Below are 57,261 nucleotides of genomic sequence, written 5' to 3'. Positions count from 1 at the left end.
CTCGCCGCAGCTCGAGCGGCACATCTACGTGGGCCACGGGATTAGCACCCGCGCTGAAGACAAGCGCGTGACCTATGCGATTCGTCCGGAAAAGCTCCTGATGGCCAGCCGCCTGCCGGAAGACCATGAACACCCCAACTACAACTGGCTACGCGGGACCGTGCATGACATTGCCTATCTGGGCGGGCATTCGGTGTATTACATCAAGCTGGAGTCCGGGCAACTGGTCCAGTGCTTCATCGCCAACGCCGTGCGCCTGGGCAAACGCCCAACGTGGGACGATCCGGTAGTGGTGTACTGGGAAGATGACAGCGGCGTGGTACTGCAATCATGAGTCTGAAGAAACTGTTCGACGGCCGCCGCCTGGTTATCGGCGTCCCGTTCGTGTGGCTGTTCCTGTTCTTCCTGCTGCCGTTCGCCATTGTGCTGAAGATCAGTTTCGCCATTGCGGACGTCGCGATTCCACCCTATACCGAACTGCTGACCTATGCCGACCAGCAGCTGGATATTGCCCTGAATTTCGGGAATTACCTGATGTTCACGGACGATCCGCTATACCTGGACGCGTACCTTGGTTCGCTCAAGATCGCTGGCATCAGTACGCTGATCTGTCTTCTGATCGGATATCCGATGGCCTATGCCATCGCTCGGGCGCGCAAGGATGTACAGACGGTATTGCTTCTCCTGATCATGATGCCGACCTGGACGGCCATTCTGATCCGGGTCTATGCCTGGATGGGGCTTCTGTCCACCAACGGCTTGATCAATGAATTCCTGATGTTTATCGGTGTGATTCACGAGCCGCTGCGCCTGCTCAATACCAATTTCGCGGTGTATCTGGGGATTGTGTATTCCTACCTGCCGTTCATGATCCTGCCGCTGTTCGCCAATCTGGTGAAGCATGATCTGACACTGCTGGAGGCGGCATCCGACCTAGGCGCGAGTCGCTTTACCAGCTTCTGGCGTATCACGGTGCCGTTGTCCAAGAACGGCATTATCGCGGGCTGCATGCTGGTCTTCATTCCCGCAGTGGGCGAGTTCGTGATTCCGGAACTGCTGGGCGGGCCGGAAACGCTCATGATTGGCCGTGTGTTGTGGCAGGAATTCTTCAATAACCGCGACTGGCCGGTGGCTTCGGCTTTGGCGGTGGTCATGCTGATCATCCTCATCGTGCCTATTGTCCTGTTCAACAGGAATCAGGCGAAGGAACTGGAGGGCAAGCTATGAGAAGCCTGAAGTTCACAAACCTGATGTTGGTGTTGGGCCTGTTGTTCATCTACCTGCCGATGGTCATCCTGGTGATCTATTCATTCAACGCCTCGCGTCTGGTGACTGTCTGGGGCGGCTGGTCGGTGCACTGGTATGCAGGGCTTCTGGACAATAACCAGCTCATGGGCGCCGTAGGGCGCTCCCTGGAAATCGCGTTCTACACGGCGATTTCCTCGGTCATCCTGGGAACGCTGGCGGCGTTCGTGCTGACGCGTATTCCTCGCTTTCGCGGGCGTACGGTGTTTGGCGGTCTGGTCACTGCACCGCTGGTCATGCCTGAGGTGATTACCGGTCTGTCGCTGCTGCTCCTGTTCGTTTCCATGGCACAGTTCATCGGCTGGCCGCAGGATCGGGGTGTCGTCACGATCTGGATCGCCCATACCAGCTTTTGCGCGTCTTACGTAGCGGTAGTAGTGTCGGCGCGTCTGCGCGAGTTGGACCTGTCTATCGAGGAAGCCGCCATGGACCTGGGCGCGCGTCCCTGGAAGGTGTTCATGCTGATCACCATCCCGATGATTGCGCCTTCTCTGGCAGCGGGTGGAATGATGTCCTTTGCGCTATCGCTGGATGATCTGGTGCTTGCAAGCTTCGTGTCCGGCCCTGGCTCAACCACCTTGCCAATGGAGGTGTTCTCCGCTGTGCGCCTGGGTGTGAAGCCGGAGATCAATGCCATTGCCAGCCTGATTCTGCTGGCGGTCTCGCTGTTTACCTTCCTCGCGTGGTATTTCACGCGTCGGGCTGAGAAGAAGCGGCTGCAGGGGTTGAAGGAGGCCATGGAGTCGACGGTGACAGAAACTGCCAATGAGCGGGACGTTGAGCGTTTCACCGCGCCGCCTACCAATAGCTGATACAAGAAAGCCACCGAAAGGTGGCTTTTTTTATGCCTGGGGTGGATCAGCCTGTTGCCAGAATGAATCGGTGTATGGCCTCGGCCAGACCGTTCCTGTCGGTTTCGGCGGTAATCTGCATGGCGTGAGCCTTGACGTCTTCCTCGGCTTGTCCCATGGCAATGGAGAGCCCGGCTTTCTTGAACATTGAAATATCGTTTTCACCGTCTCCAATGGCGACAGTACGCGTGAGCGGAATGCTCAGATGCTCCGCCAGTGCCACTAGTGCATGGCCTTTGCTGGCCTGGGCGGCTGTAATATCCAGATAGTAGGGTTGGGAGCGTACGGTGTGGGCGTATTGCCCCAGCTTCTGATCCAGCTCGGGTTGCAGGCTGGCGAGGCGATCATGGTTCTTACTGACAGCTACCAGCTTGTCGACCCGGTCAAGGTAGTCGTCAAAGCGGTCGACGATCAGCGGATCATAGCCCAGGGCTCTTTTCTCATGGCCGATGTAGTGGTTGTCTGGATTGGCAATGATCCATTCATTATCGGCGAAGAGCCAGATATCCAGGTCTTCGTCCTCAAGCTGCTCAAACACGCTGTCCACGGCATTCCGGGGTATACGGTGTGCCTGCAAGAGCGTGCCATCCGGCTTGAGCAGGGTGCCGCCGTTGAAGGCGCCGACGGGGAGGGTAAGATCAAGCGCTTCGATCAGCCAATGCATGGCCCGTGGCGGGCGACTGCTGACCAGCGTAAAGTCGATTCCAGCCTCACGCAGGCGCTGTACGGCCTCGATCGTGGCTTGGTTTAATTGCTTGTCGGTACGCAAAAGGGTGCCATCGACATCCGACAGCATAAGTTGATACGGGTGGTTCGTCATTATCGTTCCTGTCGAGCCATAGTAGAAAAGAGCGACAGGCTGCCTGGAGGTGCGCCTCGATGCGCTACCTCCAAGCCTGCTCGGAAAGCGTTACTGCGGGATTTCTACGTGCCCACCAAAGCCGAAGCGCATGGCCGACAGGAGCTTGTCGCCATAGGTCGCCTTCTGGCGTGAGCGGAAACGGGCATACAGTGCGGACGTCAGTACCGGGGCAGGTACGGCTTCCTCAATAGCGGCCTCGATGGTCCAGCGACCTTCACCACTGTCGGACACGAATCCGCTGAATTTTTCCAGTTCCACGTCCTGAGCCAGTGCCTGAGCGGTCAGGTCCAGAAGCCAGGAGGAAACGACACTGCCACGGCGCCATACTTCGGCGATGTCTGCCAAATCCAATTGCAGGCGCTCTTCTTCCGGTACATTTTCGGAGCCGCGCATCTTGAGAATGTCAAAGCCTTCGGCGTACGCCTGCATCATGCCGTATTCGATACCGTTGTGAATCATCTTCACAAAGTGACCGGAACCAGCCGGGCCTGCATGGATATAGCCACGCTCGGCACGCTCGTCCGGGGCGTTGCGGCCACGGGTGCGCTCGATGTCGCCATAGCCAGGGGCCAGGGTGTCGAAGATGGGATCCAGGCGGTCCACGGTTTCCTTATCGCCGCCAATCATCATGCAGTAGCCGCGCTCAAGGCCCCAGACGCCTCCAGAGGTGCCTACGTCGAGGTAGTGGATACCTTTCTCGGCCAGCGCCTTGGCGCGGCGAAGGTCGTCCTTGTAGTAAGTATTGCCACCATCAATGATGGTGTCGCCCGGCTCCAGCATCTGGCCCAGGGTGTTGATGGTCTGTTCGGTCGGGTCACCCGCCGGAAGCATGACCCATAGCGCGCGTGGCTTAGCCATCTGCTGGATCATGTCCTCAAGACCGGTTGTTGCTTTGGCGCCTTCTTTGGCCAGCGTCTCGATGGAGTCGGCGCTGCGGTCGTATGCGAAGACCTCGTGCCCGTTTTTCATCAGCCTGCGGGCAATGTTTCCGCCCATCCGGCCCAGTCCGATAATGCCAAGTTGCATGTTGTTGCCTCCACGAGCTTTTACGTCAGGCGATAGCCGCCTCGACTAATTGTACGATACGTTGCAGCCCTGCTTCGCTATTGCCGTGCTGAATGTGAATACGTAAATGTCGACGACCTCGCTCGGCGAGCACGGAAAGGTCCCCTTGTGCCTGAGCGGCTTCGACGATGCCGAAGCTTACCTTGCGTCCGGGAATGGCCAGATCCTGCTGGGGTTCGGCGGTAATCTGCAGGAAAACCCCGCTATTTGGCCCTCCTTTGTAGGCTTGGCCTGTGGAGTGTAGAAAACGGGGGCCGAAGCCGCCAACGGTGGCGACACGGTAACGATCCCGTAACAGGGTCCGCAGCCGCGTCATCAGGGTTTCGTGGGCGCCGTTACGCTCGATATAGGCAAGCACGGCAGCGTAATCGCCCGGATTGAGGCGAGCAAAATGCTCCCGAAGTACCTGCTCGGCCGAATCGCCGCTCAGGGGGGAATCGCTGTAGAACGCCAGCTCGCCATCAGTGAAGAAGGGATTTCCGCTGGAAAGCTGCCCGGTTTTTTCATACTCATCGGTTAGCACGCGCGTTTTGACCTTGCTGGCTTCGACGTCAGGCTGATCGAAAGGATTGATGCCTATCACGGCACCTGCAATGGCGGTAGCCACTTCCCAGCGGAAAAATTCCTGACCGATAAGGTCAGGCCGCATCAGGCTTATGCGGATTACGGGCTGGCCGGCCTTTTCCAATGCCTCGACCTGGGCATCCAGTTCGCTGCCGTCGTTATCTGCACGTAGATAGACGAACAAGCGATCATCACCGTAATGGGTGGGGGCAGCCGGGGGCTCCAGGTCGACCGGAATGATGCCTTTGCCCTGTTTGCCTGTGGACTCCGCCAGCAGTTGCTCAAGCCAGGCACCGATACTGGCGATCTGGGGCGAGGCGAACAGGGTCAGCTTGTCTCGTCCGGCCTTGACGGCTTCACCCATCACCACACCCAGATAAACGCCCGGATTGATCGCAGGCGGTGCACTGGGATCGCAGGCCAGCACCATCGGGCGGGTAATCTCGAACAGGCTGTCTACATCGTGTCCAAGCAGGCTCAGCGGTACGAGCCCAAAGGCCGAGAGCACCGAGTAACGCCCGCCAATGGTCGGATCGCCATAGAAGAGGGTGCGATAGTTCTGCGCCTTGGCGCTGACCTCGAGCTTGGAGCCGGGATCGGTAATAGCAATGAAATGATGGCTGGCCTGATCCTCACCGAGCGCTTTGCAGGCAGCGTCGAAAAAGTAAGCGTTGAGAATTTCAGGTTCCAGGGTCGAGCCGGACTTGCTCGATACCAGAAAGACCGTGCAGGCATAATCAATGGACTGCTCCACGGCGGCAATTTGAGCCGGGTCGGTGGAGTCCAACACCAGCAGGCGCAGGCCTTCAGGTGTGTTGCCCAGCGTTTTCGCCAGCACTTCCGGCCCAAGGCTGGAGCCACCCATGCCCAGTAGAACGGCGGTGGTATAGCCTTCGGCTTTGAGCGATTGCTCCAGTATGACCAGAGCGGAGGTATTGATATGCGGCTCAGTAGCGGCTTTCAACCAGCCGCCCCATTTCGCTTCGTCCTGACCGGTCCAGAGAGAAGCATCCATGTGCCATAGCCGACGTGACCAGCCTTCGCGGCGGGCCTGCTCAAGCTGCTGCTCGACGGCTTGGGACAGGTCTTCTGGCAGGCTAAACTTGGCCTGGTTGAGTTTACCAGCCAGCAGTTTGACGCGCTTGGCACCCACAGCACCGAGCAGATCGTCAGCTGCATCGGAGAAAAGTTTGGCGCCTGCCTTTACCAGATCTGTCGTTATGCCCGGCAGATCCAGCCCGAACCGCTCGGTGGCTTCGAGTGTGGCGCGGGCCTCATCCAACCCTGTAGTGAGGGTTTCCTTGACCGTACCATGATCACGAAAAGCATCCATGGTCTTGGGTGGCATGGTATTAACGGTGTCCGGTCCGATCAGCTCATCGACGTACAGTGTATTGGGATGGTCGGGATTCTTGGTGCCGGTAGAGGCCCATAGCAGTCGCTGAGGTTGAGCACCTTTAGCAGCCAGAACTTGCCAGCGTTCGCTTGCTACCATGGCCTGATAATCAGCATAGGCCAGTTTGGCGTTGGCAATAGCAACCCGACCCTTGAGGGACTTGAGCGTTGCGTCGTCATTCCCGGCTTTCAGCTGCTCATCGATCTTTTTCTCGATTTCCGAATCGATCCGGCTGATGAAAAAGCTGGCGACACTGGCTATGCGGCTGATGTCTTCTCCGGCCTGAATACGCGCCTCCAGCCCAGTCATGTAGGCCTCGGCAACAGCGCGATAGGATTCGCGGGAAAACAGCAGTGTCACGTTGACGCTGATCCCTTCGGCAATCAGTTGCTGGATGGCTGCTGCGCCCGCTTCGGTGCCGGGCACCTTGACCATCAGGTTCGGTCGATCGACAGCTTTCCAGAGCCGACGTGCCTCTAATAGGGTGGCCTCGGTATCCATGGCCAGATAAGGCGATACCTCCAGGCTGACGTAGCCGTCCTTGCCGTTTAAACGGTCATAGACAGGCCGCAGAATATCGGCGGCCTGTTGGATGTCTTCGACCGCCAGGTACTCATATACGTCGACCGGTGAGGCATCGGCGCGATTGAGAAAGCGCTCCAAAGAGGCATCGTAATCGGTGCCATGCCCCATGGCCTTTTCAAAGATGGATGGATTGGAGGTAACGCCGGTCAGGCCATCCCGCTCGATGAGCGTCTGCAGCTCACCCTTGCGAAGAAATTCCCGGCTGACGAAATCCAGCCAGACGGCCTGACCGGCCATACCCAACTCTCGCAAGAGGCTGCTCATCATGACCTCCCGGCGTTCGCCTGTTCAGTGGCCAGTTTGACAACGTTTTCAACGGTAAAGCCGTACTTCGCCTGTAGCTTGCCGATCGGTGCAGAGGCGCCAAAGCTGTTCATGACGACCATGGCTCCCTTGCGACCTACGTAACGCTCCCACCCCATCGGGCCAGCCTGCTCGACGGCAACCCGACCGGTTACGTCATCAGGCAGCACGCTTTCTTTATAGGCTTCGTCCTGCTGCTCGAACAGCTCCCAGCACGGCATGGAGACGACACGTGCCGCTATACCGTTTGCTTTGAGCTGCTCATAAGCCTCGACACACAGGCCGACTTCACTGCCGGTACCCATGATGATGACATCTGGCTTGCCGTTTTCGGCATCCGCCAAGACATACGCACCACGCGCCGTACCTTCCGCCGAGGCGTAGCGAGTGCGGTCAAGCGTCGGCATGGGTTGGCGGGAGAGGACGATGCAGGAGGGGCGGTTGGTCTGCTCGAGCGCAACCTTCCAAGCCTGGACGGCTTCGTTGGCATCCCCGGGACGCAGGGTCAGAAGGCCAGGAGTTGCCCTGAGCTGTGCCAGCTGTTCGATAGGCTGGTGAGTAGGTCCGTCTTCGCCGACACCAATGGAGTCGTGGGTAAAGACGAACACCACGGGCAGCTCCATGATCGAGGCCAGGCGAATCGGCGGCTTCATGTAGTCGCTGAACACCAGGAAAGTCGCCGTAAAGGAGCGCAGGTAGCAGAGGGCAAGGCCGTTGGCGATAGCGCCCATCGCGTGTTCACGTACGCCGTAGTGGAGGTTGCGACCGGCAGGTGTCTGCGCTGAGAAGCTTCCAGCGCCGTCAAAGGTCAGCTTGGTCTTGGTAGAGGGCGCCAGATCCGCCGAACCGCCGATCAGCCACGGGATCTTGCTGGCGAAGGCGTTGAGTGCCTTGCCACCGGATTCACGGGTTGCTACGCCCTTAGCGTTGGCTTCGAACTCTGGAAGTGCATCCATCCAGCCTTCAGGCATCTGACCAGCGCGCATGCGGTTGAGCTCGTCTACAAGGGTAGGCTCCTGCTGCTCAAGCGTTTTCAGCGCTGCCTGCCATTGCTCGTATTGGCTTTGCCCGCGCTCAACCATCTGGTCGCGCAGCCAGGTTCGTGCATCGTCCGGCACCAGGAAGTCAGCGTCTTCGGGCCAGCCATAGGATTTCTTGGCGAGACGGATTTCATCAGCGCCCAGTGGCTCGCCATGGGCGGCGGCCGTGTTGTGCTTGTTGGGTGCACCATAACCAATGATGCTGTCGACGATGATCAGGGTTGGCGCATCGTCATGGGCCTGGAAAAACTCGATGGCCTGGCCAAAGGTCAGGGCGTCGTTGGCGTCCTTGACATGGACCACGTTCCAACCATAACCCTTGAAACGTGCGCCAACGTCTTCGCTGAATGTCAGGTCCGTGTGGCCCTCGATGCTGATGGTGTTGTTGTCGTAGATCCAGCACAGGTTGGACAGCTTCAGGTGCCCGGCTACCGAAGCCGCTTCACCGCTGACGCCCTCCATCATGTCGCCATCGCCACATAGCACGTAAACGTTGTAATCGAAGAGGGTAGCGCCGTCACGGTTGAAGCGCTGTCCGAGCCAGCGTTGGGCCATCGCCATGCCAACGCTATTAGCACACCCCTGGCCCAGCGGGCCGGTAGTAGTTTCCACGCCGGTAGTCATGCGGTATTCAGGGTGGCCGGGCGTCTTCGAATCCATCTGACGGAATTGCTTGATGTCATCCAGGCTGACGGCCGGGTTGCCGGAGGGCTGGCCATGCTCGTCGATCTCGGTCACACCGGCCAGATGCAGCAGCGAATACAACAGCATTGACGCATGACCTACAGACAGCACAAAGCGGTCGCGGTTGGGCCAGTCCGGATGCTCAGGGTGGTAGCGCAGGTACTTGCTCCACAACGTATACGCCACGGGCGCCAGGGCCATGGGCGTGCCAGGGTGGCCTGAATTGGCCTTCTGCACGGCGTCCATGGAAAGGGTGCGTATGGTATTCACGCACAGCTGATCACGCTCGATGTTGGGGTCGTTGGAAAAAGTGGTGTTGGCAGAGCACATTGCGGATTCCTCGATTGGAGCGTGGAAGCGAATGGCCGGGATGCCGTCTCGCGGCTCGTCATGGTGCAGGCGATAGGCAAGGACAGCAGCTCGGCTGACCGTGCATGCGGGTTATCCAGGCGCAGGGCCTGGGCTGGCAATCCGGCCGATAGGCTGGCGTTAAGCTACTTCTCGACAGCTGATTCGCATGCGACGGAACAGTACTAGGAGGTGTGAGCTTTCAGGCGGGCGTTTGTTCCTCTTATTTTGCGAGAGAGTGCGTTGAAGGTCTTTAAAGGTATCAGGCCGACACGCGACGACCGGGCACGTGATCCAAACAGCCAGCTTCGTTATCATAGGCACTGACTTTTCTCCCGCGCCCTCCGAGGCGCCGCACCGAGCCCAGCATGAAACAGTACCTAGACCTGATGCGACACGTGCGTGAGCACGGCACCTTCAAAAGCGACCGCACCGGCACCGGCACCTACAGCGTGTTCGGCTATCAGATGCGCTTCAACCTGGCCGATGGTTTTCCCATGGTTACTACCAAGAAGCTGCACCTGCGCTCCATCATTCATGAGCTGCTGTGGTTTCTCAAAGGCTCGACCAATATCGCCTACCTCAAGGAAAACGGCGTTTCCATCTGGGATGAGTGGGCCGATGAGAACGGTGACCTCGGCCCGGTCTACGGTTATCAATGGCGGAGCTGGCCCGCGCCGGATGGCCGTCATATCGACCAGATCGCCAACGTTATCGAGATGATCAAGAAGAATCCCGACTCGCGCCGGTTGATTGTCTCCGCCTGGAACCCTGCCCTGGTGGATGAGATGGCCCTGCCGCCGTGCCATGCGCTGTTCCAGTTCTATGTGGCAGATGGCAAGCTCTCCTGCCAGCTCTACCAGCGCTCGGCGGACATTTTCCTGGGTGTGCCTTTCAATATTGCCAGCTACGCGCTGCTGACCATGATGGTGGCGCAGGTCACGGGTTACGAGCCGGGCGAGTTCATCTGGACGGGCGGTGACAGCCACCTGTACGCCAACCATCTGGAGCAGACGGACCTGCAACTGACCCGCGAGCCGCTGCCCCTGCCTACCATGAAGCTCAACCCAGCGGTCAAAGACCTGTTCGAGTTCACGTTCGATGACTTCGAGCTGGTCGGCTACGAATCCCATCCTCACATCAAGGCGCCCGTCGCCGTTTGATGTATCACTGGAGCGCCCTGCCTGCGTAGGGCGCTCCGGGTCTGAAGCTGTTCATCTGCTCGACTTACAGCTCATCCAGCCGCGTTGCACGTGTCTGCGTGAAGCCGCGGTTATGCTTGCTCAATGGCGAGTTAGGGTCCAGCAGCGAAGTTCGGATGAAGTGCAGGTAACTGCACACGCGGCGCAGCGGCGAGCGTTCGAACTGTCCTGAGTTGGGCTCCTGATGAATCTGGGCGGCTTGTGCCGTCTCGATGGCGTGGTCTACTGCCGACAAGGCCCGCTCCATATGCTTGGGGCAGGGTTGCACGAACAGGCGGATCAGGGCACGCCCCATGATGCGAATAGCCTGTCGCCAGGGTCTCGATTCCTGATAGCAGGGGTGCAGGGGCAGGTTTTCCTGTTCGTAGCGCAACTCGATGATGGCATGACCAATTTCCAGTGACAGGAACATCCAGCGCAGAAGTTGGCGTTGCACGGCGGTATGGCCGGTGGAAAGCACATAGGCCTGGTTGAGCAGGTCGCGGGTACTGCTATCGAAGCCTGATGCCAATCCCTTGAGCTTGCCGCTGATGGCATAGACGACTCGCATGCGTAAATCCTGCTCGAGACGTCCCCATAGCCATGGGCGATTAGGCGGCATGATCACCGCAGCGGCGACCGTGGCGATAAAAGCGGCGAGCAGATAGGACAGGTACTGATTGAAGAAGGCATTGGCATCATACAGCGTGACGTTGGACGGCAAGGCCGCCGAGCAGAACCACACCATCAGCCCTGTGCCATAGCCTGCCCACTGGGGACGGGTGATGAAAAACGCGCCAATGGCAAACACCGGCGACAGCGCGTAGAACAACAGGGAAAAGCCATCCAGTTGGGGCAGCACCCAGAACACCAGAAAAAAGCCGGCCAACGAGCCGGCCAATGTCCCGACGGCCAGTTGCAGGCAGTAACGGCGTGGGTTGGGCGAAGTAGATGAAAGCGCCGAGATCAGGACGGCTGCCAGCGCACAGGTATCACCGCTGGGCCAGGACGTTTCGATCCAGAACAGCCCCAGCACGAGAACCACGAGGGCGCTGCGTATACCGGAAATGGCCGCTGCCATGGGGTTGGCCACGGGGGTGAAGCTTTCCGGGGGCGGCGTCTTGGGTGGCTTGGGACCGTTCAGGGTGGCATAGGCCAGGCAGTAGCTGTAGAGGTCTTCGGCAAAGCGGTAGAGCAGTTCGGCGGCCGTGTTGAAGTCCAGCAGGTCGCCGTCTCCAACCTGTTGATTCTGAAGCTGCGTACGGCCCTCGCGAATAGACTGCATCAGCGGCTCACGGTGTAGCGCGAGCTTTTCTGCCAGACGGGCTGCGTCGGTCTCGGTAGTCAGCCGCTCACCAAACGGTGCAAGCAATGTGGTGATCTCCGAAAGGCAGGGCGAGAAGGCGTCCAGCAGGAGCGGGCGCTGGCGGATCCGGGTCAGTAATTGATTCAAGGCATGGAAGCGGGTGTTGAGCTGCATGAACTGGCTACCCAGATTAGCCAGCCGTCCGCTGCGCTGACGCAGGTGTGGATCTTCGAACGCACTGGCGCTGCGCAGGCTTTCAAAGCCTACGGACTCGGCCGCAAAGCGTGCCGCCAGGGTTTCGAACTGTTCGCGGGTCAACGTGCCGCTCAGACCCTCATGAGCCATGCGGGCGAAGTCACGAAAGCGCAGGGAAAGCGTATTGCGCAGCACGGTGCGGGTCGTCTGCGGCAGGACGATAGCGCTGACTGCACCGGTGCAGCAGATGCCCAGGCCAATCTCCAGTACACGCCACAGGGCCTGCATAAAGGCATTTTCCGGATGGCTCGTGGCTGGCAAGCCGATCAGGCTGGCGGTGTACCCGGCCAGTAGAAAGGCATAACCGCGAAAGTCGCGATAACGTGCAGCGCCCGCCGTACATAGGCCTACCCACATGGCCAGCGAGCCGAGCAGCAGGATCCGTTCCTGGGCGAAGAGGGCAATGAACAGCACCATTACGCTCAGGCCGACCAGCGTTCCGATGATGCGATAGAAACTCTTGGCTAGCACCTGTCCGCTTTGGGGCTGCATGACGATAAAGACGGTGACCAGTACCGTACTGGGTTGGGGCAGCTGCAACCGGTAGGCCAGCCAGAGTGCAATCAGTGCTGTCAGCAGCGCCTTGAAAATGAAGGCCCAGGTAATGCCATCGGTACGGGCCCATTCCAGCAGGGCACGGCGCCAGGCCGAGCGGCTCGGTAATCGACTGGCAAGAGAAATAGCGCGCAACGGTAACCTCGACGCTCAAAGGGCGCACGGAGTGAATCGGTCAGGGTGAAGAACAGCGTTGCAGTCAGCGCAGGGCGATAGCGCACTGACCGTGAAGCGGCGGCAAGATCTTCTTGAACAGACGAGACAGCGGCCTGAACAGACGGGCTGACAGGGGCGTTACGATCAGATAAGGCGGAGCGGGAAGCGGAAGCGTTTTCCGAAACAGTTGCAGCACGGTGGCCTACTCAAACAGTCACTAGCTCAGACGAGCGCTATCCATTCTATGTAGAGCAGGGTGGCGGGAATAAGCAGGAAAATCGTGAAGGATTATTAACTGTAAAGCGAGTAATCAAAGGGTAGGGAGTTGTGCCAGAATTTGCCGCTCTGAGAGGAGTACGATGGACAATCTCTTTAACATGCGTGCTTTCATGTGTGTTGTGGAAGCCGGCAGCTTTACTGCGGCGGCCCAACGCCTTGAGCTTACCACCGCCTACGTTTCCAAGGCGGTCACCAATCTGGAAACACACCTTCAAACCCGTTTACTTCACCGCACTACCCGTCGGATCGCGCTGACCGAGGCGGGGGAACGTTACCTACAGCGTTGCCAACAGATCTTTGCCTACATTCAGGAGGCGGAAGCCGAAGCCAGCCATGCCCATGCGCATCCGGTGGGCAAACTCAAGGTTCATACCATGACCGGCTTGGGCCAGCATTACCTGATCAAGACGATTGCCCGTTACTGCGAGCAATACCCTGAGGTGAACTTCGACCTGCGGCTGACCAATACGTTTACCGATATCCTGGAGGACGGCTACGACGTCTCTGTAATCCTGGCCTCCCAGCTCAAGGATTCAGGCTACTTTTCCAAGCGACTGGGCAGTACCCACAGCATTCTGTGCGCATCGCCGGCTTATCTGGAAAAATACGGCACCCCCCAGACGACGGCTGCCTTGCGTCAACACCGTTGTCTGCGCTTGGTGAACAAGGCTATGTCGCTCGATAAATGGCTGTTCCAGGGGCCCAAGGGCGAAGAGCTGGTCACGATTGATCAGACCCTGTTCCAGGTCAATACGGCGGATGCCCTGATGGAAGCCATCGCTTCTGGCATGGGCATCGGGGCGCTGCCGATCTATGCCGCCGTCAAGGGGCTCAAGGACGGGACGCTACAGCAGGTCCTGCCAAACCACAGCCTGTACCCGCTTAACGTCTATGCGTTGTATCCGTCTCGCCAGTACCTGGATGCAAAGATCCGGACGCTGGTGGACTTCCTGCGCGATACCTTGCCGGGGCTTTTAAAGGTCGACGAGCAGGCTGTGAAGCGGCTGTATGAAGAGGGCCCGGTCAGCGCCTGATGATTAGTCAGGCTGCTGCGCCAATTGCTCGGCCAGGTCTTTGATCTGCTCGCGGCGGTTGGCGTCTCGTAACTTGTGGGAAGCGTTGAGCGAAGACCACTCCGGATGGGCGCGGGCGTGATTCAGGGCGGCAGGAAGCTTGCCCTCACGCCAGCGCTGATCCTCAGGTGTTTCCACTTCGATGGCCTTCATGGCCGCGTGACCGCGGGCATCGAGTGCCTTGACCAGTTGACGCTGGCGTAGGGCGAGCAGGCGCAGCACGGCATCGTCCACGGTCAGCTCACGCTGGCCGCGTAGCTTGCCAAGCAGACGCTGGCCATAATGACCGCCGGTTTGCAGCAATCCGCCTGCCAGGGCACCCAGTGCCGTTGCAGCACCCAGCATCAGGCCACCCGCCAATAGGTCGATACCGGCACCTGCCGCAGCACCGGCAGCAACACCCCCGGTCAGGCGGATACCCAGAATGCGCAGGGTTTCGGGGTTGAATAAATCATCGCCCCAGCGGCCATCCAGTAATGGGAGGTCAGCGGCGCGTGCATCGCCCGAGCGAAAACCGTACAGCTTGAGTAAGTCCTCCACGCAGCGCTGCTCACGCTTACGCAGATCGTCCCGCAGTCGTTGGGTCGCGGCCTTTACTGCGTCGTCCTCTGGTGGCACTACATAGCGGCAGGCGGCGGCGTCGATCAGCAGTTCGGCGATGAGCTGTGCCGCGCTGTGCTGACGTGCCACTGCCTGGGCTTCGTGATCGGCAATCAGGCGCTCCAGGCGTGGACGCGCCGGCTCGATGAGTAAGGCCAGGCTTTCATACAGGCGGCGCTCGCCGTCTTCAGGCGGAGCAACACTGTCGAAGCGCACCAGGGCATGCAGCCCGAGGCGTGCCAGTGCAGTGCGCCATTCTTCCTCGCGATGCTGCTCGGCTGCTACAAAGTTCAAGACGGGCAGCAGTGGCTTGCCGCACCCGGCCAACACGGCCAGTTCATCCTTGTATTTGGCGAGTACCGGCTCGCGGGCATCGACGACATAGAGCCCGGCATCCGAGCTGCGCAGCTGGCGCAGTACCTTGGCCTCCTGCTCGAAGCGGTTGCGGGCCTCGGCGGTATCGAGGAAACGCTCCACGCGAGCGGGGCCATCCAAGCGCTCGCCGGGGCGTTCGAGCTGGTCAAGGTAATCCCGTAGAGCGATGGCATCTTCCAGACCCGGCGTATCGTAGAGTTCGATCAGGGCTTCGCCGTCTACGGAAAGCCGGACACCCTCTACATGACGCGTGGTACTGGCGCGATGAGAGACCTCGCCAAATCCGATGTCGCGGGTCAGTGTTCGCAGCAGGGACGTCTTGCCAACATTGGTATGGCCCACAACAGCCAGAACGAGCGGTTGGGTCATGGGCGTTCTCCTGAGGCGCAGCAGGCGTTGTTGGGCATCGCCTTGCTTACTCCAACCGCGTTCAAACGCCACTTATTCATGTCCAGTCTCCAACCATTCCAGCGGAGACCGTTCTCCGTGGGGAAGTGCCATTCGATCCAGCCCCTGGCGCCAGTCATCGAGGCGGTCGGCATCCAGTTGGGCGTCTACAGGCGCAGGTAGCAGCCAGACGCGGGTAGTACCTGCGCAGCGGGCCAGTTCGCCGATCAGGGACAGGGTGCCTCGGTCCGGTGAACGACGGGGATCGCAGGCAATCACCAGGCGTACGGGCGGATAACGGGTGAGTTGCTCCAGCAAGCGGCGGCGCTGCTGTCCGTCGTCCAGTATACCGGCGTTGCGCACAGTGTCCGGCAGCGTGGGTGGCCAGGCCTGTGTGTCGTCCAGCTCAATCGCGACCAGCACAGCACTTTCACCGGCAACTTCGAGGTTACCGGCAGACGGCTCCGGCAGCTGCTCAGGCGCAGCGTCGTTGACGCCCAGACGCTCGGTGGTGGGCATCAGCTTTTCACGCAGCAGTACATAGCCGGGCTGCTCGATATCCAGCGTCAGTTGCTGGCGGCGGCGTTGCCATTGCCAGAGGCAGAGGGCAAAGAGAAGCGCGCGGGGAATGAGGCCATAGACAATCAGCACGCCTACCAGCCAACCGGCCCAGGCATGACGTGCCGCCTCAAGCCCCTGTGCCGCGTTGCCACTGGCACGAATGGTCTCGATATCCGGCATGGGAAAACCCAGCAATGCAGGCAGCGCACCCAGCGCGTGAGTCATGGTGACAAAGGTATCGCTGCTCAGAATGGTGGTTTCCCAGATAAAGCTGTAGCTGCGGGTCGCCAGCAGGGCAAGCAGGATGCCTAGTGCTGCACTCAAGGCCAGCAGCCAGAGCCCATGCACCAGTGTGCCCACCCCCCAGCGCACCAGCCGTTGACGACCAAGGAGAATAAGCAGTGCCGGGCCAAGCTGGGCTGCGCGAGCATCCCGGGCCAGCTTGCCGGCCAGCCACAGCCAGAGGCGGCCCAACACACTGGCGCTGCGTCCACCGCCGAAAAAGCCGATCAGCCATAACAGCAGGGTCAACAGATGCAGGCCCAACAGACTGCCCAGGGCCCAGAAGACATTGACCGGGCGCACGCCATCGCCCAGAGCACCAAAACCGAGGCCGGCACCGGACAATACGGCCAGAAAGGCGAGTAGCCAGAAGGCGAGGGTGGCACCCTGACGCCAGTGGCGACGGGCTTCGATAAGGCCGTCACGCTGGCCTAACAGATGGGCGCGCAGGTTCAGGCGCTGCATGAAGCTGCCGCCGGCGGCGCGCGCGCGGCGGTTGGCCTCGCTGTCTTCCAGCGGACCGGCTTCTTCCTCGGTCAGGCGGACGGCTTCGGTCAGCCAGAGTGCATCAAGGGTGGAATCGGAAGGGGCAGTAGTGGGTTCGGTCACTCGTCAAACTCGTCCTGGGGATGCGCGGAGGATAACGGGTCGGCATCCAGCGTGTTAACTGGCAAGCCACTGGCAAGGCGGTTGTGCTCTGCTATGCTGCGCGGCTATGAACAAGACACTTCCTCTCAGCTTGATCGTGGCGGTCGCCGACAATGGCGTGATCGGCCACGAAAATCGTCTGCCTTGGCACTTGCCGGCAGAACTCAAATACTTCAAGGCCGTGACCTTGGGCAAGCCGGTGATCATGGGTCGAAAGACCTGGGACTCGCTGGGTCGTCCATTGCCAGGGCGTTTGAATCTGGTCGTCAGCCGTCAGACCGATCTGACGCTCGAAGGTGCCGAAACCTTTACGTCGCTGGATGATGCGGTGACGCGAGCCGAGTCTTGGGCCAGGGAGCAGGGCGCTAGTGAGGTTATGCTGATCGGCGGGGCGCAGCTCTTCATCGAGGCGCTGCCTGATGCGGATCGTTTCTACCTCACCCGTGTAGCACTGGAGCCGGAAGGGGATGTGTATTTCCCCGAATGGGATGAGCAGCAGTGGCAGCGGGTATCGCGTGACGAGCACCCGTCCGAGGATGGCCGTCCGGCATACGCGCTGGAAGTGTGGGAACGCAAGCGCTAGGCGCTGCGCATGTTGATTGCCTGTAAAACGGGGCGCCTATCAGGCGCCCCGTTCGTTCTAGAAATATTTCAACCACGTGATATCGCGGCGGCGCGCCTTAAGGTGGGCAAACCAGCGAACCGGCCAGTAGAACGCAAAGGCCAGCACGATGGCGCTGATCCACAAGGCCCAGACATGATCAAAGCCAAAGTACGTTCCCTGATTGAGGCCGAACAGGGCAACGGCAATCCGGTACAGCACGCCCAACACGTACAGATGCAGGATGTAGAAGAACATCGGTGCCGCGCCAAACACGGTAAACCAGTGCAGCAGGCGGCTTTCCGGCTTGCGCTCGAACAGCACGAGTAATAACAGGCCCAGGCCCAGTGTAAGCGAGAGGAATAGCAGGGAGGGTGGGTACTTGGTGATGTTCAGAAAGCTCATCACCGTCAGCAGGAGTGTTTCTCCGGTGACCCACTGCTGCGCCTGACCATAGCCATTGATCATCCGCAATACCAGGAAGATCAACAGGGCGCCAAGCCCCCAGCCTAGCAGACGCTTCTGGCGCTCGGACGGGTTCAGCTGGGTAAACCATGGGCCTACGGCATAGCCCAGCGCAATTACGCCAATCCAGGGCAGAAGCGGATAGGACGTCCGCAGCCGCAGGCTTTCGCCCAATTCGATCCAGCCGCGATCATGCAATATCGCCCATGGGACATGGAAGGGCGAGCCTGCCGGAAAATGCACCCCGTCCAACAGATTGTGCCCGGCTACCAGCACGAGGCCGATGGCGATCAGCGCTGCGCGGGGCAGCCAGACCAGTGCCGACAGCATGATCATGCTCAGGCCAATGGCCCAGATCACTTGCAGATAGATCACCTTGGGTGGGAACTGGAACGTCCAGGCCAGGCTGACCAGCGTAAATTCCAGAATGACCAGAAATAGCCCGCGCTTGAACAGGAAGCTGGAAACCGCAGCCCGATCATTGTGCTTTGCGCCATAAAGAAAGGCACCCAGGCCTGTCAGGAAGACGAAGACCGGTGCGCACAGGTGACTGGCAATCCGGCTGAAGAACAGGTCAGGTGAGGTCGAGGCGACATCCATGGGGTCGATGACCTGCCGATGCAGGAAGAACGTTTCGCGAACATGATCGAGCAGCATGAATACAATCACGAGCCCGCGCAGGGCATCGATGCTTTTGAGGCGGTGGGACATTGAGGTCATTTAAGGTCGTTCCATGAGGCACATCAGCAGATATTGCAGTCTGTAATGTTATCTTATTTCAATGTTGTATCCCTGGTTCTGCCACATTTGGTTACGGTTTGGCTGACCCCTGTGATTATCTGAATAACGCTCAAGATCCTGATTTTTCTACTTTCAAGCCAAAAGGACTTTTTCGCTTCGCTTGTGGAAATAAAATTCCAAAATAGAAAACATGGAAAAAATGTTTGATTAATACGTGAAGACGTTTTAGGCTGATTTCAACTCGTTCAGCACCCCGGTGCGAAAGACCGCAGGCCGATAAAAATAAATAGGAGCCACCATGGGCGACACAACCTTTGCCAATGGACGTCAGCTGGATGTCATCTGTCTTGGGCGCCTCGGCGTCGATCTGTATGCACAGCAGATCGGGGCACGGCTCGAAGATGTAAGCAGTTTTGCCAAGTACCTGGGCGGCTCGTCCGCCAACATCGCCTTCGGCACCGCCCGGTTGGGGTTGAAGTCCGCCATGCTGACCCGCGTCGGCGATGACCATATGGGCCGCTTCCTGGTGGAATCTCTGAACAAGGAAGGCTGTGATACCCGGGCCATCAAGGTCGATCCTGAGCGGCTCACCGCCATGGTCCTGCTGGGAATCAAGGACCGTGAAACCTTTCCTCTGGTGTTCTATCGCGAAAACTGCGCCGACATGGCGCTGCGCGAGGAAGACATCGACGAATCCTTCATCGCTTCAAGCAAGGCCTTGCTCATCACCGGTACGCATTTCTCCACCGAGGGCGTCTACAAGGCGAGCAGCCGTGCGCTGGACTATGCCGAGAAGCACAACGTCAAGCGTGTACTGGACATTGACTATCGTCCGGTGCTTTGGGGTCTCACCGGTAAGGCGGATGGTGAGACCCGTTTTATTGCCAATGCGGAGGTAAGCGCCCATGTTCAGCGTATCCTGCCGCGTTTCGATCTGGTCGTCGGAACTGAAGAAGAGTTCATGATTGCCGGGGGCTCGGATGATCTGCTGACTGCCCTTCGCAAGGTGCGTGAAGTCAGCGAGGCGACACTGGTGGTCAAGCTGGGCGCTCTGGGCTGCACCGTGATCCATGGCGAGATTCCAGAGCGCCTGGAGGACGGTAGCATCTACCAAGGCATCCGTGTGGAAGTGCTCAACGTGCTGGGCGCAGGTGACGCGTTCATGTCCGGTTTCCTGCGCGGGTGGCTTACCGGCGGTGATGATGAGCGTTGCTGTCAGCTGGCTAATGCCTGTGGCGGTCTGGTCGTCTCCCGTCATGCCTGTGCACCGGCCATGCCTACCCTGGCGGAGCTCGATTATTTCTTCAACAGCCCGATACCGATTATCCGACCGGATCTGGACCCTGCGCTCAATCGCCTGCATCAGGTAAGCGTGCCGCGCAAGACCTGGCAACCGCTGTACATCTTTGCCTTCGATCACCGCGGTCAGCTGGTGGAGCTGGCGCAGCAGGCCGGGCGCGACCTCAAGGCCATTCCCGAGCTGAAGCAGCTGTTCATCCGTGCCATCGAGCGGGTGGAAGCGGATCTGAGGGAGAACGGCGTACAGGGCGATGTTGGTTTGCTGGCCGATGAGCGTTTCGGCCAGGATGCCCTCAATACGGCAACGGGGCGTGGCTGGTGGATTGCCCGCCCGGTGGAATTGCAGGGCTCGCGTCCCCTGGCGTTCGAGCATGGCCGTTCCACTGGCAGCAATCTCATCAAGTGGCCTCAGGAGCAGATCATCAAGTGTCTGGTGCAGTTTCACCCGGACGATGAGCCTGAGCTTCGCCTTGAGCAGGAAGCTCAGCTCAAGGGGTTATATGAAGCGGCTCAGGTCAGCGGGCATGAGCTGCTGCTGGAGGTGATTCCGCCGAAGAACCACACCTCCGATCAGCCGGATGTGCTCTACCGCGCCATCAAGCGGCTCTACAACATCGGAATCTACCCCAACTGGTGGAAGATCGAGTCCCAGCCTGAGGCGGTGTGGGAAAAGTTGGATGAGCTCATCACCGAGCGCGATCCGTATTGCCATGGGGTTGTGCTGCTGGGACTCAATGCACCGGCCGAAGAGCTGGCTGAAGGGTTCCGTCATGCCAGTGCCAGCAAGACCTGTCGCGGGTTTGCCGTTGGCCGGACGATCTTTCAGGAGCCGAGCCGCGCCTGGCTTGCCGGTGAGATCGATGACGAAGCGTTGATCAGCCGGGTGCAGTCGACCTTCGAGTTCCTGATCAAATCCTGGCGTGAGGCTCGCCGCCTGGGCTGATACGTCTCGACTTTTCGCACTACCAGACAACAACAAGATTAGGTGTGGCAACCATGACGAATTCACCGGTCAAGATCGGGATCAATCCGATCTCCTGGAGCAATGACGACCTCCCTTCGCTGGGGGGCGAAACCCCGCTGAGCACAGCGCTGCGCGAGGGCAAGGAGATCGGTTACCAGGGGTTTGAGCTCAACGGCAAGTTTCCCAAAACGCCTGAAGGCGTGCGTGACGTGCTGGGCGAGTACGGGCTGGAGCTGGTGTCCGGCTGGTACTCAAGCCTCATGGCGCATCGCAGCGCAGAAGATGAAATCAAGGGCATTGCCAAGCATTGCCGCCTGTTGGCCGAAAATAACGCCAAGGTCCTGGTATATGGCGAAGTGGCCGGTTCCATTCAGAGCAAGCGGGTCCCTCTGGTTGAGCGTCCACGCTTTTATACAGACGAGCAGTGGAAGGTTTACGGCGACAAGCTGACGGCTCTGGCACGCTTCACCCAGTCCCAGGGGGTGCGTCTGGCCTACCACCACCATATGGGTGCCTATGTGGAGTCCCCCGAGGACATTGCTCGGCTGATGGAGGTGACTGGCGAGGAAGTCGGGCTCCTGTTCGATGCTGGTCACTGTTACATGGGCGGTGGCGATCCGCTGGCCGTATTAAAGAAACATATCGACCGCGTTTGCCATGTGCACTTCAAGGACGTTCGCAAGAATGTCGTGCAGCTGGCCCGTAACAACCAATGGAGTTTCCCGGATTGCATCGTCAACGGCACCTTTACGGTGCCCGGCGATGGCGATATCGATTTTGCGCCACTGCTCGACACCTTGTATGCCGCTAATTACCGCGGCTGGCTGGTAGTGGAGGCCGAACAGGATCCGGCCGTGGCACCCAGCTATCTCTACGCCCAGAAAGGGTATGAAACGCTGCGCGCACTGGTATCCCGCGCCAATGCTCGACTCACCCTTTATTAAGAGGAGGTTGTATGGATTTGCTCGTCAAAGGCTCCGCTGAACGCCGCACGCTGGTCCAGGTACCTGACAACGCACTCGAATACGTGGGCTTTTCGGCCCATAAGCTCAAGGATGGCGATGAGCTGCCTGTGAACGGACAGGACAGAGAAGTGTGCATCGTACTGCTGACCGGCAAGGCGACCATCAAGGCGAACCACCCGCAGAAGGGTGCGTTTACCTGGGAACATATTGGCGATCGCCAAAGCGTGTTCGAGGACAAGTCACCCTATGCAGCTTATCTGCCGCCCGCTACCGAAGCCCTGGTGGTAGCCCACGGTGATGCGGAAATTGCTGTATGTCTGGCGCCGGGCAATCCAGAAGAAACGTTGCCGCCCCGGCTGATCGAGCCGGCGACCATGAAGCGTTCAACCCGAGGCAAGGACGCCAACACCCGTTACGTCTGCGACATCCTGCCGGACACGGCCGAGGCGCATTCGCTGCTGGTCGTAGAGGTGATCACGCCGTCTGGTCATTCCTCCAGCTATCCGCCCCACAAGCACGACACGGATGACCTGCCGGCACAGAGCTTTCTGGAGGAGTCCTACTACCACCGTCTGAATCCGCCCCAGGGCTTTGCCTTCCAGCGTGTCTATACCGACGACCGCAGCATCGATCAGGCCATGACCGTGGAAAACAACGATGTGGTACTCGTTCCCAAGGGCTACCACCCGGTTTCCGTACCCTGGGGATACACCTCCTATTACCTCAACGTGATGGCCGGGCCTAAGCGTGTCTGGAAATTTCATAACGACCCGGCCCATGAGTGGCTGCTTCAGGGCTGATCCGCTTCAACACCGAACTCCCGCCATGGTTGGCGGGAGCCACGACAACGCGCTTCAAGGAGTGCACGAGCCGAATACACGATCAGAAGCAACTTCGTAGTAGCTGACTTCTGGAAACCCAAGAACAAGAACCAGAGCGAGCGATATGACGATCCCTACTTCCACCCATGCACATCGCCATGACATCGGTTATGTGCTGAGAATCTGCGCCGTGGCGGCGTTAGGCGGCATTCTGTTCGGGTATGACACTGCTGTCATTTCCGGCGCTGTGGACTCGCTGCGTGCGTATTTTTCCCTGTCTGCGGCCGAGACCGGCTGGGCGGTTTCCAATGTGGTCATCGGCTGCGTCGTCGGTGCCTTGAGCGCAGGCTGGGTAGCCGGCTGTCTGGGTCGTAAGAAGGCGCTCGTTCTGGCCGCTGTGCTGTTTACCGTGTCGGCGGTAGGGGCGGCGGTGGTCGACAGCTTCGTCTGGTTTGTCATCTACCGCATGATTGGCGGGTTGGCCGTGGGTCTGGCGGCTACGGTCTCGCCCATGTATATGTCCGAGGTCTCGCCCAAAGGCATGCGGGGGCGCGCCCTGGGCATGCAGTCGATTGCCATCGTCGCCGGCCAGGTGATCGTCTTTACCGTGAATTACCTGATTGCCCGTGATGTAGCAGCGGAGTGGCTGGTCGATTACGGCTGGCGCTGGATGATCGGCTCCGAAGTCGTGCCCTGCATTCTCTTCTGCATCATGGTATTCACCATTCCGGAGTCGCCCCGCTGGCAGGTGATGGTCGGTCAGGACGATAAGGCCCTGAAGACGCTGACACGTATTTCCAACGCCGAGCATGCCGGGCATCTCCTGGCAGAGATCAAGGACTCATTGAAGCAGGACCGCCAGGGCTGCCCGCAAAAAGTGGAGCTGCGCAGGTCCGGCTTGGGGATGATCCTGTTTGTCGGGTGCATGCTGGCCATGCTTCAGCAGGTCAGCGGCGTGAACGTGATGATGTATTACGCGCCGATGGTACTCAAAGGCGTCACCGCCAGTACCGAGTCCGCGTTGTTCCAGACCATCTGGATTGGCGTGATGCAGCTGGTGGGCACGCTGATCGGCGCCTGGCTGATCGACCGCGTCGGCCGGATTCCGCTGATGAAGTACGGCACCATCGGCTCGGTCAGCGGACTCCTGATCACTTCTTACGCCATGTACACCCATCAGGACGGCTACCTGACGCTGTTCGGGATGCTGCTGTTCATGCTGCTGTATGCGTTGTCCTGGGGAATCGGCACCTGGGTTCTGATCTCTGAGATTTTTCCGAATCGTCTGCGCTCGCTGGGCATGAGTGTGGCCGTGTGCAGCATGTGGATTGCCAACTTCCTGGTGACCCAGACATTCCCGATGATCAATGACCATCCCTACCTGATGAGCACATTCAATGGTGCCTTCCCGATGTGGCTGTTCGCAGGCTTTGGCGTGTTCAGCTACTGGTTCGTCATCCGTTTCGTCCCTGAAACCCGTGGTGTATCGCTGGAAAAAATGGAAGGCGTGATGCTGGCCAAGATTCGCCGCCAGCCCATGTCGACCAGTACTCGGAAAGCCGGTCGGGCCTTGTCATCCAAGCCCATTTGATAAGTGCGGATCGCGGTAAGGATCCATTGGTTTTGTTAGCTACGCCGTGCTTCGAGCGGCCCCGAAGGAGTTCGACATGAGTCAAGAAACAGTCATCGGCCATTACATCAATGGTCAGGTCCAGGAAGCGGGCACCGAGCGTTACAGCGATGTGTTCAATCCGGCGTTGGGGCAAGTGAAGGCCCGTGTGGCCCTGGCGACCACCCAAACGGTGAATGAAGCTGTCGCAGCCGCCAAGGCCGCGTTTCCGGCCTGGTCCGAACAATCGGCTCTGCGCCGTTCGCGCATCCTGTTCAAGTTCAAGGAGCTGTTGGACAAGCACCACAAGGAGCTGGCGCAGCTCATCACGTCTGAACATGGCAAGGTCCTGTCCGATGCCATGGGGGAAGTCACCCGTGGCATCGAGGTTGTCGAGTTTGCCTGCGGTGCGCCCCATCTGATGAAGACAGCGTTCACCGACAACATCGGTGGTGGCATCGACAACTACAACATGCGTCAGGCGCTAGGCGTTTGTGCCGGGATCACGCCGTTCAACTTCCCGGTCATGGTGCCGCTGTGGATGATCCCGATGGCACTGGCCACCGGCAATACCTTTATTCTCAAGCCTTCCGAGCGCGATCCTTCCGCCAGCCTGCTCATGGCGGATCTGCTCAAGCAGGCCGGTTTGCCCGATGGTGTGTTCAATGTGGTACAGGGTGACAAGGAAGCCGTAGACGCCTTGCTGCAACACCCGGATGTCGAAGCCATCTCCTTCGTGGGTTCTACACCCATCGCCGAATACATCTACCAGGAAGGCACCCGCCGCGGTAAGCGCGTTCAGGCCCTGGGTGGCGCGAAGAATCACATGATCGTCATGCCGGATGCTGATCTGGATCAGGCGGCCGATGCCTTGATCGGTGCCGGTTATGGCTCCGCCGGTGAGCGCTGCATGGCGATTTCCATCGCCGTGGCCGTAGGCGATGTGGGCGACAAGCTGATCGAAAAGCTTTTGCCCCGCATCGACAACCTCCGTGTCCGCAACGGCATGGAAGGCGACGCCGACATGGGCCCGCTGGTGACTGCCCAGCACAAGGCCAAGGTCGAGGGCTACATCACCAAAGGTGTTGAGGAAGGTGCGCAACTGATCGTCGACGGTCGCAACTTCAAGGTGCCGGGTGCCGAGAATGGCTTCTTTGTTGGCGCAACCCTGTTCGACCAGGTCAAGCCCGGGATGACCATCTACAAGGACGAGATCTTCGGCCCAGTGCTGGGCATCTTGCGCGTGCCGGACTTTGCCTCGGCCGTCGAGCTGATCAATGCCCATGAATTTGGCAATGGCGTGTCCTGCTTTACCACCGACGGTGGCGTCGCCCGCGCGTTTGCCCGCTCCATCCAGGTGGGCATGGTCGGTATCAACGTACCGATTCCTGTTCCCATGGCCTGGCATTCCTTTGGTGGCTGGAAGCGCTCCCTGTTTGGCGACCACCACGCCTATGGCGAGGAGGGCATCCGCTTCTATACCCGTTACAAGAGCGTCATGCAGCGCTGGCCCGATAGCATTGCCAAGGGTGCCGAGTTCAGCATGCCGACCGCCAAATAACCCATACCCTAAACCAGCACTGCGTTTATCGAATCCTGGAGAACAACAAGATGAGCCAGCCCTTACGTTTTGCCCTTAACCGCATGGTTGCCCCACGCCTGCCGCTGGAAGAGTTCATCTCGCTTGCCACTACCCTCAATGCCGATGCCATCGAAATCCGCAATGATTTGAAAGGTATCGAGATCGAGGACGGCACCCCAGCCCAGCGTGTACGCCAGCTGTGCCAGGAGAAGGGCATCCGTGTGCTGTCGATCAATGCGCTGTATCCCTTCGATGTGTGGAATGACGAGCGTCGTGCCCAGACGTTAAAGCTGGCAGCCTACGCCCGCGACTGTGGCGCAGAGGGTCTGGTCATGTGCCCGCTCAATGATCCCAAAGACCCGCGTAGCGAGGCCGAACGCGCCCGTGACCTGCATACCGCGCTGACCGAGCTGGCGCCTATCCTGCGTGAGCACGGCATCCTGGGCTTTGTGGAGCCGCTGGGCTTTGAGGAATGCTCGCTGCGCCGCAAGCGTGATGCCGTAGACGCTATCAATGCCGTAGGCGGGCGCGATGTGTTCCGTGTCGTGCATGACACCTTCCACCATCATTTGGCAGGTGAGCAAGAGTTCTTCCCTGAGATGACCGGTCTGGTGCACATCTCGGGTGTGGAGGACGGTGCGCTGCCGTTGAACACCATCCGTGATGGCCACCGCGTGCTGGTGGGCGAGGCCGACATCCTGGGCAATGCCGCACAGGTCCGTGAGCTGCTCAAGCTGGGCTATAACGGCCACCTGTCGTTCGAGCCGTTCGCCGAAAGCGTCCATGCGCTGACGGATATCCAGCCGTCATTGCTAGCCAGCATGCAGCATCTGAAAGCACGTGTAGACGCTGCCAAAGGGCAGGCGGCCTAAGCAGAGACAGTACCTATAACAAAGGGAAGGCAGGGCGGCACATGTCGCCCTGTACTCGACCCCAGGCGTGGAATTGAAAGGGTGACAACATGAGTACAACACGACTGACCATGGCCCAGGCGCTGGTGAAGTTTCTCGATAACCAGTACGTGAGCGTCGATGGGGTTGAAACCAAGTTCGTCAAAGGCATCTTTACCATCTTTGGTCATGGCAACGTGCTGGGGCTTGGACAGGCACTGGAACAGGACCCGGGTGAGCTCATTGTCCATCAGGGCCGCAATGAGCAAGGCATGGTTCATGCCGCCGTTGGCTATGCGAAGCAGAAGCTGCGTCGCCAGATCTATGCCTGCACGTCATCGGTCGGTCCGGGTGCGGCCAACATGATCACGGCGGCAGCCACTGCAACCGCCAACCGTATTCCGGTGCTGCTCCTGCCGGGGGACGTCTATGCCAGTCGCCAACCCGATCCGGTGCTGCAGCAGATCGAACAGTCCCATGATCTGTCCATCAGTACCAACGATGCGTTCCGGGCTGTCAGCAAATACTGGGATCGCATCACGCGTCCCGAGCAGCTGATGACCGCCGCCATCAATGCCATGCGCGTACTGACCGACCCGGCCGAAACCGGTGCCGTAACCCTGGCCCTGCCGCAGGACGTACAAGGCGAGGCCTACGATTACCCGGATTACTTTTTCCAGAAGCGCGTGCACCGTATCGACCGCCGCCCAGCCACTGAGGCCATGCTGGAAGACGCCGTGGCGCTGCTCCAGGGCAAGCGCAAGCCGCTGCTGATTTGTGGCGGTGGGGTCAAGTACTCAGGCGCAGCCGAAGCCCTACAGCGCTTTGCCGAGCGCTTCGAAATTCCGTTCGCCGAGACCCAGGCGGGCAAGAGCGCCATCGTCTCGGCCCATGAATTGAACGTGGGGGGAATCGGCGAGACGGGTTGCCTGGCAGCGAATATGCTGGCCAAGGAAGCCGACCTGGTCATTGGCGTCGGCACGCGTTACACCGATTTCACCACCTCGTCCAAGTGGATTTTCCAGAACCCGGACGTCCAGTTTATCAACCTCAACGCCAGTGCCTTCGATGCCTACAAACTCGATGCCGCGCAGGTCGTTGCGGATGCGAAGGTAGGGCTGGAAGCGCTAGGCGAAGCCTTGGGTCGTACCGGCTACAAGGCGCAATGGGGCGATGCACCGCAGCAGGCCCGCGCCAAGCTCAAGGAGGAAATCGACCGTGTCTATAGCGTTGAATACGGCACTGAAAACTTTGTGCCGGAGATCGACGATCACCTGCCACGTGCCGTGCTCGAAGAGTTTGTCGAGCTGACCGGCTCCAGCCTGACCCAGAGCCGCGTGCTGGGTGCGCTGAACGAAACCCTGGCCAACGAAGACATCATTGTTGCCGCTGCCGGCAGCCTGCCGGGCGATCTACAGCGGGCCTGGCGCAGCAAAGGCACCAACACCTATCACCTGGAGTATGGCTACTCCTGCATGGGCTATGAAATCAACGCAGCCCTAGGCGTGAAGATGGCCGAGCCCGAGCGAGAGGTTTATGCCCTGGTCGGCGATGGCTCCTACATGATGCTGCACTCCGAACTGGCAACGTCCATTCAGGAACGCCAGAAGATCAACGTGATCCTGTTGGACAACATGACGTTCGGCTGCATCAACAACCTGCAGATGGAGCACGGCATGGACAGCTTTGGTACCGAGTTCCGCTATCGCAACCTAGAAACCGGCAAGCTCGATGGTGGTTTTGTCCCCGTGGATTTCGCCATGAGCGCCGCCGCCTATGGCTGCAAGACTTATCGTGTAAAAACGCTGGACGAACTGCATGCCGCGCTGGAAGACGCGCGTCGGCAGACGGTCTCCACGCTGATCGATATCAAGGTCCTGCCCAAGACCATGATTCACAAATACCTCTCCTGGTGGCGCGTCGGTGGTGCCGAAGTCTCCACCAGCGAGAAGGTCCAGGCAGTGTCACGCATGCTCAAGGAGAACACTGCCAAAGCACGACAGTATTGATTTGCAGAGCGGTGATGGGCTGAGTTCAGCGATGCCTATCACGCCCGGTATTACCCCAACGTTTTTCGAACAAGAATTCCAAACGGAGAATGACCATGACACTGCGTATCGGCGTAATCGGAACAGGGGCTATTGGACAGGATCACATTCGTCGGTGCAGTCATGCACTGGTGGGCAGTACAGTCGTGGCGGTCAACGACATCAATCAGGAGCAGGCCGCCAAGGTCGTCCAGCAGCAGGGCATTGAAGCCGAGGTTTATGCCAGCGGCCACGACCTGATCAATGCACCGGAAGTGGACGCCATTCTGGTTACCTCCTGGGGGCCAAGTCATGAAGAGTTCGTGCTGTCGGCCATCTCGGCCGGCAAGCCGGTCTTCTGCGAAAAACCGCTGGCCGTCACGGCAGAGGGCTGCAAGAAAATCGTCGAGGCTGAGATGGAGCATGGCAAGCGGCTGGTGCAGGTCGGTTTCATGCGTCCTTACGATCAAGGCTATCGCGCGCTCAAGGCCGTGATCGACAGCGACAAGATCGGTGAGCCGCTGATGATTCACGCGGCGCACCGCAACCCGACGGTAGGCGAGTCCTATACCACCGAGATGGCCATCGTCGACACGCTGATCCATGAGATTAATGTCTTGAGCTGGTTGCTGGATGACCAGTATGTGTCAGCCCAGGTCATTTATCCCCGCAAGACGTCCCAGGCCTTTGCTCACCTGAAAGACCCGCAGATCGTGCTGCTGGAAACTGCCAAGGGCACCCGCATCGACGTCGAAGTCTTTGTTAACTGCCAGTACGGCTACGACATTCAGTGCGAAGTTGTTGGCGAGCGTGGCATTGCCAAGCTGCCGGAGCCTGCTTCTGTGCAGATGCGCAGCGGCGCCAAGTTGTCCACCGAAATTCTCATGGACTGGAAGCAGCGCTTCATCGATGCCTATGACGTAGAGCTGCAAGCTTTTATCGACGGTATCAAGGCAGGCAAGATCACCGGACCGTCCTCTTGGGATGGTTACACCGCCGCCGTGACCGCCGATGCCTGTGTCGCTGCCCAGCGTAGCGGCGCCATCGAGCCGATCCGCCTGCCGCAGCGTCCTGCGTTCTATGAATAAGCCGTCACTATAACCAATAAACAGGCCTCTTCCTGAGGGAGAGGCCGCCAGAGGAGCACAGATCATGCGTATTTGTCTGGACCCAAACATGTATCGCTTTCTGCCTATTCCCAAGATGGTGGATAAGGTGGCAGAGCTGGGTTACGAATACATCGAGCTGTCCCCACGGGACGATTTCCTGCCGTTCTACAAGTATCCACGCGTCGACAAGGCTCGGATCCGTGAATTCAGAAAGGCGCTGAGCGATACCGGTGTAAAGCTGTCCTCGCTGCTACCGGTCTATCATTGGGCTGCACCGGATGAGGAGCTGCGCAAGGCAGCGGTTCGTAACTGGAAGCGCGCTATCGAGATCTCCGTGGAAATGGACTGCGATCTCATGAACACCGAATTCAGTGGTCAGTCGGACCAGCCGCTGGTGTGCGAAAACCAGTTCATGAAGTCCATGGAAGAGCTCCTGCCCATCTTTGAGCGTGAAGGCATTAAGCTCGACATCCAGGCGCATCCCTATGACTTCAGCGAGCGCAACAACGAGTCGGTCGACCTGATCCGTGGCCTCGACAAAGACTTCGTGAACTACCTGTACGCTGCGCCACACACCTTTTTCTACGATGACGGCAAGGGCGATATCGCCTCGATGCTGCATTACGCCGGGGACAAACTGACCCACGTGATCATTGCCGACACCTGGAATCATCGAGCTTCGTCGGGTCTGCGCTATATCGTCAACCCACCAGGCGTCAACGCCACCGTCCACCAGCACTTGGATATCGGGCAAGGCGAAGTGGACTGGGAGGCCTTCTTCTCTACGTTGCGGGAAATGAAATTCGACGGTATCGCTACCGTCGCCGTCTTCGGCTTTGAAGACCGGGCCGATGAGTCGAGCCGCTTCATGCTGGAGCGCGTCAAGCAGGAACTCGGCTAATACGCCCTTCTGGCCGGGAGTGTTTGCAGGCTCCCGGCTTGCGCAGCCGTCATGCAAGACGGCTATTTCCCCTACTAAAAAAGGACCCTGACGCGCTTCGTTGTTGGACACAGGGTAGGCCTGTTATTGCTCGGAGGTTTTATGCGTGTTGGTTTGGTGGGTTATGGTAAGGGCGGACGGTTTTTCCATGCGCCCCTGATCACGTCAGTGTCACCTATCGCCCTGGTGGGTGTCGTGATACGTTCACCTGAGCGCCGCGCCGAATTGCAACAGGATTATCCCGGCGTACCCGCCTACGACACGCTAGCCGAGCTGATCGATGCCGGTGTTGATGCTGTGGTAATTTCCACGCCGCCCGAAATCCGGGAAGGCATGATTCTGGAGGCTGTCTCCAGAGGCGTTCCCGTCGTCAGCGACAAGCCGTTTGCCCTGGACGAATCGCGTGCTCAACTACTGATCTCAGCCGCCCGCGAAGCTGGCGTACCACTCACGGTTTACATGAACCGCCGTTGGGACTCGGACATCCGTACCGCTCGCCGGATGATTACGTCAGGCAAGTTGGGCGAAGTCCTTACATTCGAATCGCGTGTGGAAACCTTTGTATCCGGCACTCGGGGTAACGCCAGTGGTGGAGGTTTATTGCGGGATCTGGGCAGTCATCTGGTCGATCAGGCGCTCTGGCTGTTCGGATCGGTACGCTCGGTCTATGCCGAGGTCCGTTTCATGGATGAGCAGCAGCAACTCGATGAGGACTTCTTCCTGTCGCTTACCCATCAAAACGGTGTCATCTCACGTCTCTGGGGCAGTACGATTCAGCACAATCCAGGGCCTCGACTCAAGGTTAACGGCACCGAAGGCTGCTATCGGATCGAGTGCCTGGATGGGCAGGATCAGGCACTCCTGGCGGGACGTTCACCCAAGACCGAGCGGGACCGCTGGGGCGTTGAGGACCACCTGCGCTGGGGCTGGATGCAGCATGGCGAAGAGCGTGAGCTGGTGCCCTCCGAGCGGGGCCGCTGGGACCTCTTCTATGAGCACCTGGCAGCTGCCCTGAGCGGAAAAGGCGAACTGCCTGTTTCGTTGGAAGACGCCCTGGAAACCACACGCATCCTTGATGCCGCCCGCCGCAGTGCTCAGCAGGGTCAGGTTATTACGCAGGGCTGATCATCTCGTTCTCATCCTTATAGAAGCCTGGAGCCGAGAATTGCTTCCCGGCTTTACAACGCCTGCAAACTGCCATTTTCTGCCACTGTTACGATAAAAAAAGATAATTCTATATGCTGTTGCTTTGGAAATTAAATTCCAATACAGTCTGAATCAGATTGACGATTTCACGACCCATACAGGGCTTGTACGGGCAGGCCGATAAAAACAAAAAGGTGCCGTCGATGAACGATAATCCTCTCTGCGCTCAAGCGGCCTTTCTGGCCGCGCCGCCTCGCTTTTCCTACCCGGTCTTTTACCTGACTGGTTCCTGCTGCCTTCTGGCTTGCCTGGGTAATCGCCAAGAATGACGCGTTCCTGTTCGTAAGAAAGGGGAGTCCCGCCCTGGGGCTCTGCTTGATCGTGATGCACTTCCACCCATAACACTCACAATATCTGGAGTCATTCACCATGCAGATGAGCAAACAAATCGCCGCCGCAGCCCTGTCGCTGTTCATGGCTACAACCACTATGGCAGCCGATATCAAGGTCGGGGTCAGCATGGCGCAGTTTGACGACAACTGGCTGACGTACCTGCGCGAGTCGATGGCCAGGAAAGCCAAGGATGAAGGCGTTCAGTTGCAATTCGAGGATGCCCGCAGCGATGTGGTCAAGCAGCTCAACCAGGTACAAAGCTTTGTAAGCCAGAAGGTCGACGCCATTATCGTCAACCCGGTCGATACTGCAGCTACCCGTAATATCACCGAGGCGGCGACGAAAGCCGGGATTCCGCTGGTGTATGTCAATCGCCGCCCGGATGAGGAAAACCTGCCAAAAGGCGTGGTTACAGTGACATCCAACGACCTGGAAGCCGGACGCCTGCAGATGCAGTACCTGGCCGATAAAATGGGCGGTAAGGGGAATCTGGTCATCATGCTGGGCGATCTGGCCAACAACTCCACGCATAACCGCACCAAGGGGGTAAAGGAGGTTCTGGCCAAGTATCCCGATATCAAGGTAGTAGAAGAGCAGACGGCCAATTACATGCGTGACAAGGGCATGGACCTGATGAGCAACTGGCTCCTGTCAGGTAAGGAGTTCGATGCGGTTTCGTCCAACAACGATGAAATGGCAATTGGCGCGGCCATGGCGCTACAGCAGGCCGGCAAGGCAAAGGGCTCGGTATTGATCGGAGGCGTTGACGGCACGCCAGATGGTCTGGCTGCGGTCAAGCGCGGCATGCTGGCCGCATCTGTCTTTCAGGATGCCAAAGGGCAGGCTGATGGCGCCGTGGAGGCAGCCGTAAAGCTGGCAAAAAAGGAGCCGGTTGAGCAAAACGTTTGGATTCCCTATGAGCTGATCACGCCCGAGAATGTGGATTCGTTCCAGAGCCGCATCAAGCACTAACGCAATACTGTCTTTTGCGCCGCGTTCTGCGGCGCTACTCCCTCACTGATTCCAGTACGCACCATGGACTCGCTTTTGCTGCTTTGCATAGGGTGGGGCAGCGGCAACACCTTGGCAGTTCAGTACGGAGCCGGGTGTGGCGCTAGGGCCTATAGGACCGACGGATTATGACAAGGGTAGCGCCAGTTTCCGGGTGGTTGAGTTTTTCGACTGGCAGGCAACCCGGCGCTTTGGCAGCCAGTTCCAGATGATATATCCGCGTGACAAACGCCGTCTCGATGGCACGTAGCAGTGGTATTCCATTGGCAGGCGCACCGTGTATGGACTGACCGGGCAATGGGAGTTCGCCACGGAGATCGACCATGACCGGATCAATATCGATGACGACCCCCCGTACGCTGACCAAGCTGACCGTTGCGCCTATCTGGTCGCCTAATGGCCCCACCTTTCGCAAGGCCCGTCCTGAGGTGCATTTCTACGTGACCTACGCCGTCTGGAGCCGTGGTGAGCAACGGGCTGCTAATCCTCTGGCACCCGGCTCGGCATTATCGAGCACAGGTGTCTTTGGCGCTGTCCGGCACAGCGCCCATCTAGGTGTTCAGCTGGAACGCTTATGGTAGAGCGGGTTACTTATATGATGAAAAATAAATTCGGAAATTGCGTTGTAATGGAAAATTTATTCTAGTAGATTCTGATCCAAGGTTGACGACTGTAACGCGCCTCCTCTGCAGGAGGCGCGCACACCAACAAAAACAAACAGGTACTGTCGATGAAACCCTCTCTTCCTTACAGGACGACTCCGAGCGGTCTACCAGCCGTAGACCGTCGCGTACTCGCTTCGAGCCTCAGCGTGCTCAGCGCACATGTCCTATCGTGCAACCAGCATGGCCCTTCGTCCTGCTCACGTCGCACTCCGAACAGAACCGTTCCGGCTCGGTGCTCTGCCGCGACGGGGTTTGCCTTTTTCGATGCCAGCATGATGCTGGTGCACAGGGCTTAAGGAGCCACCATGAAGCGCTGTCTGGGTTTGCTGTTCTGCCTGCTTATCTCTCCGCTGGCCTGGTCCGATATGAAAATCGGTGTGGCGGTTGCACAGTACGATAACTACATCGCCTACCTTGTTCAGGCCATGCAGGCGCGTGCCAAAGAGATACCCGGTGGCGCCTCCCTGCAACTTGAGGATGCGGGTGGTGATGTAGTGCGTCAGCTAGGGCAGGTTGAAAACTTCATTAGCCAGAAAGTTGATGCCATCATCGTCAACCCGGCCGATACGGCCGCGACCCGCAAGATCACTGAGCGCGTTACCCAGGCGGGTATCCCGCTGGTTTATCTCAACAGCCGCCCTGAAGTAGACAGTTTCCCGGCAGGTGTCGTGTTTGTAGGCACGGATGAGCGTCGCATTGGCCAGATGCAAATGGAGTATCTTGCCGAAAAGATGGGCGGCAAGGGAAACCTCGCCATCATCCTTGGCCGACTGGCCCATGACGATACGCGCAAGCGCACGACTGGGGTGAGGGATGTTCTGGCTAAATACCCCGATATCAAAGTGGTGGAAGAGCAATCCGCCAACTGGGAACGTGACAAGGGCATGGACCTGATGAGCAATTGGCTCTTGTCTGGCAAGGCGATCGATGCTGTTGCAGCCAATAACGATGAGATGGGTATCGGTGCAGCCATGGCACTGCGTCAGGCCGGTCGCAAGGACGTCATGGTAGGCGGTGTCGACGGCACGGCCGATGGCCTGGCTGCCATCAAGCGCGGACTGCTGAGTGTAACGGTGTACCGCGATACCGTCGGTATCGGGGCCGGCTCGGTAGATGTCGCTGTCCGCCTCGTCAACAAGGAAAACCTGCAAGGCGACATCTGGGTTCCGGTGCAGCTGGTTACCCCCGAGAACTATCAGCAATTCCAGAGTAAATAACGATCAGACGCCAGCGCCCTGTTTCAGCTGGCGCTCACGAACGTTCCGAGGAGAAGAATAAGATGCTCGGCTCAACTACTGCTGTAACGCCCTCAACCTACAAACAGATCAATTACGAAGCCGACCCCATGGGTACGGAGTACCTGCTGGAAATCCTGAACGTCAGCAAAGGCTTTCCAGGCGTTGTGGCTCTATCCAATGTGCAGCTCCGTGTTCGTCCAGGCACCGTATTGGCGCTGATGGGGGAAAACGGGGCGGGTAAATCCACCCTCATGAAGATCATTGCAGGAATTCATCAGCCCGACAGTGGCGAGATTCGCTTGCGTGGCAAGCCCGTGACGTTCGAAACGCCGCTGGCCGCCCTGCAGTCAGGCATCGCCATGATCCATCAGGAGCTCAACCTGATGCCCTACATGACCATTGCCGAAAACATCTGGTTGGGCCGTGAACCGCTCAATGCCCTGCACATGGTCGATCATGGTGCCATGCACCGTAATACCGAAGCGCTGCTGGCGCGCCTGCGGATTGATCTCGATCCTGAAGAGCCGGTCGGCAACCTCAGCATTGCTGGCCGGCAAATGGTCGAGATTGCCAAGGCGGTCTCCTACGACTCCGATATCCTCATCATGGACGAGCCCACCTCAGCTATCACCGAAAAAGAAGTGGCTCACCTGTTCTCGATCATTGCTGACCTTAAGGCGCAGGGAAAGGGCATCATCTATATCACGCACAAGATGGATGAAGTTTTCCAGATTGCCGATGAGGTCGCAGTCTTCCGGGATGGTTCCTACATCGGCCTGCAGCGTGCGGAAAGCATGGATGGCGATAGCCTGATTTCCATGATGGTAGGTCGTGAGCTGACTCAGCTGTTTCCCGAGCGTACCGCCCCTACCGACAAAATCATGCTCTCGGTACGCAACCTGTCTCTGGACGGCGTTTTTAAAGACGTATCGTTCGACCTGCGTGCGGGTGAAATTCTTGGTATCGCTGGCCTTATGGGCTCGGGGCGTACCAACGTAGCCGAAACCCTGTTTGGCGTCACGCCAGCCACCAGTGGCGAAATCTACCTGGACGGTGAAAGGATCACCATGACTGACCCCTGTCTGGCGATTCAGAAAGGCTTGGCCCTGTTGACTGAAGATCGCAAGGACACCGGTATTTTTCCATGCCTGTCCGTTCTGGAGAACATGGAGGTTGCGGTCCTGCCCAATTACAGCGGCAGCGGTTTCGTCCAGCAAAAACCACTGCGCGACCTCTGCAAAGACATGTGCAAGAAGCTGCGCGTCAAAACGCCTTCGCTGGAGCAGTGCATTGCCAACCTGTCCGGCGGTAATCAGCAGAAGGCCTTGCTGGCGCGGTGGCTGATGACCAATCCGCGTGTCCTCATTCTGGATGAGCCGACGCGAGGGATCGACGTGGGTGCCAAGGCTGAAATCTACCGACTGATCTCTCTTCTGGCCAGTGAAGGCATGGCCGTCATCATGATCTCGTCCGAACTGCCTGAAGTGCTTGGCATGAGCGACCGCATCCTGGTCATGCATGAGGGGGAGGTGACTGGCGTGCTCGACCGCGACGAGGCCACGCAAGAACGGATCATGCATCACGCATCTGGAATCAAGGCGATTCACTGAGTAGGGGCGGGGTTCTCCGCATATCGATACGCATAGCGGCCTGGCAGTAGTCAGCGGGCACGTTCGCCTGGGCGAAAGCAGGAGAAGAGGAAATCACTATGAATGCTATCACTGAAAACAAAACAGCTGAGGTACCCAGGAAGACCAAGCGGCGTATTCCTACTGAAGTGGGTATTCTGCTCGTACTATTGGGTATTGGCTTAGTGTTCGAGCTGTTCGGCTGGGTCATGCGTGATCAGAGTTTTCTCATGAACTCCCAGCGCCTGGTGTTGATGATTCTCCAGGTTTCCATCATTGGTCTTCTGGCCATTGGCGTTACCCAGGTCATTATCACGACAGGAATCGATCTGTCTTCAGGCTCCGTGCTTGCGCTTTCCGCAATGGTTGCGGCCAGTCTGGCGCAAACGTCTGATTTTGGCCGCGCGGTCTTCCCTTCATTGACCGACATGCCGGTCTGGGTGCCGATCATGGCCGGATTAGGCGTGGGACTGCTGGCCGGCGTCATTAACGGAAGTATTATTGCCGCTACCGGCATTCCTCCTTTCATCGCCACGCTGGGCATGATGGTGTCGGCCCGCGGTCTGGCGCGTTATTACACCGAAGGTCAGCCCATCAGCATGCTGTCCGACTCGTACACCGCCATTGGCAGCGGTGCCATGCCGGTCATCATCTTTCTGGTCGTGGCTGTCATCTTTCATATCGCCCTGCGGTATACCAAATACGGTAAGTACACTTATGCCATTGGCGGCAACATGCAGGCGGCTCGCATCTCGGGCATCAACGTCAAGCGCCATTTGATCATCGTCTATAGCATCGCTGGCCTTCTAGCAGGCCTCGCTGGTGTCGTTGCCTCGGCCCGAGCCGCTACAGGTCAGGCGGGGATGGGTATGTCCTACGAGTTGGATGCGATTGCCGCCGCCGTGATTGGCGGTACCAGCCTGGCGGGCGGTGTAGGGCGTATTACCGGAACGGTCATCGGCGCCCTGATTCTGGGCGTCATGGCCAGCGGCTTTACCTTCCTCGGGGTCGACGCCTACATCCAGGACATCATCAAGGGCATCATCATTGTGGTGGCCGTTGTCATCGACCAATACCGAAATAAGCGCAAGGCCAAGCGCTAAACGGTTTTCCACGTCTTGGCTCGTCGTTTCCAGGCGAGCCTTTTTTATTCTGCAATGTGTGCTCTGCAAGTCAGTTCCGGTCGCTGTTCGGAACCTTGATCGACCGGAAACTCTCCATTCATAAGAGACCTCAACGGTTATAAGGAGACTGCTTGATGAGTACCGCCGCCACGATCACTTTCGCACAGCTTTGCCCAGGAGACCGCTTCACCTTGCAGGATGATGATCGCCTGTTTACCAAACTGAGCAATACGAGTGCCCGAGAACACAGCACGCATTCCATCAACCTGAAGGAGGAAGGGTTCGGCTATCAGGACGACCCTGTCCAAGACCTCCCAGGTGAGACACCTGTTGAGTACGTTCCGGTTGGCGGTCCTTTGCGGGTTAGCGGTTGATCATATAAGCGGCCTGCTTCCAATGTGCCCTTGTTCCAGCGGAGGTGCTGTTGCTGTCACGCTTCTGGGCAGGGGCGACATTATGTCCTAGTAAAAACGTCCTATTGACTTTTCAACACGCTACAATAGCGATCTTATGGTTAGATAGCGTTATGACATCAGCTGTCGTGACGATTCGCCTTCATACCAAATCCCGCACTAATTAAATCGATAACCGCGGAGCTTAACTATTCGCGGCGCCTTGCTGTTTCTAAAAAAGGCCCCGCTCTGCCTGGCCAGCGAATGGCCCTTTTGGAGAAGTAAATGCTAAAGGATTTTTTGCGTGTAGCCGTTTTGGGCGTCAGTCTTGTTAGTGCCTCTTGCTGGGCGGCCATTACCCCTGAAGAAGCGATGAACATGGCTGGCCTTCAGCGCACGCTGGGCCAACGCATGGCCAAGGATTACCTGATGATGGGGTCCGGTGTTCGCGTAGACGTTGCAGCCAAGCAGCTCAAGGACACCGTTACACTGTTCGACAACCATCACAAATTGCTTGTCGAGTTCGCACCGAATACTGAAATTCGCAGCAAACTCAGCGAGATAGAGAAGACTTGGCAGGAATACAAGCAGCTGGTTCAGGCTAATCCTGACAAGGATCAGGCCGTCGCCATGCTGGGCGTCAGTGATCAGCTCCTGGATCAGTGCCAAAAGCTGACGGATCTCGTCGCAAAGAACAACGGTGGTGAGTCTTCCCGTCTGGTGAACCGTAGTGGCTGGAACCGAGTGCTAAGCCAGCGGATCGCCATGCTGTACATGGCCAAGAACTGGGGTGTGCAGGCGCCCGGGCTGGACGAGGCGTTTGACAAGTCCGTCGGTGAGTTCGATACCGTCATGACAGAGCTCAATACCGCGGGCACGCCCAACCCTGAAATTGCCACTTCGCTGCGTAAAGCCGAAGCTCAGTGGAAATTCACCCGCACAGCGGTAGACCTTACCACTCCCGACAACTATGTCCCCACAGCAATGGCCTCCAGTGCCGATACGCTGTTCAAGCAGATGAACGAGCTGACACGGCTGTACGCGGGGCTATCTGCCGGCAACTGACCGATACCTATGCTGAGGGCCATTCTGTCGTATCGGCAAAATGGTCCTTATTGCTTCGTCCTCCATTTTGCTCACGCTACCTTTATTTCTTCCTGAAAGATTAACGCAGCACTTCTGTAAAAGAGCTGAAGTGAGCTTGTCGTGATGGAGTCGTTATGAGCAACTGTGCCTGATCTGGAAAGAGCATTCGAGGCATTGGTAAGAGACTTTGAAGCGCTATTTGGCAAGCAGGAACGCCAAATCAAGTGACTGCTGTTGCCTTATGCAAGGTTAAGGCGCAGTGGAAATTTACCACTATGGTCGCTGGTTTTTCCCAGCCTAACCAGTTTGTGCCTACCGCCATGGCTACCAGTGCCGACAAGCTATACGACAAGGTCAACGAGCTGACTCAACTGCATGCGGCTTTGCCAGTCAACCAGTAGACGTAAGTTGCTGCTGTCTTGAGCATGTGCAGGTAGAAGGGAAGGGGGCGGACCTGCATCGCAGGTCCGCTGAGCAGATCAGACGTTGAAGCGGAAGTGCATGACGTCGCCATCCTTGACGATATAATCCTTACCTTCCAGGCGCCATTTGCCTGCTTCCTTCGCGCCATTTTCACCCTTGTACTGAATAAAGTCGTCATAGGCGACCACTTCGGCGCGGATGAAGCCTTTCTCAAAGTCAGTGTGAATCACGGCAGCTGCCTGTGGCGCGGTAGCGCCCACCTTGACGGTCCAGGCACGAACCTCCTTCACTCCGGCAGTGAAATAGGTCTGTAGATTCAGCAGTTCATAGCCAGCGCGGATTACGCGGTTCAGGCCGGGCTCTTCCAAGCCTAGAGACTCAAGGAACATGTCCTTTTCTTCACCATCATCCAGCTCGGCAATTTCAGCTTCGATTTTGTTGCATACCGGAACGACAATTGCGCCTTCTTCGGCAGCAATGCCTTTGACGATATCCAGATGCGGATTATTTTCGAATCCGTCTTCAGCCACGTTGGCGATATACATGACTGGCTTGCTGGTCAACAGATGAAAGCCGCGTACCATGCGCTTCTGCTCGTCATCCATGTCCTTCAACAGGCTGCGCGCAGGCTTTCCTGCTTCGAAATGAGGAATCAGCTTTTCAAGAAGTGCTTTTTGAGCCACTGCCTCCTTGTCGCCGCCCTTGGCGTTGCGAACCACTCGCTGCAATTGCTTCTCACAGCTTTCCAGGTCCGCAAAGATCAGCTCAAGGTCAATGACCTCAATGTCTCGCTTGGGGTCAACGGAGTTGGCTACGTGAATAACGTTTTCGTCTTCAAAGCAGCGAACCACATGGGCAATGGCATCGGTTTCGCGGATGTTGGCCAGGAACTTGTTTCCAAGGCCTTCGCCTTTGGATGCGCCTTCTACCAGGCCGGCGATATCCACGAACTCCATGGTTGTAGGGATTACGCGCTCGGGCTTGACGATCTCGGCCAGTGCGTTGAGTCGAGCGTCAGGCATTGGCACTATGCCGCTGTTCGGCTCGATGGTGCAGAACGGAAAGTTTTCTGCAGCAATGCCGGACTTGGTGAGGGCGTTGAATAGAGTGGACTTGCCAACGTTGGGCAAGCCGACGATGCCACAGTTAAATCCCATGAAATTGTCCCTCGCGGAGTAGGTTAGGCCTTCTGGCTATGCAAGCGCTGCATGGCACGGGTCCAATCCCCGGCCAGAATGTCCGGCAGCACGCCGAGGGCAAAATCGATACTGGTATCCAGCAGCTCCTGTTCGGCACGTGGCGCGCGGCCCAATACGTAACCGGAGACTAGACTGCTATGCCCCGGATGGCCAATGCCAAGCCGTAGGCGATGAAAACCGTTTTGGTTGCCCAATTGGGCAATGATATCGCGCAAGCCGTTATGACCACCGTGCCCGCCACCTTTTTTCAACTTGGCAACACCTGGCGGCATATCCAACTCATCGTGGGCGACCAGAATGGATTCCACAGGAATACGGTAAAAACCTGCAAGCGCCGCAACAGCTTGGCCGCTACGGTTCATGTAGGTCGTAGGAATCAAGAGGCGAACATCATGGCCGTCATGTGTAAATCGGCCCGTCAGGCCATGATACTTGCGATCAGCGACCAGATTGACATGATGTTGAGCAGCAAGACGTTCAACAAAAAGGGCCCCCGCATTATGCCGCGTCTGTTCGTATTCAGCGCCTGGATTACCCAAGCCAACGATCAGTTGTACGGCAGTCATAACGGGAGCCCTTCTTCCTAAGTTTGTCTATGAGGTTAAGGCAGCGACTATACAGACAGAGTAACCCTATCGAGAAGCGCATCAGGGCGATGCGCTCATAATAGTCTGCTGTAGAGGCGTTACCTTCTCCTCAACAAGCCTTAGGCAATGCCTTACTCAGCAGAACCTTCGCCTTCGCCCTCAGCCGGAGCCTGGACGCGGGACAGGTGGATGCTTGCTACTGGCAGGTCGCTGCCATGAGCCAGGGATACCAGCTCAACGCCAGCCGGCAGCTTCAGGTCGCTCATGTGAACAATCTGGTTCAGCTCGACCTTGGACATGTCGACTTCGATGAACTCAGGCAGGTCTTTTGGCAGGCAAGAGACTTCTACTTCGTTCACGTTGTGCGAAACTTCACCGCCGCCTTGCTTAACGCCAATGGCAGCTTCCTGATTGATGAAGTGCAGCGGAACGGTTGCGGTCAGCTTTTGGCCAGCCACTACACGCAGGAAGTCAGCATGCATAACGTAGCCCTTGGCAGGGTGACGCTGCAGTGCCTTGATCAGAACGCTTTCGTTCTGGCCGTCAACGTTCAGGTTGATTACGTGGCTGAAAGCAGCCTCGTTGTTCAACAGCTTGGCCAGATCCTTGCCTTCCAGCGTAACGGATACAGGCGCTTTTTCACCGCCGTAAATTACGGCAGGAACTTGTTCGGCATTACGACGCAGGCGGCGGCTCGCACCTTTCCCCAGGTCGGAACGCGCTTGGGCATTCAGAGTAAAGTCGACCATTTGTAGTCTCCTAAAAAAGACAATTGCCTGAGTCACTTGCGACCAGCGATCAGACCATTGACTAAAAAGCCCCGCATGATGCGGGGCCGTTATACCAGCACCAGTTCTTAACGGAACATGGCGCTGATGGATTCCTCATTGCTGATACGACGCACAGCTTCGGCTACCACTGGAGCAATGTCCAACTGGCGGATACGAGTGCAGGCTTGCGCAGCAGCAGAAAGCGGAATGGTGTTGGTAACAACAAGCTCATCAAGAACGGAAGTGTTGATGTTCTCGATTGCGCGTCCGGAAAGCACGGGGTGCGTGCAATACGCCAATACCTTGGATGCACCATGCTCTTTCAGAGCCTTGGCGGCATGGCAAAGTGTACCGGCTGTATCAACCATGTCGTCGACTAGCACGCAGGTGCGGCCTTCGATGTCGCCAATGATATGCATCACTTCGGACTGGTTGGCTTTCGGACGGCGTTTGTCGATGATCGCAAGATCTACGCCCAGGCTTTTGGCCACGGCGCGTGCGCGAACAACACCACCAATGTCGGGAGAAACAATCATCAGGTTCTCGAAACGCTGGTCTTCGATATCGTCAACCAGAGCGGGGGAGCCATAGATGTTATCAACGGGAATGTCAAAGAAACCCTGAATCTGGTCGGCATGAAGATCGACAGTCAGAACTCGGTTGACACCGACAACGGTAAGCATGTCAGCCACTACTTTAGCGCTAATAGCAACGCGTGCGGAGCGCGGGCGGCGATCCTGACGTGCATAGCCGAAGTAGGGGATAACAGCGGTGATTCGGGTAGCTGAGGAGCGGCGGAAGGCATCAGCCATCACGACCAGTTCCATCAGATTATCGTTCGTAGGTGCACAGGTCGGCTGAATCAGGAAGACGTCCTTACCACGAACGTTTTCGTTGATCTCGACGCTGATTTCGCCATCGGAGAATTTACCGACGGAAACATCACCTAGAGGAATGTGCAGCTGACGCACAATGCGCCGTGCCAGATCGGGGTTAGCGTTCCCCGTAAAGACCATCATCTTGGACACGCTGCAGTACCTGCCGGCTGAGGGTGGACCTGATGAAAAGGAAATGGCAGGGGCGGCTGGATTCGAACCAACGCATGGCAGGATCAAAACCTGCTGCCTTACCGCTTGGCGACGCCCCTGTGACGTTTCAGATACAGTTGTATCTGTTTCTCAGGACAAACTTCCCAGTTTACGGTGCAACATTGAAGTGTTGCTTCCTTTAGCTACGAAGCTTGGCAGGGTAGCTGGAAGTTGGTCCGCAACTTTAACAGCTTCGGTCTGATTTGGGAACCCCCCAAATATGCAACTACCAGTGCCGGTTAATCTAGCTGAAACAAATTTGTTTAGCAAGATCAAAGCGTTACGTATTTCTGGATAACGCTTTTCTACCACGCTCTGGCAATCGTTTCGACCGCCCCACTCGAGAACGGGGCGAACTTTACTGGGAGGCGTGTCACGTGTCAACAGGGGATCGTTAAAAATTTCTGCTGTACTTACAAACACTTGCGGAACAGCCACTAGATACCAGGGCTCTTCTATCTCTACCGGCGTCAGTCGCTCACCAATCCCTTCCGCCCAGGCTGCCTTGCCTCGCACGAATACCGGAACGTCCGCGCCAAGGGTAAGGCCAAGCTCTGCCAGTGCCTCTTCGCTGACGTTGAGCTTCCAGAGGTAATTCAGCCCGAGCAGGGTAGTCGCTGCATTCGAGCTGCCGCCTCCGATACCACCGCCCATGGGCAGCCGCTTATCCAGCCAGATATCCGCTCCAAGAGAGCAGTGAGTTGTCTGTTGGAGAAGCCGAGCGGCACGAACGATCAGGTTGGAATCATGTTCAACACCGGGAAGGACGGTATGCAACCGGATCTGACCGTCATCACGCAACGCAAACTTGAGCTCATCGGCATAGTCCACGAACTGAAACAGTGTCTGCAACTCGTGGTAGCCGTCGTCGCGCCGACCCAGGATATGAAGGAAAAGGTTCAGCTTGGCTGGGGCCGGTAAGGTCAACACGTCTTTCATTGGCCTAGCTGGCGTGGCTGCCAGTCCTTGATAACCAGTGTCACATCGAGGTCCTGACCTTTGAGCTTCAAGCGCTCGGGCAGGCTATAGCCATTCTGTTCGGTGTAACGGGTGTACTCTACGGTCCAGCCGTCCTGGACGAGGCGGGACAGGTGACTGTCGCCGTCCAGTGTAAGTTGGCTGCGGCTGTCTGGAGCTGGAAGCCCACGCACCCACCAGAGCAAATGGGAAACGGGTAAGCGCCAGCCGAGCTGCTGCTCAAGAAGCGCCTCGGGGGAGTCTGCGTGGTAACGCCCCTGATTGGCTACCTCCAGCGTGACGTCGTCTGGGCGTCCCGTCAGACGAGCTGCGCCACGGCCTAGAGGTCCCGACAGGCGTATATCGAAATACCCTTGCCGCTGAAGCCAGAATAGGGTGCCACTGCCGGAATCATTGGGAGCACGGATACCTACCTTGCCGTTGATCTGCCAACCGTCCAGCGTCGTAATGCGTGCCTTGTGAGCCTTCCAGGCTGCGCTGTTGCCATGCCCTTCGACCGTTTCATGGGGCACTTGACCCGCGCACCCGGCCAGGAATGCCAGAAATGCCGTTATGAGGATAAAGCGGATATTGAATTTCACAGTGTTTCTGAGCCTGTCAATCGTTTGAGCGTGCTACGTAGCACGGCGTTATCAGGGGACTGTTCAGCCGCCGCCGCCCATACCTTGCGTGCTTCCTGCTTCTTGCCTCGCGCCCAGAGAACTTCGCCCAGATGTGCGCCGATCTCGGTATCGGGGAAGCGCTGAAGGGCTTGGCGTAGATACTGCTCTGCAAGATCAAGCTTGCCCTGGCGGTAATTGATCCATCCCATGCTATCGAGGATAGCGGGATCATCAGGATTGATCTGATGAGCTTTCTCGATCAGCGTGCGTGCTTCGGCGTAGCGGGTCGTACGGTCGGCCAGGGTGTAGCCGAGCGCATTGAGCGCCATGGCATTGTCGGGATCCTGCTTGAGAATAAGGCGTAGATCCCTTTCCAATTGACCAAGGTCTCCGCGCTTCTCCGATACCATGGCACGGGTATAGAGTAAATTGAGGTCGTTTGGATACAGCTTGAGGCCCTGCTGAATGGTATTCCAGGCCGCCTCCGACTGATTGTTGTTGGTCAGGCTTTCGGCCTCGAGCAGGTAGAGCTGGACCGCATAGTCAGGCTGGCGTTGGCGAGAGGCCGCAAGAAGCGATTTGGCTTCTTCGAATCGCCCCTGACCCATCAGGATTTCAGCCTGACGCTGCTGGGCGGGTAGGTAGTCGCTACCCGGGCCGACCAACGCGTATTGGGTCAGCGCCTGTTCGGGATCATTCAATTCCTCGGCGACACGCCCCAGGTTGAAGTGGGCCGCGTCCACGTGGCTGCCACGCTGAACCAGTTCTTCCAGATAGGTGCGTGCGTCAGTCCAGGCTTCGGCTTCCAGGCATACCAGTGCCAGGGAAAAGCGAAGATCGTCATCATCGGGAAACTGTGCGACCAGGTCCGCAAACTCCTGCTTAGCCTGATCAAGCTTGTTTAGCTCAACCAGCAGGCGGGCATGAGCGAGGCGCAGACGTTTATCGTCCGGATGCTCCTTGATTCCATTTTCCAGCAGCGGAAGGGCTTCCTTGCTACGACCAAGACTCTGAAGCATGCGGGCTCTGAGCAGCAGCGGTGCCACTTCATGTCTGGCGGCAGGGTGATCTTCCAGTAACGTCAGCGCCTCGTCGACTCGTCCGTCCTGTTGAAGCAGCAATGCCTTGCCGAACAGCAGTTGGCCGTTCTCGGGGTACTTGGCCTGAAGGCGATCAAAGCTTTTGAGCAGGCCCGCGCGGGTGTCTGCGTCCGTCTCGGCTGCCGACAGGGCAAGAAAATCGAAATGGGTGTCGCCCTGGCCCTGCAGAACTTTCTCCATGTAGGTCATGGATTCGTCGTACTGGCCGGCACGTGCCAACATGATGGCAGCAGCGCGTTGGGCATCAAGGTTGTCTGGCGCGTTCTTCGCCCATATAACAGAGGTATCCAAGGCGGAACTGTCTGCACCCAGGTATTCTGCAATGCGAAACGCGCGTTCGGCTACGCTGGGATCCTGAGTGCTCTGGGCCTGTTCGACGTAATTGGCCAATGCAATATCGAATCGATTGCGTTGCCCGGCCAGTTCTGCAACCAGCAGGTCATATAAGGTGTCCTCCCTGAAGGAGCCATACTTTTCCGGCTGGGCTGGCGCAGCAGCAGGTGTAGCCTGTTCAGGTTTGGTTTGTTCAGAATTCGTGTGGCTGGCCAGGTTTTGGCAGCCACCCAATAGCAGCGCAGTGGTCAGCAGCGCGAGATATTTAGTCATGAGATCGAAACGGCCTCTCTGCATTCAGCCCATCATGCCACAAGGTATTAGGCAAGCACATGGGCCTGATAGTTGTCGTTCAATCGACGACGTAGGACAATTACCGGCTTTCCAAAAAACTTAGCGATTCTGCATGGCTTTCCTCGCGCTTGGCATCAATCACAAGACCGCCTCAGTGGATGTACGCGAACGCGTAGCGTTCACCCCTGAGCAAATGGTAGAGGCATTACGGCAACTGTGCCGGGAGACCTTGAGTCGCGAGGCGGCCATTCTGTCGACCTGTAACCGTAGTGAGCTCTATCTGGAAATGGAGCAGCCCCTTCCGGACAACGTTCTGGCATGGCTCGCCCACTATCATCATCTCTCGCTGGATGAGCTGCGTGCCTGCGCGTACATTCATGAGGATGACGAGGCGGTCCAGCACATGATGCGTGTAGCGTCCGGTCTGGACTCCATGATCCTGGGCGAACCGCAGATTCTGGGCCAGATGAAATCAGCCTACGCGGTAGCACGCGAAGCGGGCACCGTAGGCCCCTTGTTAGGGCGTCTTTTTCAGGCAACGTTCAACACGGCGAAAAGTGTCCGTACCGATACCGCCATTGGCGAAAACCCGGTTTCGGTTGCCTTTGCTGCGGTAAGCCTGGCCAAGCAGATCTTCAGTGATCTCAATCGCAGCCAGGCGCTTTTGATTGGCGCAGGAGAAACCATTACGCTGGTGGCAAGGCACCTCTACGAGCAGGGCGTCAAGCGGATTGTGGTCGCCAACCGGACACTCGAGCGCGCCAGTCACCTGGCAGAGCAGTTCGGGGCGCATACGATTCTGCTTGCCGATATTCCGGAAGAGCTGCCCAATAGCGACATCGTGATCAGCTCGACGGCAAGCCAGTTGCCCATCCTGGGTAAAGGGGCCGTTGAGCGTGCGCTCAAGCAGCGCAAGCACAAGCCGATGTTCATGGTGGATATTGCAGTGCCGCGCGATATCGAGCCGGAGGTTAGCGAGCTGGACGATGTGTACCTGTACACCGTCGACGATCTGCATGAGGTCATCACCGAGAACCTTAAGAGCCGGCAGGGCGCTGCCCAGGCGGCCGAAAAACTGGTGTTGGCTGGGGTCGATGAGTTCATGCATCGTCTGCGTGAGCTGGCAGCGGTGGATGTATTGCGAGCCTACCGGCAACAGGCCGAGCAGATGCGTGATGACGAACTGGCTCGTGCTCAGCGGCAGCTCGCCAATGGTGTTGCGCCTGATCAGGTGCTGGCCGCGCTGGCACGTAGCCTGACCAACAAGTTGTTGCACGCGCCTAGTGTGCAACTCAAGAAATTGTCTGCTGAAGGGCGCATCGATGCGCTGGCTTTGGCTCAGGAACTGTTCGCTCTCGACGAGGGCGTGGATAAAAAATGAAAGCCTCTCTGCTGCAAAAGCTCGATGGATTAAATGATCGTTTCGAGGAGCTGACAGCGCTGCTCGGTGATGCCGACGTAATCAGTGACCAGACCCAGTTTCGTGCTTATTCGAAGGAATATGCAGAAATCGAGCCGGTCATCATGGCGCTTCGGGAATTTCGCAAGGTGCAGGCCGATCTGGAAGGCGCTCGTGCCCTGCTAAAGGACAACGACCCGGAAATGCGGGCTATGGCCGAAGAAGAGGCCGAGCAGGCAGAAGCCGCACTGATCGACCTGGAAAATCAGCTACAGCGAATGCTGCTGCCTCGTGATCCTAATGACAGTCGCAACGTTTTCCTTGAGATTCGTGCCGGAACCGGTGGAGATGAGGCCGCCATTTTTGCCGGGGATCTGTTCCGCATGTATTCGCGCTATGCCGAGCGTCAAGGCTGGCGCATAGAGGTCATGTCCGAGAACCTGGGCGAGCATGGTGGCTACAAGGAAGTGATTGCCCGTGTAGAGGGCGACAACGTCTACGCCAAGCTCAAATTCGAGTCTGGCGCCCATCGTGTCCAGCGGGTTCCCGAGACCGAGTCTCAAGGGCGAATTCATACATCGGCCTGTACGGTGGCTGTGCTGCCGGAACCTGATGAGCAGGCAGCTGTGGAGATCAACCCGGCAGATTTGCGTATTGATACCTATCGCTCCTCCGGCGCCGGTGGTCAGCACGTCAACAAAACCGAGTCGGCCATTCGTATTACGCACCTTCCCAGCGGTATTGTCGTTGAGTGCCAGGAAGAGCGTTCACAGCACAAGAACCGCGCCAAGGCCATGGCGTGGTTGGCGGCCAAGCTCAATGACCAGCAACAGGCGGCACATCAGCAGGCTATCGCCAGCACCCGTAAATTGCTGGTAGGCTCAGGGGATCGTTCCGAGCGTATCCGGACCTATAATTTTCCACAGGGCCGTGTGACCGATCACCGTATCAACCTGACCTTGTACTCTCTGGGTGAAGTCATGGAGGGCGCGGTGCAACAGGTCATCGAGCCTCTCCTGCAGGAATATCAGGCCGACCAACTGGCGGCCTTGGGGGACTGATATGGCCACTATCGGGGCATTGCTCAAGGAAGCGCGCCTGCCGGATTCACCCAGCGAGCGCCTGGATGCCGAATTGCTGTTGGCGGCTGCGCTGGGAAAGCCGCGTAGCTTCCTGCGTACCTGGCCTGAACGTATTGTGACGCGTGAAGCCAAGGATCTTTACAGCACCTTTATCGAGCGTCGTCGAGACGGGGAACCGATAGCTTATATCCTGGGCCATCAAGGATTCTGGTCGCTCGATCTCGAAGTCTCGCCTGATACTCTGATACCTCGCCCTGACACGGAGCTTCTGGTTGAAACCGCGCTGGCTCTGACAAGTGCCGAACACAGACGCGTGCTTGACCTGGGAACAGGTACTGGTGCCATCGCCCTGGCGCTGGCCCATGAGCGTGCGCAGTGGCAGGTAATAGGGGTGGATCGTGTAGACGGTGCGGTAGTGCTCGCTGAGCGAAATCGGGCACGACTGGGCATTTCGAATGCCTCTTTTCAGCAAAGTCATTGGTTCGCTGCGCTTTCCGCAGAGCGGTTTGACATCATTGTCAGCAATCCTCCCTATATTCCACACAATGATCCGCACCTTGATGAAGGGGATGTTCGCTACGAGCCTGCCTCTGCATTGGTTGCGGGTGACGATGGTCTGGATGATATTCGCCTTATCGTTCAGCAGGCCCCGGAACATTTGTTACCCAGTGGATGGCTGCTTCTGGAACATGGGTTCGATCAGGCTCCAGCGGTCAGGTCGCTACTGACTGAGCAGGGCTTCATATCGGTTGAAAGCCATCGCGATCTGGGTGGGCATGAGCGCGTGACACTGGGGCAGCGGCCGTGCTGAGCGATGCGGAGCTGTTGCGCTACAGCCGGCAGATTCTGTTGCCTCAGATCGATATAGAAGGGCAGCTGCGTCTCAAGCAGGGCAGGGCGCTGATCATAGGCCTGGGTGGCCTGGGCTCCCCGGTTGCGCTGTATCTGGCCGCCGCTGGTGTGGGTGAGTTGCATCTTGCCGATTTCGACACGGTCGACATGACCAATCTGCAGCGGCAGGTCATCCATGACACGGCCCAGGTAGGGCGTAGCAAAGTCGATTCGGCGCTGGATCGGCTGCAGGCGATCAATCCTGAAATCACCTATAACGCTTACCGAACTGCCTTGGATGCCGACTCCCTGGCTGCAGCGGTCGAACACGTAGACGTCGTGCTGGACTGCTCCGATAATTTTTCCACTCGAGAGGCCGTGAATGCCGCATGTGTATCCGCGGCTCGGCCTTTGGTAAGTGGTGCCGCCATTCGACTTGAAGGGCAGCTCAGCGTATTCGACCCAAGACGTGAAGACAGTCCGTGTTATCACTGCCTCTACGGTCATGGCAGCGAGACGGAGCTAACCTGCAGTGAAGCTGGGGTCGTAGGGCCTTTGGTAGGGCTGGTAGGAAGCCTTCAGGCGTTGGAAGCTTTGAAACTGCTTGCAGCGTTCGGCTCTCCTCTGGTGGGGCGCCTGCTGTTGATTGATGCGCTCACGTCACGCTTCAGAGAGCTGAAAGTGCGCCGTGACCCTGCTTGTGAGGTATGTGGAAAACGCCATGCCGAGTAATGCACCTATTGGTGTTTTTGATTCTGGCGTAGGCGGATTGTCCGTCCTGCGTGAAATTCATGGGCTTCTACCGGGTGAGTCGCTGTTATATGCAGCGGATTGTGCTCATATTCCTTACGGGGAAAAAGATCCGGCTTTCATTCGTGAGCGTTGCCAGCAGGTAGCTGAGTTCTTTCTCGAGAAAGGCGCCAAGGCAATGGTGCTGGCGTGCAATACAGCTACCGTAGCGGCTGTAAACGACCTGCGCGAATGTCATGCACAGTGGCCTATCGTGGGTATGGAGCCTGCGGTGAAGCCGGCGGCTGCAGCGACAAAGTCGGGTGTGGTGGGGGTTCTGGCAACCACTGGGACGCTTCAAAGCGCACGATTTGCCGCCTTGCTGGATCGCTTCGCCAGTACGGTCAGGGTCGTCACTCAACCTTGTCCGGGGTTAATGGAGCGGGTAGAGATCGGGGACCTGACTGGTCCCGTGACCCGGGCGTTGCTGAAAGGGTATGTAACTCCATTGCTGGCGGCTGGTTGTGACACGATCATTCTGGGATGTACGCATTATCCCTTCCTGAAGCCTGTACTAAGGGAACTGCTGCCTGCTGAAATTACTCTCATCGACACCGGCTCGGCGGTTGCACGTCGACTGAGTTCGTTGATCCATGAAAAAGACCAGATGGCAACGGGCACTCCGTTGGAATGCCGTTTCTGGACAAGTGGGGATGTCGAGCAGTTTTCGACGGTGTTGCCTAGCCTATGGGGCAAAGTTGCGTCAGTGGAAACGCTGCCTTTCTGAAATCAGTTAGTTTGCTACCTTTTCAGGATGAGAAGTGTCTCCCATAATGTAACGTTGTACGTGTTACAGAATAATACAAGGACTTTCAGATGAAAAAATTGCTTCCACTGGCCATTGTGGCCGCGCTTTCTGCCGGATCCATTCTTTCCGCTCAAGCGGCTGAGGTGTCCGGCGCAGTAGGTGTAACGGGCCAAGGCGATATGACGTATCGTCTGGGAATGGGCTTCGACTGGAACAAGAGCTGGTGGGAGACATCCACGGGACGCCTGACAGGTTACTGGGATGCTGGCTATACCTACTGGGAAGGCGCTGACCATTACTCTTCCGCCAAGCATTCTCTGTCCTTTGCTCCGGTATTCGTATACGAGTTCGGTAACGGTTCTGTTAAACCCTTTATCGAAGCCGGTATCGGTGTGTCTGTCTTTTCAAGCACTCGTGTCGGTGAACAGGATCTGGGCTCAGCCTTCAACTTTGAAGACCGCATTGGCGCAGGTGTGAAGATCGGCGAAACCCAGCGAGTAGGCATTCGCGCGACGCATTACTCCAACGCAGGTATCAAGGAGCCTAACGACGGTATCGAATCGTACGCGCTGTTCTACAGCCACACGATCTGATTCATAGTCGTTTCGCCAGAGCCGGACCTTGAAAGTCCGGCTTTTTCATGCCTGGCGTTTGGCAGGCTTGGGTAAGTTTCTGAACGCCATCAAGGCGCGTTCACGGCTCTCCTTGACTTCGACGATAGGCGCTGGGTAGTCCTTGATAGCACGCTGCCACCGCTTGAACGGGTTATGAATAGCCTTGTCATCGAGCGAGGCCAGCTCTGGAACCCAGGTACGAATGAAGCGTCCCTTGGGATCAAACCGCTCCGATTGCGAATAGGTATTGAATATTCGGAAATAGGGCATGGAGTCAGTGCCAGTCGAGGCGCTCCACTGCCATCCACCATTATTGGCAGCCAGATCGCCATCGATCAGGTTTTGCATGAACCAGCGTTCACCTTCGCGCCAGTCAATCAACAGATTCTTGCTCAGAAACATGGCAGTGATCATGCGCAGCCGGTTGTGCATCCAGCCTGTTTCACGCATCTGACGCATGGCTGCATCAATGATCGGAATACCGGTTTTGCCGTATTTCCATGCCTCAAGATCGTCTGTATCCCGCCGCCAGGGTAGCGCCTCGGTATGCCTGTGAAACGCTCTACTCATCGAAACATGGGGATAACCTACCAGAATGTGCTTGTAGAACTCTCGCCATAGTAGCTCGTCGATCCAGGTCGATGCGCCTGGCGCTCCGGCCGTCAGCTCGCCCCGGTTGGCGCTCAATACGGCGTGCAGACATTGGCGAGGGGAGAGCACGCCTGCTGCAAGATAAGCGGATAATTCACTGGTACCAGGGTGAGAAGGAAAGTCCCGGTCGTGGTGATACACCTCCATGCGCTCATCGACAAAGCGACGCAGTCTGGCATGCGCTTCATTTTCACCCGCGGGCCACTGCTGCTGTATCGCGCTTGAAACCATCGTATAGGAGTTTATCTGGTTAGGTACGGGATCCGATTCGATGGAGCGCGCAGTCTGGACACGGGGCGGCCGGTTAAGCGGTGGAAGGCTATGCTGTAGGAGGTTGATGCAGGTTTTACGGAACTGGCCAAAGACCTTGAAGTAGCCTCCGCTTTTCGTCAGCACTGAGCCAGGCTCGAAAAACAGCTGGTCCAAATGACGTTGGAAGTCTATTTTGTTGCAGTCCAGCGCTGCCTTTACTGCATCATCACGACGTTGTTCGTTGACACCATATTCAGCATTGACATGAACGGTCTGAATACCATGTTGTTGGCTTAGCTTGGCGACAATAGCGGCCGCATCAGCCCAGCGAGCCACTTGACGAATCAATAGGGGGATGTTGAGCGTATGCAGCGTCTCGGCCAAGACTTTCAGGTTCCGGCGCCAGAAGTCGACCTTGGCAGGAGAGTCGTCGTGTTCCTGCCATTGTTCGGGTGTAATCAGATAAAGTGCCAGCACTGGTCCGGCCGCGCAGGCTGCAGCCAATGCCGTATTGTCCCGTACTCGAAGATCGGTACGGCACCAGACGAGTTGGGTCATACGTGTTCTGCCATCAACCCCAATGCCTGAAGACGGCTAAAGACATCCAGAGGGTCATAGGCCACATTCAATGCGGTTTTGCTGACGTCATCCAGTAATTTGGCGGCCGGACCGGCAATGATGACGGGAGCAGGGCATGTCTCAGCCAACCTGCGCAGCTGTTGTATCTGCTGTGATTCCAGCGGAGCATTTAAATACAGTACAAGGCAGCGCGGCGACATGCGTTCGGCGGCCAGTGCGTAGGCATCCAGCGCAAGCGGCCATTCCAATGTTTCAATTGGACAGTCGGCGTTGCTCAATAGCCAGGCGCTGAGCCAGAGTCCGGCATTCATTGGCGTTTCAGCCAGACTGACCAGCAGAACGGACTGCCCTTTGAGTTGATAATTATTGTGGTAAATCCGTGCCCCAAGCTTGCTACGCAGCCAGGACAGAAAAAAGGATTGCTCCAGGGAGCCAATCAGAGGCGCCTTGCGGTGTTGTTCAAGATGCTCGACCAGCGGCATCAATAATTGCTCGCATAGCACCCGGGGCGGATAAAGTGCAGCCGTACGATTATAGGCTTCATCCAGACGGCGCCCGGCCAACTCACGCACAGCGTCCAGCATTTCCTGTCGCAGCGCGACCCAGGGGGTGTCATTGGGCGATGAAAGCGGGCGCTGACTGTCCAGCAGTGCCTTGACCTGGCCGACAGCAACGCCACGGTTGATCCAGGCCAGAATGTTTTTGATGCGCTCGATATGGCTTTCACCATAAAGGCGGTGCCCTTTAGGTGTTCGCTTGGGAATGATCAGCCCGTAGCGTCGCTCCCAGGCCCGAAGTGTGACGGCATTGACCCCCGTGCGTCGGGCAACTTCACGTATGGGAAGCCAGCCTTCATTCAAGGCGGCCTGATAGTCACCGTCCCCTTCGATTTCTGTTGGGGACTTGCTGGGTATGGACTGCATATCAGATGGCATTTCTCAGGCTCAAGTCTTCCGGGTGCGGTTGCAGATAGGATTGCTCGATCACGTAGTCATGGGGATGGCGGCGGAAGTGATGCTTGAGCAGTGTCAGGGGCACCACCAATGGAACAATACCGCTGTGATACTGCTCGATCAGGCGCTGCATTTCTTCTTTATCCGCCGGGCTCAGCGCATTCTTCAAATAACCAAATAGGTGATACAGGACGTTGCAGTGGGTTCCCCGGGTAGCGCAACGCTTGAGTGCGCTCATCACACCCTTGAAGTAGTGAGGGCCCAGCTCCTGTGGATCGTGTAGCCCGATTTCACCCAACATGCGTCCCAGTGTTCTGAACTGCTCGGGAGCATTGGCCATCAGCTGGTACTTATAGCGGGAATGAAAGCCCAGGATCGCTTTGCGTGTCAGGCCTTCGCGCAACAGCTGTTGCCACTGTGCATAGGCGAACACACGTGTCACGAAGTTTTCCCGAAGCACAGGATCATTCAGCCGACCTGCTTCCTCAACCGGTAACTCTGGGCGAAGCTTACAGAAGACACGAGCAAATACACCCTGGCCTTCAGGCTGACTGGGCATGCCGTGTTCTGAATAGATCTTTACGCGCTCCATTCCGCAGGAAGGCGATTTTTGCATGAAGATGAATCCAGATAGATCATCCAGCTCGGCCGCCATTTTCTTGCCATAGTTGGCCAGCGCATCCGTTACGTCGAGTTCCCGGTTGACTGTACCTACGGCTCGCGTTTGTTCAGGTGTGCCAACCAGCCGGATCGGTTCACGGGGCGTACCCAGGCCAATCGCCATTTCCGGGCACACCTTTACAAAATCGAAATGCTCGGCAAACGTGTGGCTGCACAAGCGGGATTCCTTGTGTCCGCCGTTGTAGCGGACCGGCTCGCCCAGCAGGCAGGCGCTGATTCCTAGCTTGGGACGAGGTAATGACGTCGATTGGCGAAAAGGCATGCGCCACCTCCAAAATTGAACGTACAAAACTTATACAAACTATTATTCTTGTACAAGTTCAATATCGTTATTGACCAGAGGTGGCGGTGATAATTCGACAAATCAGACGCAAGGTAGGTGTGCTGCGGAGCGCCGCGAGCCTTGCGCGGCGCTGGATGAGGTCATTCTAGATGATCAAGCAAACGGCTGGCGGCATCAAAACCGCTCAGCCAGGCACCTTCTACACGGCCTGTACCACACCAGTCTCCACAGGCATAAATACCCAGGTCCGCGTCAGCCAGCGCGCCCCATTGATGACCTTGCGCCGGACGTGCGTAAAGCCAGCGGTGGGCCAGTGTGAAAGCCGGTTCAGGTACCGCGCAGCCAATGAGTTCGGCAAAGGCGCCATGAAGCTGCTCGATAACCTGTTCCTTGGATGCATCCAGGTGCTCCCTGCTCCAGGCACTGGTTCCATGGAGAACCCAAGTGTCGTAGTCGGTATCCCGGCCCGGCTTGCAGCGGTTGCGGGCAAACCAGTCAAGCTCGCCTTCCTGAACGAAGCAGCCTTCAACAGGCGTATCAAGTGGCGTCTTGAAGGCCAGTGCAACCGACCAGGTTGGATCCATCACGACACCGGCTGCGACGGCGGCAAGCTTTGGCGCAGTGGCCAAGAGCGGCGTCGCCTGGGGAGCAGGTGTTGCAATAACGACATGACTGAACGGGCCATGGTTGTGACCATCGGCGTCCTGCAGAGACCAGTGTTGCGGTCCACGGAACGCTTCAGTAATCCGGCAGCCAAAGGATGCCGGCAGATCCCCGACCATGGCTCGGGTAATAGCGCTCATACGGGGTATGCCGACCCAGCGCGGCTGCTCATCCTGAGAGGGTGTGAGCGCGCCCGCCCGGTACTGGTACAGGGCTGGGTCCCACTCCGCTACGCAGCCTTGGGTGCGCCATTGGCTGACCGCATCGATGAAACGGCGGTCACGGGCAGTGAAGTATTGGGCCCCCAGATCAAGCGAGCCGAAATCGCTCCGCTTGCTGGCCATACGGCCTCCACTTCCACGGCTTTTTTCGAACAGATGAACCTCATGTCCTGCCGCGTTGAGGACATGGGCGGCGGAAAGCCCGGCAATGCCGGCGCCGATGATGGCGATGGGTGCTGTCATGAAAGGCCTCGCTTGTCTTGGCAGAACCTGTCGACGAACGTTTTGCAATTAAGCAGGCTCTACGAGTACGACTGTGACAAAGCTGATCCAGTTGCACTATGACCTTAACAAACAAACCTGAAGAGGTCTTCAGCGCGACGCGTTAATGTGGCCCCAAATGAAGAAGGAGCGACGACATGCATATAGTGCTGACCGGCGGTACAGGCTTGATCGGCCGGGCGTTGTGTCATGACTGGCTGACGAAAGGGCATAGCCTGACTGTGTTAAGCCGTTCGCCCGACAAAGTGGCCCGTGAGTGCGGCGCCTCGGTGCGTGCCATTGCCCGTCTGGACGAAATAAACGGCGAGCCGGTCGATGCGGTTATCAACCTGGCCGGCGCGCCTATAGCGGACAAGCCATGGACGTCATCGCGCAAGGCTGAGCTCTGGCGGAGCCGGATTGCGCTGACCGAATCCCTGGTGGACTGGATGAGGGCGCAGCCAAAACCGCCCAGGGTGCTGCTTTCCGGATCTGCTGTCGGCTATTACGGTGATGGGGGAGA

At 57.8% G+C, this 57,261-nt stretch carries 53 protein-coding genes and 1 tRNA gene (2 of these 54 cut by a window edge); 32 read left to right on the top strand and 22 right to left on the bottom strand.

Features of this window, described 5'->3' with window-relative positions:
* The 3 genes in view from potA to QWJ10_RS12580 are tightly spaced (at most 11 nt apart) and all read left to right on the top strand, a layout consistent with a single transcriptional unit that may run on beyond the window.
* Positions 1-334, top strand: partial view of a polyamine ABC transporter ATP-binding protein gene (gene potA, locus QWJ10_RS12590; protein ID WP_219651105.1) — the 3' portion only. It extends 821 nt beyond the left edge of the window; 334 of the gene's 1,155 nt are visible here — the last part of the coding sequence; its start codon lies beyond the left edge, outside the window; it ends in the stop codon at positions 332-334.
* Positions 335-345: 11 nt separating this feature from the next.
* Complete coding sequence (locus tag QWJ10_RS12585; RefSeq protein WP_112297964.1) at positions 346-1,227, top strand: ABC transporter permease subunit; 882 nt, start codon at positions 346-348, stop codon at positions 1,225-1,227.
* On the top strand, positions 1,224-2,117 hold the full coding sequence (locus QWJ10_RS12580; RefSeq protein ID WP_010795656.1) for an ABC transporter permease subunit: 894 nt from the start codon (positions 1,224-1,226) through the stop codon (positions 2,115-2,117). Before QWJ10_RS12585 ends, QWJ10_RS12580 begins: the two co-directional genes overlap by 4 nt.
* 46 nt (positions 2,118-2,163) lie before the next feature.
* Here the strand turns inward: QWJ10_RS12580 and QWJ10_RS12575 are convergent, their stop codons facing one another.
* From QWJ10_RS12575 to tkt, 4 genes are all read right to left on the bottom strand, one after another.
* Positions 2,164-2,976: an HAD family hydrolase gene (locus tag QWJ10_RS12575; protein WP_289926796.1), complete on the bottom strand. Its 813-nt coding sequence runs from the start codon at positions 2,974-2,976 to the stop codon at positions 2,164-2,166.
* Positions 2,977-3,066: 90 nt separating this feature from the next.
* Positions 3,067-4,044, bottom strand: a complete 978-nt coding sequence (gene gnd / locus QWJ10_RS12570) for a phosphogluconate dehydrogenase (NAD(+)-dependent, decarboxylating) (protein WP_010795654.1) — start codon at positions 4,042-4,044, stop codon at positions 3,067-3,069.
* A 25-nt stretch (positions 4,045-4,069) separates the two neighbouring features.
* Positions 4,070-6,892: a bifunctional transaldolase/phosoglucose isomerase gene (locus QWJ10_RS12565; RefSeq protein ID WP_289926793.1), complete on the bottom strand. Its 2,823-nt coding sequence runs from the start codon at positions 6,890-6,892 to the stop codon at positions 4,070-4,072.
* Positions 6,892-8,985 carry a transketolase gene (tkt, locus tag QWJ10_RS12560; protein WP_074822266.1) on the bottom strand — a complete coding sequence of 698 codons (2,094 nt, stop codon included), beginning with the start codon at positions 8,983-8,985 and terminating at the stop codon, positions 6,892-6,894. Before tkt ends, QWJ10_RS12565 begins: the two co-directional genes overlap by 1 nt.
* A gap of 386 nt (positions 8,986-9,371) precedes the next feature.
* On the opposite strand from tkt, the gene QWJ10_RS12555 reads away from it, so the two are divergent.
* Positions 9,372-10,166: a thymidylate synthase gene (locus tag QWJ10_RS12555; protein WP_010795651.1), complete on the top strand. Its 795-nt coding sequence runs from the start codon at positions 9,372-9,374 to the stop codon at positions 10,164-10,166.
* Positions 10,167-10,230: 64 nt separating this feature from the next.
* Here QWJ10_RS12555 and QWJ10_RS12550 read toward each other — a convergent pair whose 3' ends face one another.
* Together QWJ10_RS12550 and QWJ10_RS12545 are read right to left on the bottom strand one after the other, a co-directional pair.
* The gene (locus tag QWJ10_RS12550) at positions 10,231-12,435 is read right to left on the bottom strand and encodes an FUSC family protein (protein WP_289926788.1); all 2,205 of its coding nucleotides are present in this window, start codon (positions 12,433-12,435) and stop codon (positions 10,231-10,233) included.
* A gap of 64 nt (positions 12,436-12,499) precedes the next feature.
* Entirely contained in the window at positions 12,500-12,652 is a 153-nt protein-coding gene (locus tag QWJ10_RS12545; RefSeq protein WP_159435093.1) for a hypothetical protein, read from the bottom strand.
* A gap of 163 nt (positions 12,653-12,815) precedes the next feature.
* Here QWJ10_RS12545 and QWJ10_RS12540 point away from each other — a divergent pair, with 163 nt between their 5' ends.
* On the top strand, positions 12,816-13,769 hold the full coding sequence (locus QWJ10_RS12540; RefSeq protein WP_289926786.1) for a LysR family transcriptional regulator: 954 nt from the start codon (positions 12,816-12,818) through the stop codon (positions 13,767-13,769).
* A gap of 3 nt (positions 13,770-13,772) precedes the next feature.
* Here QWJ10_RS12540 and QWJ10_RS12535 read toward each other — a convergent pair whose 3' ends face one another.
* Both QWJ10_RS12535 and QWJ10_RS12530 read right to left on the bottom strand, forming a co-directional pair.
* On the bottom strand, positions 13,773-15,152 hold the full coding sequence (locus QWJ10_RS12535; RefSeq protein WP_122041723.1) for a DUF3482 domain-containing protein: 1,380 nt from the start codon (positions 15,150-15,152) through the stop codon (positions 13,773-13,775).
* 72 nt (positions 15,153-15,224) lie between these two features.
* Positions 15,225-16,622, bottom strand: coding sequence for a DUF2868 domain-containing protein (locus QWJ10_RS12530; protein ID WP_289926782.1), 1,398 nt, complete (start codon positions 16,620-16,622; stop codon positions 15,225-15,227).
* A 106-nt stretch (positions 16,623-16,728) separates the two neighbouring features.
* Between QWJ10_RS12530 and QWJ10_RS12525 the strand changes: the two genes are divergently transcribed.
* Positions 16,729-17,244: a dihydrofolate reductase gene (locus tag QWJ10_RS12525; protein ID WP_010795645.1), complete on the top strand. Its 516-nt coding sequence runs from the start codon at positions 16,729-16,731 to the stop codon at positions 17,242-17,244.
* A gap of 57 nt (positions 17,245-17,301) precedes the next feature.
* Here QWJ10_RS12525 and QWJ10_RS12520 read toward each other — a convergent pair whose 3' ends face one another.
* Complete coding sequence (locus QWJ10_RS12520) at positions 17,302-18,447, bottom strand: DUF1624 domain-containing protein (RefSeq protein WP_289926778.1); 1,146 nt, start codon at positions 18,445-18,447, stop codon at positions 17,302-17,304.
* 319 nt (positions 18,448-18,766) lie between these two features.
* On the opposite strand from QWJ10_RS12520, the gene iolC reads away from it, so the two are divergent.
* From iolC to QWJ10_RS12460, 12 genes are all read left to right on the top strand, one after another.
* Positions 18,767-20,710 (top strand): 5-dehydro-2-deoxygluconokinase, encoded by a 1,944-nt coding sequence (gene iolC / locus QWJ10_RS12515; protein ID WP_289926776.1) that lies wholly within the window; start codon positions 18,767-18,769, stop codon positions 20,708-20,710.
* A gap of 53 nt (positions 20,711-20,763) precedes the next feature.
* Positions 20,764-21,675 carry a myo-inosose-2 dehydratase gene (gene iolE, locus QWJ10_RS12510; protein ID WP_289926774.1) on the top strand — a complete coding sequence of 304 codons (912 nt, stop codon included), beginning with the start codon at positions 20,764-20,766 and terminating at the stop codon, positions 21,673-21,675.
* An 11-nt stretch (positions 21,676-21,686) separates the two neighbouring features.
* Positions 21,687-22,496: a 5-deoxy-glucuronate isomerase gene (gene iolB, locus QWJ10_RS12505; RefSeq protein ID WP_289926772.1), complete on the top strand. Its 810-nt coding sequence runs from the start codon at positions 21,687-21,689 to the stop codon at positions 22,494-22,496.
* 145 nt (positions 22,497-22,641) lie between these two features.
* A complete protein-coding gene (locus QWJ10_RS12500) occupies positions 22,642-24,108 on the top strand; it encodes a sugar porter family MFS transporter (protein ID WP_289926770.1) in 1,467 nt (488 codons plus the stop codon).
* 76 nt (positions 24,109-24,184) lie between these two features.
* Positions 24,185-25,687 (top strand): CoA-acylating methylmalonate-semialdehyde dehydrogenase, encoded by a 1,503-nt coding sequence (locus tag QWJ10_RS12495; RefSeq protein WP_289926768.1) that lies wholly within the window; start codon positions 24,185-24,187, stop codon positions 25,685-25,687.
* A 50-nt stretch (positions 25,688-25,737) separates the two neighbouring features.
* A complete protein-coding gene (locus QWJ10_RS12490) occupies positions 25,738-26,580 on the top strand; it encodes a TIM barrel protein (protein WP_289926766.1) in 843 nt (280 codons plus the stop codon).
* 89 nt (positions 26,581-26,669) lie between these two features.
* Positions 26,670-28,607: a 3D-(3,5/4)-trihydroxycyclohexane-1,2-dione acylhydrolase (decyclizing) gene (iolD, locus tag QWJ10_RS12485; RefSeq protein ID WP_289926763.1), complete on the top strand. Its 1,938-nt coding sequence runs from the start codon at positions 26,670-26,672 to the stop codon at positions 28,605-28,607.
* Between the two features lie 95 nt (positions 28,608-28,702).
* Positions 28,703-29,713: a Gfo/Idh/MocA family oxidoreductase gene (locus QWJ10_RS12480; RefSeq protein WP_289926762.1), complete on the top strand. Its 1,011-nt coding sequence runs from the start codon at positions 28,703-28,705 to the stop codon at positions 29,711-29,713.
* Positions 29,714-29,777: 64 nt separating this feature from the next.
* Complete coding sequence (locus QWJ10_RS12475; protein ID WP_122041734.1) at positions 29,778-30,635, top strand: sugar phosphate isomerase/epimerase family protein; 858 nt, start codon at positions 29,778-29,780, stop codon at positions 30,633-30,635.
* Positions 30,636-30,776: 141 nt separating this feature from the next.
* Complete coding sequence (locus QWJ10_RS12470; RefSeq protein WP_289926757.1) at positions 30,777-31,799, top strand: Gfo/Idh/MocA family oxidoreductase; 1,023 nt, start codon at positions 30,777-30,779, stop codon at positions 31,797-31,799.
* 224 nt (positions 31,800-32,023) lie between these two features.
* Complete coding sequence (locus QWJ10_RS12465) at positions 32,024-32,149, top strand: hypothetical protein (RefSeq protein ID WP_019364843.1); 126 nt, start codon at positions 32,024-32,026, stop codon at positions 32,147-32,149.
* A 100-nt stretch (positions 32,150-32,249) separates the two neighbouring features.
* Positions 32,250-33,185 (top strand): sugar ABC transporter substrate-binding protein, encoded by a 936-nt coding sequence (locus QWJ10_RS12460; RefSeq protein ID WP_019364844.1) that lies wholly within the window; start codon positions 32,250-32,252, stop codon positions 33,183-33,185.
* A 142-nt stretch (positions 33,186-33,327) separates the two neighbouring features.
* On the opposite strand, the gene QWJ10_RS12455 is transcribed toward QWJ10_RS12460, so the two are convergent.
* Entirely contained in the window at positions 33,328-33,549 is a 222-nt protein-coding gene (locus tag QWJ10_RS12455) for a hypothetical protein (protein WP_289926750.1), read from the bottom strand.
* On the opposite strand from QWJ10_RS12455, the gene QWJ10_RS12450 reads away from it, so the two are divergent.
* The 7 genes from QWJ10_RS12450 (at position 33,548) to QWJ10_RS12420 (ending at position 39,758) form a co-directional block, all read left to right on the top strand.
* Positions 33,548-33,805, top strand: coding sequence for a carbohydrate porin (locus tag QWJ10_RS12450; protein ID WP_289926746.1), 258 nt, complete (start codon positions 33,548-33,550; stop codon positions 33,803-33,805). The genes QWJ10_RS12455 and QWJ10_RS12450 overlap by 2 nt on opposite strands.
* Before the next feature lie 389 nt (positions 33,806-34,194).
* Entirely contained in the window at positions 34,195-35,106 is a 912-nt protein-coding gene (locus QWJ10_RS12445; protein ID WP_289926743.1) for a sugar ABC transporter substrate-binding protein, read from the top strand.
* A gap of 128 nt (positions 35,107-35,234) precedes the next feature.
* Positions 35,235-36,737 carry a sugar ABC transporter ATP-binding protein gene (locus QWJ10_RS12440; RefSeq protein WP_289927231.1) on the top strand — a complete coding sequence of 501 codons (1,503 nt, stop codon included), beginning with the start codon at positions 35,235-35,237 and terminating at the stop codon, positions 36,735-36,737.
* A gap of 98 nt (positions 36,738-36,835) precedes the next feature.
* Positions 36,836-37,858 carry an ABC transporter permease gene (locus tag QWJ10_RS12435; protein ID WP_019364849.1) on the top strand — a complete coding sequence of 341 codons (1,023 nt, stop codon included), beginning with the start codon at positions 36,836-36,838 and terminating at the stop codon, positions 37,856-37,858.
* Positions 37,859-38,013: 155 nt separating this feature from the next.
* On the top strand, positions 38,014-38,253 hold the full coding sequence (locus QWJ10_RS12430; RefSeq protein WP_019364850.1) for a hypothetical protein: 240 nt from the start codon (positions 38,014-38,016) through the stop codon (positions 38,251-38,253).
* A gap of 303 nt (positions 38,254-38,556) precedes the next feature.
* Positions 38,557-39,336, top strand: a complete 780-nt coding sequence (locus tag QWJ10_RS12425; RefSeq protein ID WP_010795628.1) for a type IV pili methyl-accepting chemotaxis transducer N-terminal domain-containing protein — start codon at positions 38,557-38,559, stop codon at positions 39,334-39,336.
* Between the two features lie 245 nt (positions 39,337-39,581).
* Positions 39,582-39,758: a hypothetical protein gene (locus QWJ10_RS12420; RefSeq protein ID WP_185749638.1), complete on the top strand. Its 177-nt coding sequence runs from the start codon at positions 39,582-39,584 to the stop codon at positions 39,756-39,758.
* Between the two features lie 78 nt (positions 39,759-39,836).
* On the opposite strand, the gene ychF is transcribed toward QWJ10_RS12420, so the two are convergent.
* The 8 genes from ychF to QWJ10_RS12380 all read right to left on the bottom strand — a co-directional run bounded on the left by ychF (position 39,837) and on the right by QWJ10_RS12380 (position 46,710).
* The gene (gene ychF / locus QWJ10_RS12415; protein WP_010795625.1) at positions 39,837-40,937 is read right to left on the bottom strand and encodes a redox-regulated ATPase YchF; all 1,101 of its coding nucleotides are present in this window, start codon (positions 40,935-40,937) and stop codon (positions 39,837-39,839) included.
* Positions 40,938-40,960: 23 nt separating this feature from the next.
* Positions 40,961-41,545, bottom strand: a complete 585-nt coding sequence (pth, locus tag QWJ10_RS12410; protein ID WP_010795624.1) for an aminoacyl-tRNA hydrolase — start codon at positions 41,543-41,545, stop codon at positions 40,961-40,963.
* 152 nt (positions 41,546-41,697) lie between these two features.
* A complete protein-coding gene (locus tag QWJ10_RS12405) occupies positions 41,698-42,315 on the bottom strand; it encodes a 50S ribosomal protein L25/general stress protein Ctc (protein ID WP_010795623.1) in 618 nt (205 codons plus the stop codon).
* A gap of 107 nt (positions 42,316-42,422) precedes the next feature.
* Positions 42,423-43,364, bottom strand: coding sequence for a ribose-phosphate pyrophosphokinase (locus tag QWJ10_RS12400; protein ID WP_019364854.1), 942 nt, complete (start codon positions 43,362-43,364; stop codon positions 42,423-42,425).
* 44 nt (positions 43,365-43,408) lie between these two features.
* Positions 43,409-43,483: transfer RNA gene (locus tag QWJ10_RS12395), tRNA-Gln, on the bottom strand.
* 31 nt (positions 43,484-43,514) lie between these two features.
* Positions 43,515-44,363 (bottom strand): 4-(cytidine 5'-diphospho)-2-C-methyl-D-erythritol kinase, encoded by an 849-nt coding sequence (ispE, locus tag QWJ10_RS12390; protein WP_289926719.1) that lies wholly within the window; start codon positions 44,361-44,363, stop codon positions 43,515-43,517.
* Positions 44,360-44,971, bottom strand: coding sequence for a lipoprotein insertase outer membrane protein LolB (lolB, locus tag QWJ10_RS12385; protein ID WP_289927229.1), 612 nt, complete (start codon positions 44,969-44,971; stop codon positions 44,360-44,362). Before lolB ends, ispE begins: the two co-directional genes overlap by 4 nt.
* Before the next feature lie 8 nt (positions 44,972-44,979).
* Positions 44,980-46,710, bottom strand: coding sequence for a tetratricopeptide repeat protein (locus QWJ10_RS12380; RefSeq protein WP_289926717.1), 1,731 nt, complete (start codon positions 46,708-46,710; stop codon positions 44,980-44,982).
* Between the two features lie 133 nt (positions 46,711-46,843).
* Between QWJ10_RS12380 and hemA the strand changes: the two genes are divergently transcribed.
* From hemA to QWJ10_RS12350, 6 genes are all read left to right on the top strand, one after another.
* Positions 46,844-48,112 carry a glutamyl-tRNA reductase gene (hemA, locus tag QWJ10_RS12375; protein WP_010795618.1) on the top strand — a complete coding sequence of 423 codons (1,269 nt, stop codon included), beginning with the start codon at positions 46,844-46,846 and terminating at the stop codon, positions 48,110-48,112.
* Positions 48,109-49,191 (top strand): peptide chain release factor 1, encoded by a 1,083-nt coding sequence (prfA, locus tag QWJ10_RS12370; protein ID WP_125887448.1) that lies wholly within the window; start codon positions 48,109-48,111, stop codon positions 49,189-49,191. Before hemA ends, prfA begins: the two co-directional genes overlap by 4 nt.
* A 1-nt stretch (position 49,192) precedes the next feature.
* Positions 49,193-50,023, top strand: a complete 831-nt coding sequence (gene prmC / locus QWJ10_RS12365) for a peptide chain release factor N(5)-glutamine methyltransferase (protein WP_289926712.1) — start codon at positions 49,193-49,195, stop codon at positions 50,021-50,023.
* A complete protein-coding gene (locus tag QWJ10_RS12360; RefSeq protein WP_289926710.1) occupies positions 50,017-50,775 on the top strand; it encodes a molybdopterin-synthase adenylyltransferase MoeB in 759 nt (252 codons plus the stop codon). Before prmC ends, QWJ10_RS12360 begins: the two co-directional genes overlap by 7 nt.
* A complete protein-coding gene (murI, locus tag QWJ10_RS12355; RefSeq protein ID WP_289926709.1) occupies positions 50,765-51,559 on the top strand; it encodes a glutamate racemase in 795 nt (264 codons plus the stop codon). Before QWJ10_RS12360 ends, murI begins: the two co-directional genes overlap by 11 nt.
* Before the next feature lie 89 nt (positions 51,560-51,648).
* Positions 51,649-52,173 carry an acyloxyacyl hydrolase gene (locus QWJ10_RS12350; protein WP_019364858.1) on the top strand — a complete coding sequence of 175 codons (525 nt, stop codon included), beginning with the start codon at positions 51,649-51,651 and terminating at the stop codon, positions 52,171-52,173.
* 45 nt (positions 52,174-52,218) lie between these two features.
* On the opposite strand, the gene phrB is transcribed toward QWJ10_RS12350, so the two are convergent.
* The 4 genes from phrB to QWJ10_RS12330 form a co-directional block, all read right to left on the bottom strand.
* Complete coding sequence (gene phrB / locus QWJ10_RS12345; RefSeq protein WP_289926705.1) at positions 52,219-53,655, bottom strand: deoxyribodipyrimidine photo-lyase; 1,437 nt, start codon at positions 53,653-53,655, stop codon at positions 52,219-52,221.
* Positions 53,652-54,611: a MerR family transcriptional regulator gene (locus QWJ10_RS12340; protein ID WP_125887443.1), complete on the bottom strand. Its 960-nt coding sequence runs from the start codon at positions 54,609-54,611 to the stop codon at positions 53,652-53,654. The genes phrB and QWJ10_RS12340 overlap by 4 nt, the downstream gene beginning before the upstream one ends.
* Positions 54,601-55,572, bottom strand: coding sequence for a DUF523 and DUF1722 domain-containing protein (locus tag QWJ10_RS12335; protein WP_289926699.1), 972 nt, complete (start codon positions 55,570-55,572; stop codon positions 54,601-54,603). Before QWJ10_RS12335 ends, QWJ10_RS12340 begins: the two co-directional genes overlap by 11 nt.
* A 161-nt stretch (positions 55,573-55,733) precedes the next feature.
* Entirely contained in the window at positions 55,734-56,720 is a 987-nt protein-coding gene (locus QWJ10_RS12330) for an NAD(P)/FAD-dependent oxidoreductase (RefSeq protein WP_289926697.1), read from the bottom strand.
* 176 nt (positions 56,721-56,896) lie between these two features.
* Here QWJ10_RS12330 and QWJ10_RS12325 point away from each other — a divergent pair, with 176 nt between their 5' ends.
* Positions 56,897-57,261, top strand: the 5' end (the start) of a protein-coding gene (locus tag QWJ10_RS12325) for a TIGR01777 family oxidoreductase (protein ID WP_289926695.1). The gene runs 544 nt beyond the window's last position; the window shows 365 of its 909 coding nt (coding positions 1-365); its start codon is at positions 56,897-56,899; its stop codon lies off the right edge, out of view.

This window comes from Pseudomonas sp. WAC2, assembly GCF_030403525.1.
Taxonomy (GTDB): Bacteria; Pseudomonadota; Gammaproteobacteria; order Pseudomonadales; family Pseudomonadaceae; genus Chryseomonas; species Chryseomonas luteola.
This window is presented reverse-complemented; position numbering and strand designations above follow the sequence as displayed.

Excerpts from the sequence above, each read along its gene's own strand:
- QWJ10_RS12580 (WP_010795656.1), top strand. The coding sequence starts at position 1,224 with ATGAGAAGCCTGAAGTTCACAAACCTGATGTTGGTGTTGGGCCTGTTG.
- QWJ10_RS12575 (WP_289926796.1), bottom strand. The coding sequence starts at position 2,976 with ATGACGAACCACCCGTATCAACTTATGCTGTCGGATGTCGATGGCACC.
- gnd (WP_010795654.1), bottom strand. The coding sequence starts at position 4,044 with ATGCAACTTGGCATTATCGGACTGGGCCGGATGGGCGGAAACATTGCC.
- QWJ10_RS12565 (WP_289926793.1), bottom strand. The coding sequence starts at position 6,892 with ATGAGCAGCCTCTTGCGAGAGTTGGGTATGGCCGGTCAGGCCGTCTGG.
- tkt (WP_074822266.1), bottom strand. The coding sequence starts at position 8,985 with ATGTGCTCTGCCAACACCACTTTTTCCAACGACCCCAACATCGAGCGT.
- QWJ10_RS12555 (WP_010795651.1), top strand. The coding sequence starts at position 9,372 with ATGAAACAGTACCTAGACCTGATGCGACACGTGCGTGAGCACGGCACC.
- QWJ10_RS12540 (WP_289926786.1), top strand. The coding sequence starts at position 12,816 with ATGGACAATCTCTTTAACATGCGTGCTTTCATGTGTGTTGTGGAAGCC.
- QWJ10_RS12535 (WP_122041723.1), bottom strand. The coding sequence starts at position 15,152 with ATGACCCAACCGCTCGTTCTGGCTGTTGTGGGCCATACCAATGTTGGC.
- QWJ10_RS12525 (WP_010795645.1), top strand. The coding sequence starts at position 16,729 with ATGAACAAGACACTTCCTCTCAGCTTGATCGTGGCGGTCGCCGACAAT.
- QWJ10_RS12520 (WP_289926778.1), bottom strand. The coding sequence starts at position 18,447 with ATGACCTCAATGTCCCACCGCCTCAAAAGCATCGATGCCCTGCGCGGG.
- iolC (WP_289926776.1), top strand. The coding sequence starts at position 18,767 with ATGGGCGACACAACCTTTGCCAATGGACGTCAGCTGGATGTCATCTGT.
- iolE (WP_289926774.1), top strand. The coding sequence starts at position 20,764 with ATGACGAATTCACCGGTCAAGATCGGGATCAATCCGATCTCCTGGAGC.
- iolB (WP_289926772.1), top strand. The coding sequence starts at position 21,687 with ATGGATTTGCTCGTCAAAGGCTCCGCTGAACGCCGCACGCTGGTCCAG.
- QWJ10_RS12500 (WP_289926770.1), top strand. The coding sequence starts at position 22,642 with ATGACGATCCCTACTTCCACCCATGCACATCGCCATGACATCGGTTAT.
- QWJ10_RS12495 (WP_289926768.1), top strand. The coding sequence starts at position 24,185 with ATGAGTCAAGAAACAGTCATCGGCCATTACATCAATGGTCAGGTCCAG.
- QWJ10_RS12490 (WP_289926766.1), top strand. The coding sequence starts at position 25,738 with ATGAGCCAGCCCTTACGTTTTGCCCTTAACCGCATGGTTGCCCCACGC.
- iolD (WP_289926763.1), top strand. The coding sequence starts at position 26,670 with ATGAGTACAACACGACTGACCATGGCCCAGGCGCTGGTGAAGTTTCTC.
- QWJ10_RS12480 (WP_289926762.1), top strand. The coding sequence starts at position 28,703 with ATGACACTGCGTATCGGCGTAATCGGAACAGGGGCTATTGGACAGGAT.
- QWJ10_RS12475 (WP_122041734.1), top strand. The coding sequence starts at position 29,778 with ATGCGTATTTGTCTGGACCCAAACATGTATCGCTTTCTGCCTATTCCC.
- QWJ10_RS12470 (WP_289926757.1), top strand. The coding sequence starts at position 30,777 with ATGCGTGTTGGTTTGGTGGGTTATGGTAAGGGCGGACGGTTTTTCCAT.
- QWJ10_RS12465 (WP_019364843.1), top strand. The coding sequence starts at position 32,024 with ATGAACGATAATCCTCTCTGCGCTCAAGCGGCCTTTCTGGCCGCGCCG.
- QWJ10_RS12460 (WP_019364844.1), top strand. The coding sequence starts at position 32,250 with ATGCAGATGAGCAAACAAATCGCCGCCGCAGCCCTGTCGCTGTTCATG.
- QWJ10_RS12450 (WP_289926746.1), top strand. The coding sequence starts at position 33,548 with ATGACCGGATCAATATCGATGACGACCCCCCGTACGCTGACCAAGCTG.
- QWJ10_RS12455 (WP_289926750.1), bottom strand. The coding sequence starts at position 33,549 with ATGGTCGATCTCCGTGGCGAACTCCCATTGCCCGGTCAGTCCATACAC.
- QWJ10_RS12445 (WP_289926743.1), top strand. The coding sequence starts at position 34,195 with ATGAAGCGCTGTCTGGGTTTGCTGTTCTGCCTGCTTATCTCTCCGCTG.
- QWJ10_RS12440 (WP_289927231.1), top strand. The coding sequence starts at position 35,235 with ATGGGTACGGAGTACCTGCTGGAAATCCTGAACGTCAGCAAAGGCTTT.
- QWJ10_RS12435 (WP_019364849.1), top strand. The coding sequence starts at position 36,836 with ATGAATGCTATCACTGAAAACAAAACAGCTGAGGTACCCAGGAAGACC.
- QWJ10_RS12430 (WP_019364850.1), top strand. The coding sequence starts at position 38,014 with ATGAGTACCGCCGCCACGATCACTTTCGCACAGCTTTGCCCAGGAGAC.
- QWJ10_RS12425 (WP_010795628.1), top strand. The coding sequence starts at position 38,557 with ATGCTAAAGGATTTTTTGCGTGTAGCCGTTTTGGGCGTCAGTCTTGTT.
- ychF (WP_010795625.1), bottom strand. The coding sequence starts at position 40,937 with ATGGGATTTAACTGTGGCATCGTCGGCTTGCCCAACGTTGGCAAGTCC.
- pth (WP_010795624.1), bottom strand. The coding sequence starts at position 41,545 with ATGACTGCCGTACAACTGATCGTTGGCTTGGGTAATCCAGGCGCTGAA.
- QWJ10_RS12405 (WP_010795623.1), bottom strand. The coding sequence starts at position 42,315 with ATGGTCGACTTTACTCTGAATGCCCAAGCGCGTTCCGACCTGGGGAAA.
- ispE (WP_289926719.1), bottom strand. The coding sequence starts at position 44,363 with ATGAAAGACGTGTTGACCTTACCGGCCCCAGCCAAGCTGAACCTTTTC.
- QWJ10_RS12380 (WP_289926717.1), bottom strand. The coding sequence starts at position 46,710 with ATGACTAAATATCTCGCGCTGCTGACCACTGCGCTGCTATTGGGTGGC.
- hemA (WP_010795618.1), top strand. The coding sequence starts at position 46,844 with ATGGCTTTCCTCGCGCTTGGCATCAATCACAAGACCGCCTCAGTGGAT.
- prfA (WP_125887448.1), top strand. The coding sequence starts at position 48,109 with ATGAAAGCCTCTCTGCTGCAAAAGCTCGATGGATTAAATGATCGTTTC.
- prmC (WP_289926712.1), top strand. The coding sequence starts at position 49,193 with ATGGCCACTATCGGGGCATTGCTCAAGGAAGCGCGCCTGCCGGATTCA.
- murI (WP_289926709.1), top strand. The coding sequence starts at position 50,765 with ATGCCGAGTAATGCACCTATTGGTGTTTTTGATTCTGGCGTAGGCGGA.
- QWJ10_RS12350 (WP_019364858.1), top strand. The coding sequence starts at position 51,649 with ATGAAAAAATTGCTTCCACTGGCCATTGTGGCCGCGCTTTCTGCCGGA.
- phrB (WP_289926705.1), bottom strand. The coding sequence starts at position 53,655 with ATGACCCAACTCGTCTGGTGCCGTACCGATCTTCGAGTACGGGACAAT.
- QWJ10_RS12340 (WP_125887443.1), bottom strand. The coding sequence starts at position 54,611 with ATGCCATCTGATATGCAGTCCATACCCAGCAAGTCCCCAACAGAAATC.
- QWJ10_RS12335 (WP_289926699.1), bottom strand. The coding sequence starts at position 55,572 with ATGCCTTTTCGCCAATCGACGTCATTACCTCGTCCCAAGCTAGGAATC.
- QWJ10_RS12330 (WP_289926697.1), bottom strand. The coding sequence starts at position 56,720 with ATGACAGCACCCATCGCCATCATCGGCGCCGGCATTGCCGGGCTTTCC.